The 57,671-nt window shown below is 38.7% G+C and carries 61 protein-coding genes, 1 tRNA gene and 1 pseudogene (2 of these 63 running past the window's edge); 50 read left to right on the top strand and 13 right to left on the bottom strand.

Going from position 1 to position 57,671, the window contains the following annotated elements; translation table 11 throughout:
• The 5 genes from spxA to pepF form a co-directional block, all read left to right on the top strand.
• A protein-coding gene (gene spxA, locus ACSU6B_RS01205) for a transcriptional regulator SpxA (protein WP_026566143.1) crosses the window boundary here: on the top strand, positions 1-351 show its 3' portion. Its footprint begins 45 nt before the window's first position; only the last 351 of its 396 coding nucleotides appear in the window; its start codon lies off the left edge, out of view; it ends in the stop codon at positions 349-351.
• Between the two features lie 307 nt (positions 352-658).
• Positions 659-1,330: an adaptor protein MecA gene (mecA, locus tag ACSU6B_RS01200; RefSeq protein ID WP_410882083.1), complete on the top strand. Its 672-nt coding sequence runs from the start codon at positions 659-661 to the stop codon at positions 1,328-1,330.
• 79 nt (positions 1,331-1,409) lie between these two features.
• Complete coding sequence (gene cls, locus ACSU6B_RS01195; RefSeq protein ID WP_214999991.1) at positions 1,410-2,921, top strand: cardiolipin synthase; 1,512 nt, start codon at positions 1,410-1,412, stop codon at positions 2,919-2,921.
• A gap of 105 nt (positions 2,922-3,026) precedes the next feature.
• Positions 3,027-4,223 carry a competence protein CoiA gene (locus tag ACSU6B_RS01190; RefSeq protein WP_410882081.1) on the top strand — a complete coding sequence of 399 codons (1,197 nt, stop codon included), beginning with the start codon at positions 3,027-3,029 and terminating at the stop codon, positions 4,221-4,223.
• Positions 4,224-4,368: 145 nt separating this feature from the next.
• Positions 4,369-6,192: an oligoendopeptidase F gene (gene pepF, locus ACSU6B_RS01185; RefSeq protein ID WP_410882079.1), complete on the top strand. Its 1,824-nt coding sequence runs from the start codon at positions 4,369-4,371 to the stop codon at positions 6,190-6,192.
• 601 nt (positions 6,193-6,793) lie between these two features.
• Here the strand turns inward: pepF and ACSU6B_RS01180 are convergent.
• The 3 genes from ACSU6B_RS01180 to ACSU6B_RS01170 all read right to left on the bottom strand — a co-directional run bounded on the left by ACSU6B_RS01180 (position 6,794) and on the right by ACSU6B_RS01170 (position 8,860).
• Positions 6,794-7,672, bottom strand: a complete 879-nt coding sequence (locus ACSU6B_RS01180) for a ClpXP adapter SpxH family protein (protein WP_439276188.1) — start codon at positions 7,670-7,672, stop codon at positions 6,794-6,796.
• Positions 7,656-8,063 (bottom strand): globin domain-containing protein, encoded by a 408-nt coding sequence (locus ACSU6B_RS01175; protein WP_168242505.1) that lies wholly within the window; start codon positions 8,061-8,063, stop codon positions 7,656-7,658. Before ACSU6B_RS01175 ends, ACSU6B_RS01180 begins: the two co-directional genes overlap by 17 nt.
• Before the next feature lie 206 nt (positions 8,064-8,269).
• Positions 8,270-8,860, bottom strand: coding sequence for a CYTH domain-containing protein (locus ACSU6B_RS01170; RefSeq protein WP_410882075.1), 591 nt, complete (start codon positions 8,858-8,860; stop codon positions 8,270-8,272).
• Positions 8,861-8,980: 120 nt separating this feature from the next.
• Here ACSU6B_RS01170 and ACSU6B_RS01165 point away from each other — a divergent pair, with 120 nt between their 5' ends.
• The 4 genes from ACSU6B_RS01165 to ACSU6B_RS01150 are packed head-to-tail and all read left to right on the top strand — an operon-like array spanning position 8,981 to position 11,776.
• Entirely contained in the window at positions 8,981-9,346 is a 366-nt protein-coding gene (locus tag ACSU6B_RS01165) for a hypothetical protein (protein WP_215015655.1), read from the top strand.
• Positions 9,347-9,365: 19 nt separating this feature from the next.
• Positions 9,366-10,004, top strand: coding sequence for a GTP pyrophosphokinase (locus tag ACSU6B_RS01160; RefSeq protein ID WP_214999607.1), 639 nt, complete (start codon positions 9,366-9,368; stop codon positions 10,002-10,004).
• A 53-nt stretch (positions 10,005-10,057) separates the two neighbouring features.
• A complete protein-coding gene (locus tag ACSU6B_RS01155) occupies positions 10,058-10,852 on the top strand; it encodes an NAD kinase (protein WP_168242509.1) in 795 nt (264 codons plus the stop codon).
• Between the two features lie 18 nt (positions 10,853-10,870).
• Complete coding sequence (locus ACSU6B_RS01150) at positions 10,871-11,776, top strand: RluA family pseudouridine synthase (protein ID WP_410882072.1); 906 nt, start codon at positions 10,871-10,873, stop codon at positions 11,774-11,776.
• Positions 11,777-11,825: 49 nt separating this feature from the next.
• On the opposite strand, the gene prpE is transcribed toward ACSU6B_RS01150, so the two are convergent.
• A complete protein-coding gene (prpE, locus tag ACSU6B_RS01145) occupies positions 11,826-12,566 on the bottom strand; it encodes a bis(5'-nucleosyl)-tetraphosphatase PrpE (protein ID WP_214713168.1) in 741 nt (246 codons plus the stop codon).
• A gap of 94 nt (positions 12,567-12,660) precedes the next feature.
• Here prpE and ACSU6B_RS01140 point away from each other — a divergent pair, with 94 nt between their 5' ends.
• From ACSU6B_RS01140 to ACSU6B_RS01130, 3 genes are all read left to right on the top strand, one after another.
• Entirely contained in the window at positions 12,661-14,520 is a 1,860-nt protein-coding gene (locus ACSU6B_RS01140; protein ID WP_410882070.1) for a monovalent cation:proton antiporter family protein, read from the top strand.
• Positions 14,521-14,634: 114 nt separating this feature from the next.
• Complete coding sequence (gene fabI, locus ACSU6B_RS01135; RefSeq protein WP_214999601.1) at positions 14,635-15,405, top strand: enoyl-ACP reductase FabI; 771 nt, start codon at positions 14,635-14,637, stop codon at positions 15,403-15,405.
• A gap of 130 nt (positions 15,406-15,535) precedes the next feature.
• Complete coding sequence (locus ACSU6B_RS01130) at positions 15,536-16,045, top strand: CotO family spore coat protein (RefSeq protein WP_410882068.1); 510 nt, start codon at positions 15,536-15,538, stop codon at positions 16,043-16,045.
• Between the two features lie 43 nt (positions 16,046-16,088).
• Here the strand turns inward: ACSU6B_RS01130 and ACSU6B_RS01125 are convergent, their stop codons facing one another.
• Positions 16,089-16,601: a CotY/CotZ family spore coat protein gene (locus tag ACSU6B_RS01125; protein ID WP_410882066.1), complete on the bottom strand. Its 513-nt coding sequence runs from the start codon at positions 16,599-16,601 to the stop codon at positions 16,089-16,091.
• 138 nt (positions 16,602-16,739) lie between these two features.
• Between ACSU6B_RS01125 and ACSU6B_RS01120 the strand changes: the two genes are divergently transcribed.
• The 8 genes from ACSU6B_RS01120 to ACSU6B_RS01085 all read left to right on the top strand — a co-directional run bounded on the left by ACSU6B_RS01120 (position 16,740) and on the right by ACSU6B_RS01085 (position 20,493).
• A complete protein-coding gene (locus ACSU6B_RS01120) occupies positions 16,740-17,096 on the top strand; it encodes a DUF1360 domain-containing protein (protein ID WP_410882064.1) in 357 nt (118 codons plus the stop codon).
• Positions 17,097-17,178: 82 nt separating this feature from the next.
• Positions 17,179-17,340 (top strand): hypothetical protein, encoded by a 162-nt coding sequence (locus ACSU6B_RS01115; protein WP_214999594.1) that lies wholly within the window; start codon positions 17,179-17,181, stop codon positions 17,338-17,340.
• A gap of 148 nt (positions 17,341-17,488) precedes the next feature.
• Positions 17,489-17,959 (top strand): sporulation protein, encoded by a 471-nt coding sequence (locus ACSU6B_RS01110; protein WP_214999592.1) that lies wholly within the window; start codon positions 17,489-17,491, stop codon positions 17,957-17,959.
• 16 nt (positions 17,960-17,975) lie between these two features.
• Positions 17,976-18,455: a stage V sporulation protein AC gene (spoVAC, locus tag ACSU6B_RS01105; protein ID WP_214999589.1), complete on the top strand. Its 480-nt coding sequence runs from the start codon at positions 17,976-17,978 to the stop codon at positions 18,453-18,455.
• Positions 18,456-19,481 (top strand): stage V sporulation protein AD, encoded by a 1,026-nt coding sequence (gene spoVAD, locus ACSU6B_RS01100; protein WP_214999587.1) that lies wholly within the window; start codon positions 18,456-18,458, stop codon positions 19,479-19,481. It abuts the gene before it with no gap.
• A 4-nt stretch (positions 19,482-19,485) separates the two neighbouring features.
• Complete coding sequence (gene spoVAE / locus ACSU6B_RS01095) at positions 19,486-19,842, top strand: stage V sporulation protein AE (RefSeq protein ID WP_168242521.1); 357 nt, start codon at positions 19,486-19,488, stop codon at positions 19,840-19,842.
• 108 nt (positions 19,843-19,950) lie between these two features.
• Entirely contained in the window at positions 19,951-20,067 is a 117-nt protein-coding gene (locus ACSU6B_RS01090) for a YjcZ family sporulation protein (protein ID WP_098528384.1), read from the top strand.
• A gap of 171 nt (positions 20,068-20,238) precedes the next feature.
• Positions 20,239-20,493 carry a stage VI sporulation protein F gene (locus ACSU6B_RS01085; RefSeq protein WP_214999585.1) on the top strand — a complete coding sequence of 85 codons (255 nt, stop codon included), beginning with the start codon at positions 20,239-20,241 and terminating at the stop codon, positions 20,491-20,493.
• A gap of 25 nt (positions 20,494-20,518) precedes the next feature.
• Here the strand turns inward: ACSU6B_RS01085 and ACSU6B_RS01080 are convergent, their stop codons facing one another.
• From ACSU6B_RS01080 to ACSU6B_RS01060, 5 genes are all read right to left on the bottom strand, one after another.
• Positions 20,519-22,819 (bottom strand): UvrD-helicase domain-containing protein, encoded by a 2,301-nt coding sequence (locus ACSU6B_RS01080; RefSeq protein WP_410882061.1) that lies wholly within the window; start codon positions 22,817-22,819, stop codon positions 20,519-20,521.
• A gap of 137 nt (positions 22,820-22,956) precedes the next feature.
• On the bottom strand, positions 22,957-23,379 hold the full coding sequence (locus tag ACSU6B_RS01075) for a GNAT family N-acetyltransferase (protein ID WP_410882059.1): 423 nt from the start codon (positions 23,377-23,379) through the stop codon (positions 22,957-22,959).
• 5 nt (positions 23,380-23,384) lie between these two features.
• Complete coding sequence (locus ACSU6B_RS01070; protein ID WP_410882057.1) at positions 23,385-23,897, bottom strand: YjcG family protein; 513 nt, start codon at positions 23,895-23,897, stop codon at positions 23,385-23,387.
• A gap of 123 nt (positions 23,898-24,020) precedes the next feature.
• Positions 24,021-24,743, bottom strand: a complete 723-nt coding sequence (locus ACSU6B_RS01065) for an alpha/beta hydrolase (RefSeq protein WP_410882055.1) — start codon at positions 24,741-24,743, stop codon at positions 24,021-24,023.
• Between the two features lie 114 nt (positions 24,744-24,857).
• Positions 24,858-25,082 (bottom strand): hypothetical protein, encoded by a 225-nt coding sequence (locus ACSU6B_RS01060; RefSeq protein ID WP_410882053.1) that lies wholly within the window; start codon positions 25,080-25,082, stop codon positions 24,858-24,860.
• A gap of 183 nt (positions 25,083-25,265) precedes the next feature.
• Here ACSU6B_RS01060 and ACSU6B_RS01055 point away from each other — a divergent pair.
• The 18 genes from ACSU6B_RS01055 (at position 25,266) to ACSU6B_RS00970 (ending at position 43,318) form a co-directional block, all read left to right on the top strand.
• Positions 25,266-25,337, top strand: a tRNA-Val gene (locus ACSU6B_RS01055).
• A 519-nt stretch (positions 25,338-25,856) separates the two neighbouring features.
• Complete coding sequence (locus ACSU6B_RS01050; protein WP_214999573.1) at positions 25,857-26,453, top strand: TetR/AcrR family transcriptional regulator; 597 nt, start codon at positions 25,857-25,859, stop codon at positions 26,451-26,453.
• A 213-nt stretch (positions 26,454-26,666) separates the two neighbouring features.
• Positions 26,667-26,873, top strand: a complete 207-nt coding sequence (locus ACSU6B_RS01045) for a hotdog domain-containing protein (RefSeq protein ID WP_410882051.1) — start codon at positions 26,667-26,669, stop codon at positions 26,871-26,873.
• 21 nt (positions 26,874-26,894) lie between these two features.
• Positions 26,895-28,238 (top strand): SCP2 sterol-binding domain-containing protein, encoded by a 1,344-nt coding sequence (locus ACSU6B_RS01040; protein ID WP_439276175.1) that lies wholly within the window; start codon positions 26,895-26,897, stop codon positions 28,236-28,238.
• Between the two features lie 396 nt (positions 28,239-28,634).
• On the top strand, positions 28,635-29,090 hold the full coding sequence (locus ACSU6B_RS01035; protein WP_410882047.1) for a CBO0543 family protein: 456 nt from the start codon (positions 28,635-28,637) through the stop codon (positions 29,088-29,090).
• A 550-nt stretch (positions 29,091-29,640) separates the two neighbouring features.
• Positions 29,641-30,525 (top strand): pyridoxal 5'-phosphate synthase lyase subunit PdxS, encoded by an 885-nt coding sequence (gene pdxS, locus ACSU6B_RS01030; protein ID WP_410882255.1) that lies wholly within the window; start codon positions 29,641-29,643, stop codon positions 30,523-30,525.
• A 215-nt stretch (positions 30,526-30,740) separates the two neighbouring features.
• A complete protein-coding gene (locus tag ACSU6B_RS01025; RefSeq protein ID WP_168242528.1) occupies positions 30,741-31,070 on the top strand; it encodes a DUF3870 domain-containing protein in 330 nt (109 codons plus the stop codon).
• A 190-nt stretch (positions 31,071-31,260) separates the two neighbouring features.
• The gene (locus tag ACSU6B_RS01020; protein ID WP_410882045.1) at positions 31,261-31,917 is read left to right on the top strand and encodes a CoA transferase subunit A; all 657 of its coding nucleotides are present in this window, start codon (positions 31,261-31,263) and stop codon (positions 31,915-31,917) included.
• Position 31,918: 1 nt separating this feature from the next.
• Positions 31,919-32,581, top strand: coding sequence for a 3-oxoacid CoA-transferase subunit B (locus tag ACSU6B_RS01015; protein ID WP_410882043.1), 663 nt, complete (start codon positions 31,919-31,921; stop codon positions 32,579-32,581).
• Positions 32,581-33,771, top strand: a complete 1,191-nt coding sequence (locus ACSU6B_RS01010; protein ID WP_410882041.1) for a thiolase family protein — start codon at positions 32,581-32,583, stop codon at positions 33,769-33,771. The genes ACSU6B_RS01015 and ACSU6B_RS01010 overlap by 1 nt, the downstream gene beginning before the upstream one ends.
• The gene (locus ACSU6B_RS01005) at positions 33,759-35,144 is read left to right on the top strand and encodes an aspartate aminotransferase family protein (protein WP_410882039.1); all 1,386 of its coding nucleotides are present in this window, start codon (positions 33,759-33,761) and stop codon (positions 35,142-35,144) included. The genes ACSU6B_RS01010 and ACSU6B_RS01005 overlap by 13 nt, the downstream gene beginning before the upstream one ends.
• The gene (locus tag ACSU6B_RS01000) at positions 35,128-36,423 is read left to right on the top strand and encodes an aspartate aminotransferase family protein (RefSeq protein ID WP_410882037.1); all 1,296 of its coding nucleotides are present in this window, start codon (positions 35,128-35,130) and stop codon (positions 36,421-36,423) included. Before ACSU6B_RS01005 ends, ACSU6B_RS01000 begins: the two co-directional genes overlap by 17 nt.
• A 42-nt stretch (positions 36,424-36,465) precedes the next feature.
• A complete protein-coding gene (locus tag ACSU6B_RS00995) occupies positions 36,466-37,926 on the top strand; it encodes an aldehyde dehydrogenase family protein (protein WP_410882035.1) in 1,461 nt (486 codons plus the stop codon).
• 33 nt (positions 37,927-37,959) lie between these two features.
• On the top strand, positions 37,960-39,480 hold the full coding sequence (locus ACSU6B_RS00990; protein WP_410882033.1) for a M81 family metallopeptidase: 1,521 nt from the start codon (positions 37,960-37,962) through the stop codon (positions 39,478-39,480).
• Entirely contained in the window at positions 39,468-39,947 is a 480-nt protein-coding gene (locus ACSU6B_RS00985) for a GNAT family N-acetyltransferase (protein ID WP_410882031.1), read from the top strand. Before ACSU6B_RS00990 ends, ACSU6B_RS00985 begins: the two co-directional genes overlap by 13 nt.
• A 73-nt stretch (positions 39,948-40,020) precedes the next feature.
• Positions 40,021-41,430, top strand: coding sequence for a lysine 2,3-aminomutase (ablA, locus tag ACSU6B_RS00980; protein ID WP_410882253.1), 1,410 nt, complete (start codon positions 40,021-40,023; stop codon positions 41,428-41,430).
• 2 nt (positions 41,431-41,432) lie between these two features.
• A complete protein-coding gene (locus ACSU6B_RS00975) occupies positions 41,433-41,711 on the top strand; it encodes a YokU family protein (protein WP_214732270.1) in 279 nt (92 codons plus the stop codon).
• Positions 41,712-41,815: 104 nt separating this feature from the next.
• Complete coding sequence (locus tag ACSU6B_RS00970) at positions 41,816-43,318, top strand: amino acid permease (RefSeq protein ID WP_410882029.1); 1,503 nt, start codon at positions 41,816-41,818, stop codon at positions 43,316-43,318.
• A gap of 100 nt (positions 43,319-43,418) precedes the next feature.
• Here the strand turns inward: ACSU6B_RS00970 and ACSU6B_RS00965 are convergent, their stop codons facing one another.
• Positions 43,419-44,276, bottom strand: a complete 858-nt coding sequence (locus ACSU6B_RS00965) for a DNA-3-methyladenine glycosylase family protein (protein ID WP_410882251.1) — start codon at positions 44,274-44,276, stop codon at positions 43,419-43,421.
• Between the two features lie 256 nt (positions 44,277-44,532).
• On the opposite strand from ACSU6B_RS00965, the pseudogene ACSU6B_RS00960 reads away from it, so the two are divergent.
• The 5 genes and pseudogenes from ACSU6B_RS00960 to ACSU6B_RS00940 form a co-directional block, all read left to right on the top strand.
• A pseudogene (locus tag ACSU6B_RS00960) lies at positions 44,533-45,216 on the top strand (NAD(P)-dependent oxidoreductase); the annotation flags it as partial.
• 241 nt (positions 45,217-45,457) lie between these two features.
• Positions 45,458-46,399, top strand: a complete 942-nt coding sequence (gene cyoE, locus ACSU6B_RS00955) for a heme o synthase (RefSeq protein ID WP_410882027.1) — start codon at positions 45,458-45,460, stop codon at positions 46,397-46,399.
• A gap of 63 nt (positions 46,400-46,462) precedes the next feature.
• The gene (locus tag ACSU6B_RS00950) at positions 46,463-46,813 is read left to right on the top strand and encodes a hypothetical protein (RefSeq protein WP_410882025.1); all 351 of its coding nucleotides are present in this window, start codon (positions 46,463-46,465) and stop codon (positions 46,811-46,813) included.
• A gap of 172 nt (positions 46,814-46,985) precedes the next feature.
• Entirely contained in the window at positions 46,986-47,546 is a 561-nt protein-coding gene (locus ACSU6B_RS00945) for a LemA family protein (RefSeq protein WP_373605355.1), read from the top strand.
• Entirely contained in the window at positions 47,546-48,301 is a 756-nt protein-coding gene (locus ACSU6B_RS00940) for a TPM domain-containing protein (RefSeq protein WP_410882023.1), read from the top strand. Before ACSU6B_RS00945 ends, ACSU6B_RS00940 begins: the two co-directional genes overlap by 1 nt.
• Before the next feature lie 85 nt (positions 48,302-48,386).
• Here the strand turns inward: ACSU6B_RS00940 and ACSU6B_RS00935 are convergent, their stop codons facing one another.
• Entirely contained in the window at positions 48,387-49,487 is a 1,101-nt protein-coding gene (locus ACSU6B_RS00935; RefSeq protein ID WP_410882021.1) for an AI-2E family transporter, read from the bottom strand.
• Between the two features lie 279 nt (positions 49,488-49,766).
• On the opposite strand from ACSU6B_RS00935, the gene ACSU6B_RS00930 reads away from it, so the two are divergent.
• The 5 genes from ACSU6B_RS00930 (at position 49,767) to ACSU6B_RS00910 (ending at position 55,201) form a co-directional block, all read left to right on the top strand.
• A complete protein-coding gene (locus ACSU6B_RS00930; RefSeq protein WP_410882019.1) occupies positions 49,767-50,954 on the top strand; it encodes a glycoside hydrolase family 88 protein in 1,188 nt (395 codons plus the stop codon).
• A gap of 37 nt (positions 50,955-50,991) precedes the next feature.
• A complete protein-coding gene (locus ACSU6B_RS00925; RefSeq protein WP_410882017.1) occupies positions 50,992-52,035 on the top strand; it encodes a glycoside hydrolase family protein in 1,044 nt (347 codons plus the stop codon).
• Between the two features lie 209 nt (positions 52,036-52,244).
• Positions 52,245-52,892 carry a ThuA domain-containing protein gene (locus tag ACSU6B_RS00920; protein WP_410882015.1) on the top strand — a complete coding sequence of 216 codons (648 nt, stop codon included), beginning with the start codon at positions 52,245-52,247 and terminating at the stop codon, positions 52,890-52,892.
• A 427-nt stretch (positions 52,893-53,319) separates the two neighbouring features.
• Positions 53,320-53,505, top strand: coding sequence for an aspartyl-phosphate phosphatase Spo0E family protein (locus ACSU6B_RS00915; RefSeq protein WP_410882013.1), 186 nt, complete (start codon positions 53,320-53,322; stop codon positions 53,503-53,505).
• A gap of 91 nt (positions 53,506-53,596) precedes the next feature.
• Positions 53,597-55,201 (top strand): response regulator transcription factor, encoded by a 1,605-nt coding sequence (locus tag ACSU6B_RS00910; RefSeq protein ID WP_410882011.1) that lies wholly within the window; start codon positions 53,597-53,599, stop codon positions 55,199-55,201.
• Between the two features lie 136 nt (positions 55,202-55,337).
• Here the strand turns inward: ACSU6B_RS00910 and ACSU6B_RS00905 are convergent, their stop codons facing one another.
• The gene (locus tag ACSU6B_RS00905) at positions 55,338-55,982 is read right to left on the bottom strand and encodes a YesL family protein (protein WP_410882010.1); all 645 of its coding nucleotides are present in this window, start codon (positions 55,980-55,982) and stop codon (positions 55,338-55,340) included.
• 257 nt (positions 55,983-56,239) lie between these two features.
• Here ACSU6B_RS00905 and ACSU6B_RS00900 point away from each other — a divergent pair, with 257 nt between their 5' ends.
• Together ACSU6B_RS00900 and ACSU6B_RS00895 are read left to right on the top strand one after the other, a co-directional pair.
• Positions 56,240-57,184 (top strand): carbohydrate ABC transporter permease, encoded by a 945-nt coding sequence (locus ACSU6B_RS00900; RefSeq protein WP_168242551.1) that lies wholly within the window; start codon positions 56,240-56,242, stop codon positions 57,182-57,184.
• A gap of 14 nt (positions 57,185-57,198) precedes the next feature.
• Positions 57,199-57,671, top strand: partial view of a carbohydrate ABC transporter permease gene (locus ACSU6B_RS00895; RefSeq protein ID WP_168242552.1) — the 5' portion only. It continues 358 nt past the right edge of the window; only the first 473 of its 831 coding nucleotides appear in the window; it begins with the start codon at positions 57,199-57,201; its stop codon lies beyond the right edge, outside the window.

Here is a 57,671-nt window from a genome sequence, read left to right as displayed (position 1 = left end):
GCCAAATCATGGTTAGAAGAACATGAAATACCATACACAGAGAGAAATATTTTCTCCGAACCATTAACAATGGAAGAGATAAAAGAAATACTTCGGATGACTGAAGATGGTACGGATGAAATTATTTCAACAAGATCAAAGACATTTCAAAAATTAGACGTTAACTTAGATGCAATGCCGCTTCAGGATTTATTTGGATTAATAAAAGAGAATCCTGGTCTCTTGCGCAGGCCGATTATAATCGATGAAAAACGTTTACAAGTTGGATATAATGAGGATGAAATCAGACGATTCCTCCCAAGAAGAGTCAGAACGTTTCAGTTGCGCGAAGCACAGCGTATGGTTAATTAAATAAATAGGCCTTCTTTTTGGAGGTCTTTTTTTGTATATAAAAAATAATATCGTTGTGGTTTCTATTCCACTTTGCTACAATATAATGAAAATCTTAACTAAGTTGAATAGGTATTAACACGGTTTTTTAGATTTCAGCCTTTTTTATTTCCCTTATTAGTACTTTTATCATAAAATAAAAGTACACGAGTATTTACTTTTTTACACCCTTATGAAAATTTTTTTGAAATTAAGTAAATGCTAAGGCAGTATCTGCTTGGGGGTATTTAGTCCCTTCAATCTGGAAAACGGAAGGGAGAGGTTTTTAATGGAGATTGAACGCATTAATGAAAATACAGTGAAGTTTTACATTTCATATGGTGATATAGAGGAAAGAGGCTTTGACCGTGAAGAGATTTGGTACAATCGCGAACGTAGTGAAGAACTCTTTTGGGAAATGATGGATGAAGTCCATGATGAGGAAGAATTTGTTATTGAAGGTCCTCTTTGGATTCAAGTCCAAGCACTTGATAAAGGCTTAGAGGTTCTGGTTACCAAAGCACAGTTGTCAAAAGATGGAGAAAAGTTTGAACTCCCCATTCCTAATGAAAAAATAAAAGATTTTCCTGCTGATGATAAGATTGAGGGTCTTTTGGATCATCATTTTAATCGCAATCATTCAGATGAGGAAGATATAATTCTTGAGGAAGAAACGTTAGAATTCCTCATTGGCTTTAAAGACTTTGAGGATGTTATTAGCTTATCTAATCGTTCAGGATTGGATGATTTAGTGACAATGCTGTATCATTTTGAAGGAAAATACTATTTATATATTGAATTTCCTGAAGACTTATTTGAAGAAGATGAAATTGACGATATATTAAGTATTTTGCTTGAGTACGGTTTTGAAACACAACTTACCATTCATCGTATTCAAGAATATGGTAAAGAAATAATTTCTGGAAATGTTTTTACTGAATTACGAAAACATTTTCGCTAATTAATGTACCGATTTCAATATTGAAATCGGTATTTTTAACATTAACTGTTTCCTGAAAAAACTCGGGTAGGTGAGGGCACTGAAAAACACAGTAAGGGTTATTATATTTTTGGCGGTATTATCCGTACTATTGTTTTTCTTTAAGGATCGATTAGCAAGTGGGATCTTTGGAGTCCTAAGTGTTTTGGTTACACTGTCAGTTATTTTTATTGGCTTTGTTATTTTCCTTGAGAACCGCCACCCAACTCAAACGATCACTTGGTTAGTAGTTCTAGGTAGCTTTCCTTTGGTTGGTTTTATTTTTTACCTCCTTTTTGGCCGAAATTATCGGAAAGAAAAGATGTTTAGGAAGAAGTATTTCTTAGATAAGCAAGCGTTTTTGACAGTTGAAGGTGAGGATGATCCAAGAAGTGATGAAAAGCTTAGCTTAATGGGGGAACACCAAGGTAAATTATTCAATTTGGCTCAAAAACTGGGGAATAGTCCAATTTCCTTTGATACCTCCACAAAAATCCTAACAAATGGAGAAGAAACATTTCACCATATCTTAGAACAACTAAAAAAGGCTAGGCATCATATCCATCTTGAATATTATATTGTTCGTCACGACCATATTGGTCAAGAAATTAAAAATATTCTTATTGAAAAGGCCCATCAAGGTGTAAAGATTCGTTTCTTATATGACGCAGTGGGTTCTTGGCAGTTGTCCAAGTCTTATATAAACGACCTAAGAAATGCAGGGATCGAAATGGTGATTTTCGGGCCTGTAAAACTGCCTTTTTTAAATAATAAATTTAATTTCCGTAATCATCGTAAAATGATCATAATAGATGGGACGATTGGATTTGTTGGCGGGCTCAATATTGGAGATGAATATTTAGGAAGAGATAAGAACATTGGTTTTTGGCGTGATACGCATTTAATGCTTCGTGGGGAAGCTGTTCGGACACTTCAGCTTATTTTTTTACAAGACTGGTATTACATGACTAATCACAGTTTCCTAACAGCCGAATACTTATCACCCCAAAATGATAATGAAAGTCACGGTGGTGTTCAACTCATCGCTGGAGGGCCTGATAACGAATGGAGTGTTATCAAAAATATCTTTTTCTCAATGATTGCAAGTGCGGAAAAATCAGTTTGGATTGCTTCACCGTATTTTATTCCAGATGAAGATATCTTTTCAGCAATAAAAGTTGCAGCACTAAGTGGTATAGACGTACGCCTTCTAGTACCCAATAAACCTGATAAACGGATCGTCTTTCATGCATCAAGATCTTATTTCCCAGAGCTTTTAGAAGCAGGCGTTAAGGTATATGAATACCAACGGGGCTTTATGCACAGTAAGATTGTTATCGTTGATCATGAGCTAGCCTCGATTGGAACATCCAATATGGATATGAGGAGCTTCCATTTGAATTTTGAGGTAAATGCATTCTTATTCCGTACTAAAAGTACTCAGAAGCTAGTTGATGAATATATTAATGACCTTGAATATTCTAAACAGCTGGATAAAACAATTTTTCATGAAAGACATCTGGGTTTAAGAGTACTTGAATCAACAGCTCGGTTACTATCGCCCTTACTCTAAGAAGCCATGATAAAAAACTCGTCGAATTGGCGAGTTTTTTTTGCTATTAAAAGGAATTAATGATAATTATAGCGAATTATGATAGATGAAGGAGGCGAGAAATAATTGTTAACAGCACAAACAAAAATTGGTGAAAAAATCTGTCTAGGGCTTGATTACAAAAAAGACACTCTTTTGGCCCTTCGCATCAAAGAAGAATTTTTTTGCCCTATTTGTGGGGAAAGTGTTTTGCTAAAATTAGGAGATCAGCGGATTTTTCATTTTGCCCATAAGCAGGGGGGAGCTTGCCGTGATTTTTATGAAAGCGAATCGAATTACCACATGGAGGGAAAACGTCAACTCTATCAGTGGCTGATAAGACAAAAGATTCCTTCCGATTTAGAGTACTATGATAGGGATATTCAACAGCGACCTGATATCATGTTCAATTATAATGGAAAGAAATACGCGTTAGAGTATCAATGCTCAACCATTCCAGAGAGCATTTTTATTAAGCGGACGAATTCATATCTTCAGAATGGGTACATTCCACTATGGATTCTTTCTAGCAACAAAATAATCATTAAAAAGAGGAATATCGTTGCATTGTCAAACTTTCAGTACTTATTTTTACGGACCACTACTTCTGGAAAGTTCTATATTCCATCATATTGCCCCGAAAAACAACAATTTCATTTGGTTGAATCAATCACTCCCTATTCCACAAAAAATGCCTTCGCTAATCATTCCTCTTATCCTATAAAAAAAATAGACTTAAGTGATTTATTGGAGCCCAAAATGGGCAATGAGTTTAATCTATCAAGCTGGAATAGTGAAAATGAAAAATTCAATCTAAATTGGGCTCTTCATCCAGGGAATCAGCATAAATCTTTTTTTCATGAAATATATAACAAAAACCTTAATCTTTTCTTATTACCGCCAGAAATTGGTCTTCCCGTCCATCACGCACTACTTCTCCAAACACCACCGATCATTTGGCAAACGTATTTTTTTATAGATATAATCGCCGACAAAAGCACCGATGATTTAATATCCCTATATGAAATTAAATGCCATTTAAATAAGAGAATTACGAAAAAAGAAATCATTGTAAGAAATTTATCACAGCTTGAAAAAGTGAATCCGATATTAGCCATTTTCGATTACCTTTTACTGTTAGAGCAAGTGGGTATGATATCAAGAAAAGGAGATACTAGTTACCAATTGAAACGGAAGATATCGATTCCAAAGTCCAATCGAGAAAGAGAGGAAGCGAAACTGATATTTTTTCAAAAATATCAGCGAATCCTTTTAAATAAATAAATGAAAATATGTATAAGGGTATACTATATAAAAGTGTAAATAGTTTCCTAGCTGCCAATTGTGAAAAGGAGTTTGAAAAGATAAGGAGAATATAATGTAATGATCATTTCTTTAAGTAGGGCGAATATAGAATGGAGGATGAAGGATGGCAAATGAAACTGCAGTAAAATCGCTGCCAGCACGAAGCGAAATCTCTGAACAAGATACATGGAAATTAGAAGATATTTTTTCGAGTGACCAGGAATGGGAAAAAGAGTTTCAAGAGGTAAAAGCTCAAATCCCAGGGATTAAAGAATTCGAAGGAAAATTAGGGGAAAGTGCAGAGACACTGTATCAAGCACTTCAGTTCCAAGACAAGCTGTTAGAACGAATTGGAAAGCTTTATACATATTCACATATGCGCTATGACCAAGACACGACAAACTCTTTTTACCAGGGCTTGGATGACAGAATGAAAAATCTGTATTCACAAGCAGCCAGCCAGTTGGCTTATATTGTTCCGGAAGTTCTCTCTCTAGACGAGAGCAAAGTAACTAGCTTCTTAAATGAGAAACCAGAACTAAAATTATATGAGCATGCTCTAGCTGAAATTAATTTGCAAAGACCACATGTCCTAACAGCGGAGCAGGAAGCATTGCTAGCTGAAGCGAGTGAAGTGATGGATGCTTCTAGCAATACGTTTGGAATGTTAAACAATGCGGACCTTCAATTTCCATCTATCAAGGATGAAAATGGCGAAGAAGTAGAAATTACTCATGGCCGTTATATTCGCTTTTTAGAAAGCTCAGATCCTAGAGTAAGACACGATGCGTTTAAAGCCGTTTATAAAACGTATGGTGAATTTAAGAATACATTTTCAAGTACATTAAGTGGAAATGTGAAGAAGGATAATTTTAATGCACGTGTAAGAAAATATGATTCAGCTAGACATTCAGCCCTTTCCGCTAATAATATACCTGAGAGTGTTTATGATAACCTTGTAAATACGGTTACCGATCATCTTCATTTATTACATCGCTATGTGAAGCTTCGTAAAAAAGTGCTTGGGCTTGATGAGCTTCATATGTACGATTTATTTACTCCACTTGTGAAGGATGTAAAAATGGAAATTAAATACGATGAGGCTAAGGATTTAGTCATTAAAGGGTTAGCCCCATTAGGCGAGGAATATTCGAAAATATTAACAGAGGGCTTTGAAAATCGCTGGGTTGATGTGCATGAAAATAAAGGAAAGCGGAGTGGGGCTTATTCTTCAGGAGCATACGGTACACATCCGTATATTCTGATGAACTGGCAGGATAATGTAAATAATTTATTTACACTTGCCCATGAATTTGGCCATTCTGTTCACAGTTACTATACACGGAAATCACAACCATATCCTTACGGTAACTATTCTATTTTCGTTGCTGAAGTGGCTTCAACCTGCAATGAAGCACTCCTAAATGACTACTTATTAAAAACAATTGATGATGAACAAAAACGAATATACTTACTCAATCATTATTTAGAAGGCTTTAGAGGCACCGTGTTCCGTCAAACCATGTTTGCGGAATTTGAACACATCATCCATCAAAAGGCACAAAATAACGAGGCATTAACAGCGGATGCATTAACGGAAAGCTATTACGAATTGAATAAAAAATATTTCGGTGATGAGGATATTGTGATTGATGAGGAAATCGGATTAGAATGGGCGAGAATTCCTCATTTTTATTACAATTATTATGTTTACCAGTATGCAACTGGTTTTAGTGCAGCCACTGCATTAAGCAAGCAAATTTTAGAAGAGGGCGAGCCAGCAGTCAAAAGATACGTTGACTTTCTAAGTTCGGGAAGTTCAGATTATCCAATCGAAGTGCTGAAAAAAGCTGGTGTAGATATGACAAGTGCAGAGCCAATCAAAAATGCTTGTAAGGTATTTGAAGAAAAATTGAATGAATTAGAACAATTGTTATCAAAAGCATAAATAAAGGGGATGGTGCCTATTGGCATCCATCCCTTTTAAAATCCTCTAAATCGTTTTCTGTCATTAAGGTAAAAAATGAAAATAAAAATGGATACAAACAATATTGGTGTACTAAGCAATAGAGGGAAGATCTTTAATAATGCGAGTACTTGGAGGAAAAAAGCAATCAAAATAAACAGTACCATAATAATGAAAGGGAATTTTCTCATCGAACATGGCCACCCTTTTAAAAAGTAGTTTTCATTCTTCGTACTATTATGTCTATTGTCCATTCCATGAAATTATGATATTTGACAATTATGTGAAATAAAGCACAAACTTATTGTCAGTATCTTTAACCCCATGCTATATTATATACGTGAAGTTGATCACAACAAACATATACCCCTTTGTTTGAACCGTGAAAAATTTCTCCCATCCCCTTTGTTCGTATAATAGAAAAATGCCTTGCAGTATAAAAGCTGCAAGGCATTTTCGTTTTTTTCATAGGATCTGTTAAACTAGGCTGTTGATTTCAACTCCAATCAACTAGCTATAAAACCAACAATACCCCTTTAACATAGCGTTAAAATAAAAAAATGCCGTTTGCAAACGACATTTTCTATTCTTCGATATATCTCCAAAAGGTTCCATATTTAGCGGGGATTTGTTCAACCACTTGCTTTAATAGTAGTTTCTTCATCTCCCGCTCAATTTGCGAAATAGACATATTATAAACAACGGCAATTTCCTTTGAGGCAACAAATTTAAAAAATTTCATAAATGTTTCTAACGGAGGCGGGGGAGATTGCACTGGTTTTTCAGAGAGCATTTCCTCTAAAATTTGGACATATACCTCATATGGATAAGAACCAGTTATCTTAATTCCTTCATCCTCAACATTTTCATTGAAAAATACTAACGTAGGAACTTCTTGTACATCCATTTCAGATGTGATCTTCAAATCACATTGGAAGGCTTTCGCAGCACTTTCGGAATGGATATCATACATGAATTCCTCCACATCTAAACCTAAGCTCTTAGCGCAATCCTTTAACACTTCAAGATTAGAAACATTTAGTTTCTCTAAAAACAAGCCCTCTTGTATTCTTCGCAGGAAACGAAGACCAGCACGTCTCCCTTGCAATTCAGCTGCTTTTAGAGCTATGGAAACTGTAAAAGGAGAATCGACGGGATTCTCTAACCATAGGCTTCCATCACATGACATTCCTGACCTGCTAGCAGTCTTTTCCCAAACTTGAGCGAGATTCTCAAAATTCTTTTTCTTACTCAAATTTAAATCGGCTAATCGACCACTCAAAATATGCTTAATTGAAAAATAACGGCCATATTCGATTTGAAGCTTCTTTAAAATGGGCTCTAATGCCCAACATTCCGGACATAATGGGTCAATAAACATATAAATCTCAATTGGTTTTTTCTCATTTCCGCCACATTGCTGCTTGGAGCCAGAAGATCTTGAACTATTCACGATCTTCACCTAAAACCTCGCCATCAGGCGTGTTAATCATGTGTTGAGCAGTAAGATGAAGTCTTGAATAAAATTCGTCCCTTATTGGACCATTTAAGCCAATTTTGTCCATTGCTTGAGTCATGCAAGATAACCATGCTTTCGCACGTGTTGGAGTAACTGGAAAAGGCAAATGGCGAGCACGCATCATTGGATGGCCATGTTCTTCTGTATACAATGCAGGGCCGCCTAAATATTGAGTTAAGAATTGCTTTTGTTTACGAGCAATTTCTGTAAATTGATTTGGGAATATTGGAGCAAGATCAGGATGTTGTGCAACAAGTCCATAAAAAGTGTCCACAAGATGGTGTAATGTATCTTCACCAATGGATTCAAATGGTGAAAGCTTTCTCTCAATCATGTTGACAACTCCTTTAAAGTATTATGTAGATTTATTTTAACAATGCCTATTTCATATCTCAAATTAATTGCTTTGAAAATGTGAATTTGTCACTCTGAACACATTATTAATGTGTACCAAGTGAGCAATTCTTAATAAAAGAAAGAGGCAGTAGCATGTTGGAAAAAATTCCAAATTGAAACTTCCCTTTAGCTAATTTAAAGAATTTAATCACGGTTTGTTAGTTCGTATTTTTTGCTATAGAAACGGCGGATTTTATTTTCTGTTTCTCGTGTAGGAATCTTAAATTGTTTAAGAAATTCAAGAAAAATTTTTTCTCCAACCTGATAGTTTTCAACCTCATATTCTAATTCATAATCCTCTTCACTTAGATAAATACTATGGTCCAATACCAGTAAGCCTTGTTTGTAATTGAATTCTACTCTCTCCGTAATTAATGATCCAAAATATTTAATAGTTGAAAAAGAAATTTGGTAGTCCTCGATGAGACGCTGAATGATCCCTGTTGGAAGTCTCCCATGGTGAATGGCGGTAGAGGCTTCCTCTTCCCCTATTATCTGATTCGTCTCTAGCAGCCCTACAGATGCCGGCTGTTTTAAGGTCATTTCGTAGGCCCCGCCCTTTTTACGAATTCTTAGTGCAGAGTCTTTACCTTTTAAAGCAAATTCAGGTGTATCAAAGTAGTGGTTTTCTTGTGAGAATATTTGGCTTTTGTCTATCTTGAAATACTTAAGAAGGCCTTCATATTCTAATCTTGTTAGCATATTTTTAAATTCGATTTCAATATTTTGCGTCATACCGTACTTCCTTTCAACTGAGTGTTTTCTTTATTATCTCACTTCCAACTTAAACATCAATCCTTGGGAGAAATGGATGAATTATGCTAAAATAGGTAGGTGAACAATGGAGGTATAGAGATGAAGAAAAATATTGCAATCCTAAAGGCATACATAAAAGAAGATAAACTAATGTTAGAAACAAATGAGCCAATTCTTGAATTGGTTCCAGGGGAACAGATTCTTGTAGATTCTGCCCAATACTCTTTCATTTACTTAATGGAAGATAAAAATGATTATACATATATCGTTTTACATGAACAAATCTGGCCGCTTTTAAAAAATGCACAGGAAAACAAGTTACCTGTCTGGGCTACCTTTAATGATGAGCAAAAAGAACTAATAAATTTTCATGATGAATTTGATTATCTCTTAACAAATATTAAAGGTAATAGTAATTATGGAAAAGAATTGGTTACAAAAGTAGAGGGTATTTTCTTAACTTAATTTGTTTTGAGGTGAAATCATGAAGCATTGGGACCAATTTTTAGCTCCATATAAACAGGCTGTTGCAGAATTAAAAGTAAAATTAAAGGGGATGAGAGGTCAATTTGAACTCGATGCTACTCATTCACCGATTGAATTTGTGACGGGAAGAGTCAAACCAATCGCAAGTATTCTTGACAAAGCGAATCAGAAAGGAATACCACTAGAAAGATTGGAAGAGGAAATGCAAGATATTGCAGGTATGCGTATTATGTGTCAGTTTGTCGATGACATTCATACAGTTGTCGATTTATTACGAAACCGGAATGATTTTGAAATCGTAGAGGATAGAGATTATATATCCCATAAAAAGACAAGCGGGTACCGGTCCTATCATGTTGTCATTAGCTACCCCGTTCAAACGATACATGGGGAAAAGAAAATCTTAGCGGAAATTCAAATACGAACTTTGGCAATGAATTTTTGGGCGACCATAGAACATACGCTAAGCTATAAGTATAAAGGTGTTTTTCCAAGTGATATTCAAATGCGTTTGAAAAGAGCAGCTGAAGCGGCATTTCGGTTAGATGAGGAAATGTCATTGATTCGTGGTGAAATTCAGGATGCTCAGGCCTTTTTTACAAGAAAGAAAGAATTAAAACAAGAAGAAAAGGATTAATTGTCATAACCGTCTTTTGAAAAGCCATTCAAGTCACAAGGAGCAAAAATACTATGAAATTTGCGATAACATCAAAAGGAGATCAAAAATCAAATATTTTAATGCACAAAATGAGGACCTATTTACTTGATTTTGATCTTGTGTACGATGAGGACCAACCAGATATAGTTGTTTCCATTGGTGGTGACGGGACACTCCTTTATGCCTTTCATCGCTATAGCAGCCGTTTGGATAAAACAGCCTTTGTAGGAATTCACACAGGCCATCTCGGCTTTTATGCAGATTGGATCCCAGATGAAATTGAAAAGCTAGTGATTGCGATTGCTAAAACACCCTATCAAGTCGTGGAATACCCATTGTTAGAAGTGATTATCCGTTACTCACATGCAGGGAAGGAATCAAGGTATCTTGCCTTAAATGAGTCAACTGTTAAAAGTGTCGAGGGGACACTCGTCATGGATGTGGAAATCCGCGGACAGCATTTCGAGCGGTTCCGTGGGGACGGCTTATGCGTTTCAACACCTTCGGGTAGTACCGCGTATAATAAGGCACTTGGAGGGGCGATTATCCATCCGTCGATTTCTGCACTCCAAGTGGCTGAGATGGCATCGATAAATAACAAAGTCTTTAGAACAATAGGCTCGCCGCTTATTCTCCCTGCACACCATACATGTATGCTTAAACCGGTAAATCGGTCTGATTTTCAAGTGACCATCGACCATCTGACCTTGCTTCATAAGGATGTAAAATCAATCCAATTTAGGGTGCCAGAAGAAAAAATTCGCTTTGCCCGTTTCCGGCCGTTTCCTTTTTGGAAAAGAGTTCATGATTCCTTTATTTCAGATTGACGAGAAGGGGCCATTATAATGACTTCCCCGTTTCAAATGAAGTGGAAAATTAGTGAAAGCGATAGTGGAAAACTTTTAAGAGAATTTTTAAAAAAGGAAGAGATTTCTCGAACGGCCTTAACGGATATTAAGTTCAAGGGCGGTAGTATCCAAGTAAATGGAGAAGAAGTAAATGTTCGATACAGGTTGGCATTTGGGGATGAAGTAATGGTTATTTTTCCCATGGAGAGTCCTAGCGAGGGACTAAAGGGCGAAGAAATCCCGTTAACGATTCTATATGAAGATAAGTATTTGTTGGTTGTTAATAAACCCGCAGGAATGAATACGATTCCGTCTCGAGAACACCCCGTACACAGCTTGGCAAATGCTCTTGTAGGCTATTATCAGCGCAGTGGGCTGCAAGCAACAACGCACATTGTAACTCGGCTTGACAGGGATACTTCAGGGATTGTTCTAATTGCTAAGCATCGCCATGTCCATCACTTGTTCAGTTTGATGCAACGGGGCGGGCAGGTGAAAAGGACATATGAAGCTTTTGCTGGAGGCAGGATTTCACTAGATAGTGGCACGATTACAGCGCCCATTGGCCGCAAAGACGACAGCATTATTGAGCGGGAAGTTCGTGCGGATGGTCAATATGCCAGCACTCATTATCAAGTGATCGAGAAACATATTGCATTTACCTATTTGGAGCTCACACTTGAAACCGGACGAACCCATCAAATTAGAGTTCATATGTCTTATTTAAACCATCCTTTGCTTGGTGACGATTTGTATGGGGGAGACCGATCATTAATTGCTAGGCAGGCTCTTCATTGTAAAAGAATAAAATTTATTCATCCATTTTCAGGAGAGGAAATGATTTTTACTGCACCATTACCGAGGGATATGGGTGAAATTTTAGAGGCTGACTCGCTTTTATAGGAGGCAGCCTTTATAATTTGAACGTGCGTGCGATCCCGCTTTTTCAATTTCAATCAAATTGCTTAAATTTTTCCTCTACATATGGCATAGTAGATTTAATCGAAACCAATTCCATTTCAGGATATCTTAAGGCGGTTAGGTTTCCTCCGAAGACTGCCCCAGTATCAATATTATAGGTATTATTGATGATTCTTGGCTCATTCACAGGAGTATGTCCGTAAACGATACATGCTTCACCGTGATACTCTTTTGCCCAATCTCTTCTTATCGGTGACCCGTCAGGGTGTTTTTTACCTGTTATATCGCCGTAAAGGACAAATTCTTTGACCTTAGCATGGGATTGTCCGATAAATTCCTGCTTAATCCCTGCATGGGCAATAATAAGCTTTTTGTTGTCTAATACTAAATATAATGGAGCCCTTTCATAAAGTTCGGTGAATTTTTTTCGAATGGATTGCTGCTCTTTTTTATATAATGATTCATATTCGGCAACTGTTGTTTCTAACCCGTGGGCAATCTGAACTTTGTTGCCAAGGAAGAAACGGTATAACTTATTACAATGATTCCCTGGTGTGTAATAGCCTGTTTTTTCTTTAATGACTAACTGCCATACAATTTCGATTACGTTAAGTGAAGCAGGTCCCCGATCTGTTAAATCACCGAGAAATCCCAGCACTCTATTATTGGGATGTCTTGGGATACCGTTCTCCCATTTATAACCAAGTGTAATGGTAAGTTCCTTTAATTCCGTTAAACACCCATGAATATCACCGATTATATCAATTTTCATAAATTCAACTCCCTTATATCGATATTTTTTGCCTAAGAGTTAGTTTTTATAAAAAGGATTCTAATCTAAAACTTTTTTGAGAGGAGTTACACGAATGGAGCAGCAGGTTTCAGTTATTTCTTTATTAATTGTTGTTACAATGGCATTTTTAACACCGATTCTTTTACATCGGTTTAAATTGAATTATATCCCTGTGGTCGTCGCTGAAATTATTATGGGATTGGTAATCGGTAAAAGCGGTTTTGATGTGGTTCATGAAGATATGTGGCTCTCAACCCTATCGACCTTAGGGTTTATTTTTCTCATGTTTTTAAGCGGACTTGAGATAGACTTCACGGCCTTTGCTGGGAGGAAATTGCGTAAAAAGCTTTCCAATGGAAAAAAAGAGCCCAATTCATTTGTAGTCGCGGGGCTAATCTTTGCAGGTATCTTTATTTTCTCCCTGGGTTTATCCTTTTTGTTTGTGATAGCAGGTTTTATTGAGAATGCCTTTTTAATGACGCTGATCATTTCGACCATATCATTGGGTGTTGTTGTGCCTACTTTGAAAGAGGCACATCTGATGAAAACCGTCATCGGACAAATTATCTTATTGGTTGCGGTTATAGCCGATTTAGTGACGATGATATTGCTTGCTGTCTTTGTATCGCTATATGAATCAGGGCATGGAAATACTTGGCTGTTACTTATTTTGTTTGCCGCAGGTATCGTTCTTTATTTTCTTGGCAAAAGATTTAAAAATCGAACCTTTATAGAAACACTTTCAACGGGGACCGTTCAAATAGGGACGAGGGCCGTGTTTACACTGATCATCGTATTAGTAGGTCTTTCTGAAACAGTGGGTGCAGAAAACATCTTAGGAGCGTTTCTAGCAGGTGTCCTTGTTTCGTTGTTATCACCGAACCAAGAGCTTGTACATAAGCTAGACTCATTCGGGTATGGATTTTTGATTCCCATCTTTTTTGTAATGGTGGGAGTAAATCTTGATATTTGGTCCCTTTTTAATGAAAAAAAACTCTTATTAATGATACCGCTGCTATTACTGGGGCTGCTTTTATCAAAACTTATCCCCGTGTATATTTTGAAAATTTGGTATGAGTTGAAAACAGTCATTGCAGCGGGTTTTTTACTTACTTCAACACTTTCCCTAGTCATTGCAGCGGCGACAATAGGAGAAAGGTTAGAAATCATAACCCCGCAGATGAGTGGCACATTAATATTGGTTGCTGTAATTACGTCTATTATTACACCGATTGTTTTTAAAAAGTTATTCCCTAAAGAAGTGGTCGCTAATAAAAGGGTAAGCGTGGCATTCTTAGGTGCCAATCAGACCACATTGCCCGTCTCACGAGAATTAAAGTCAGGCTTGTATGATCCAATCTTGTATCATACTCAAATGGAGAAATCAGAAAAGCAAATTGCTAATTCTCTTTTTGACATAGTTGAAATTCCTGATTATTCCCTTGATACGTTGGAGAATACAAACGTCTTTCAATCAGAAGTTGTAGTGATTTCAACAGGTGATGAAAGAGTAAATGCAACACTTTCTGTAGCTTCGAAAGAAAAAGGAGTTTCTAGGGTCATTGCCCGAATAGAAAGTCCTGATTTAGAGGAAAGTTTACGGGAGCATAATATAGAAGTGTTTTCTGCATTTATGTCAACCAAAGTATTGCTCCGGGCATTAATTGAATCACCAACCTTGTTAAATATATTAACAAATCAGGAGACAGGACTTTATGAAATTGTTATGCTGAATAGGCAATTTGATGGGATGTCTTTACGGAGATTTCCTTTTACAGGAGATATCATATTTGTCCGAATTTTCCGTGGCAAGGATTCCATCGTCCCACATGGAGATACAGAGCTGCAAACGAATGACCGCTTGATTGTTACTGGATCGAAGGAATATGTGGATGAACTGAAAAGAGAGTTAGAATTCTGCGAAACCTGTTAATGTATTTTTGAAAAAATGTTGTTTGATGTGTTGAACTTTTCATTTGTCGTAAATTAGTGTAAAATTAGTACCAAGTACTAATAACTCATGTAATAGTAGGAGGACTTTTTCAATATGAATCTTTCTTTATCTGGAAAAACTTATGTAGTAATGGGTGTTGCCAATAAACGCAGTATTGCATGGGGAATTGCCCGCTCATTGCACAATGCAGGAGCAAGATTAATTTTTACCTATGCAGGTGAAAGATTAGAAAGCAGTGTTCGTGAACTTGCTAATTCGTTAGAGGCTGAAGGGACACTTGTTTTACCGTGTGATGTTACACGCGATGAAGACGTTGCGAAGTGCTTTGCTGAAATCAAAGATTCAGTTGGGGCAATTCATGGGGTAGCACACTGCATCGCATTTGCTAATAAAGAAGAACTAAGTGGTGAGTATATGAACACAACTAGAGAGGGCTTCATGCTCGCTCATAATATCAGCTCATATTCCTTAACAGCCGTAGCGAAAGAAGCACGAGGATTGATGGTTGAAGGTGGAAGCATTGTCACGTTGACGTACTTAGGTGGAGAACGTGCAATCCAGAACTATAATGTTATGGGTGTAGCCAAAGCTTCTCTAGATGCTAGTGTTCGTTACTTATCCGCAGACCTTGGAAAAGATAACATACGTGTAAACTCGATTTCTGCAGGTCCAATTCGAACATTATCCGCAAAAGGAATAAGTGATTTTAATTCAATTTTAAAAGAAATTGAAGAAAGAGCTCCATTACGTAGAGCTACCACTCCAGAAGAAGTTGGAGACACTGCTTTGTTCCTTTTCAGTGATCTTTCACGAGGAATTACCGGCGAAAACATTCATGTTGATTCCGGATATCATATTCTATAAGGATGATGATGAAGGCCCGCATTTGATGCGGGCCTTTTTGCTTGCAGTAAATTTCTTATTTTCCTATGAACGCGTATGGGCCTCTAGCATAAATATAATGTGTAGGATTACGTAAATGGAGGTACAGAGCATGTCGGAAAAGAAAAGTAAAGGACCATTACTCTATATACACCAGCCGTTTGCAAGGACTCCTGCAACTAACATGCAGGACATTTATACGAGCAGACTGGAAGAAGAAGAACTGGTTGAGAAAGAAATGCTGTTAGAGGCTGAAAGCAAAAAGAAAATCTCTCTTTTAAATAAGGAAATAGTTCAAGAGCCAATAGGGACGGAAGGATCTAGATCAGATAATCCAGCAACAAAATCACCAACATCGATTCAGGAAAGACAGCGTTCTCCCTTTAACAGGGTGAAACCCTTTAAAGAAATGGATATTAAAGAACGATTGAATTATTTAATCAACTATCCAAAAGTCCTTCCGCCTCCACCATGCGTTTTTATTACCGAAGAAAAAAATTATCAGGGATACTTAACTCTGTACGATGGTGACGAAGTAACGATTCGATTTCATGATCAATCAACAAATACAGTGCCAGTCCATGCACTTAAAGGGGTTATCTTGATTGGAATCAAAAAATAGAGACAACAAAAAAGCCAGCCGATTATACCGACTGGCAATATTTTTAAATGCAAATTCCTAAGTTAACATCCGCAATACATTGAACAGCGCAGAAGCATCTTAAGTCAACTGTTATGCAATCGTTACTTGCGCGGAAACGTTCAACTTGACAAACCTTATCGAGGTCAATACAACACTTATCTCCACCTGAAACTAAGTTTACTGGGGTGAAAGTTCCACCTTCACGGCGACCAGGTACTAATACACGAAGTGTAGCACAGCAGTTATCAAATACATCTTCGACACGGAAGTAGATGGATACACATGCATTGTTTTCGGTACTAAAGAAAGCGTGGAATGGTGAACCATCCGCAGTACTTAAAACAAATACACGAGTATCAACTGGATCTCGCCTTGCTGGTGAAACCAATGTACCAAGTGGCTCATTGAAACAACTGGAACATTCAGGACATTCATCTTCTTCTACAGCATTATCTTGGATATCCTTAATTGCACGGACGACTTCGCAAACACAATTACCTTTATGAAAATCATGATCATTATTTCCACAACCCATTTATTTTTCCTCCTTAATCCGATATACATCTTACATTATTAACATATTTCACAGAGCACTTTTGGGTAACGGACAATAGCCTTGTTTGAGTAAATTAGGCGACAAAAATGTCTATGAAAGGAAGAATGGATACACAACATGAAAATAACTTTATTAAACCTGATTATTCTATCACTTGCGTCTTTTAGACTAACAAGATTATTTGTTTTTGATAAAATAACAGAATTTATTAGGGAGCCTTTTTTCAATGAAATCAAAGAAGTAGATGAGTATGGTGAAATCGAGGTTTATTATTTACCAAAGGAAAAAGGGGTCAAAAAGTTCTTCGGTGAACTTCTTAGCTGTTATTGGTGTTCAGGGATATGGACTTCTGTAGGAGTTGTCGGTATATCACTTCTATATCCAATCGTTTCCTACCCTATTATATTAATTTTAGCGGTTGCTGGCATTGCATCAATCTTGGAGTTAATTGTACAGTATTTTATCGATAAATAAGGTGTTTGCTGAGACAAGACCTACATCTTAGTCATATTCTAATACAAGTAGGAATGAATTGATAGCAAGGGAGAGAGAATTAATGAGTCAGAAAAAAAGGAGAAACCAATATACAACCACAACACAAGGTACAGAAACAACACAAGATATAGAAACAACACAATCAACTCACACGTATCAACCGTCAAAATCCATAAAGCAAAAAGGTTCAGGTTGTGGCTGCGGAAAAAAAACTTCTAAATAGGCTTAAGGGGACTGCCAGATTGACTGGCGGTTTTTTTGTTTTACGAAGGAATAAAGATAAATTACTCGTAACTAGTCATAATTTTAGACAATATCGAAAAAACTACCTATAGTGATGGTAAAAAAACGGAATAAGGGATGGGAATCAAATGAAAGCTATTCATCATTGGGTATTATTCGCTTGTTTATTATTACTCTCCTCCTGTAGTCAAAATCCACAGGTTAAGGATAGTCAAATAGCCCTTATGAAAACAACGAATCCTAATCCGATCGTAACCGGGAAAAACATAAGTAAAAATCATGTGAAAGAAATTGAGCATGATGTAAGCGCGTTTCCAGAATTATATGATGTGGCCGTTATAAAAGGGAAAAAAGATACACTAGTGGTATATAAGGTTAAGCATATGCATCGTTTTAGAATGAAAAAAATTGAAAAAAACATCAACAAAATGCTTAAAGAAAAATATCCCAATGATAACTTTACCATTTCAAGTGACTACAAAATTTTCCTCGAAGCAGTGAGACTTGATGAGAGAATGAAAACCTCCTCTAAATTTTCTCATCAAAGGGCTGAAAAACGCTTTAACGACATCGTTAAAATGACGAAAGAAATGAAGTAAGAAAGGAAGAATGTAGATGCCAACGGAAAAGCAGAAAAACATGACGCCTCAGCAGCGCAATTACCAACAGCTTCAGCAGAAACATGAAATTAAAAGGCCTGTTTTGAAGAATTGTATTAAGGCATTTTTTGTTGGTGGACTTATTTGTGTTATCGGCCAAGCCATCAGTTACTTTTATATTTACTTTTTCGATTTTACCGAACAGAGTGTAGGAAATCCGACCGTGGCAACAATGGTCTTTTTATCAATGTTACTCACTGGCTTCGGAATTTACGATCGTCTAGGACAATTTGCTGGTGCAGGAAGTGCTGTGCCCGTTACCGGCTTTGGTAATGCCGTAATCTCGGCATGTATTGAACATCGAACGGAAGGCTTTGTTTTAGGTGTAGGTGGAAATATGTTCAAGCTAGCAGGATCGGTAGTGCTCTTCGGTGTTTTCTCAGCTTTTGTTGTTGCGCTTGTTAAAACGCTGCTAGTGATTTGGGGGGTTTTGTAATTGCTAAAAGGGCACCAATCTTGGATATTTACAAATCGTCCAATGATCACAGCTACCGGGGTTACTGGTGGTCCATTTGAAGCCAATGGAAATTTAGCCAATGATTTCGATTTATTATATGAAGACTTATGGATGGGAAAGGAGTCTTATGAAAAAGCCCACCGTTTACTATTAGAAGAAGCAATTAAAACAGCTTTACAAAAAGGGAATGTTGAGAAAGAGCAGATTCAATTTTTATTTGCTGGAGACTTAATTAATCAAATTACGCCAACCAGTTTTGCGGCTAGGACAATGCAAATTCCATACTTTGGTCTGTTTGGGGCTTGCTCAACGTCCATGGAAGGGCTGGCCTTAGCCTCTTTTGTGGTAAATTACCAGGGGGCAAAATACGTACTTACGGGTGCTTCAAGCCATAATGCAGCAGTCGAAAAACAGTTTCGATACCCAACAGAGTATGGAGGTCAAAAGCCTCCGACTGCACAATGGACGGTAACAGGTGCAGGGGTAGCACTTGTGCAACCAAATGAATCTGGAAAGATGCACCCAGTAACAACTTCAGCAACGATTGGAAAAGTCATCGATATGGGATTAACCGATCCGTTTAATATGGGCGGCGCGATGGCACCAGCAGCAGCTGATACAATTATGGCCCATTTCCGCGATCTTCAATTAGAACCCTCATATTATGACTTGATTGTCACTGGGGACCTTGGCCGAGTTGGTCATGATACAGCTTTCGAGTTAATCAATAAGAGTGGACTTCAATTAGAACGAAAACAATTTCAGGATTGTGGTTTATTAATGTATAAGGATGATCAACCTGTACAATCGGGGGGAAGCGGTGCGGGTTGCTCAGCCACAGCCTTGTATGGGCATTTCCTGAACCAAATGAAAAAAGGTACATATAAACGAATCTTAGTAGTTGCGACGGGGGCTCTGCTATCCCCGCTCAGCTTTCAGCAAAACGAATCGATACCATGTATTGCACATGCTGTTGCCATTGAAATGAATGGAGATAAGGGGTGATCCTATGCTAGCGATGTTTTTCTGGGCATTTGTTATTGGTGGGCTAATCTGTGTTCTAGGGCAGCTTTTATTTGATGTTGCCAAGCTTACACCTGGTCATACACTAAGTTTGCTCGTTGTCATTGGAGCTATATTAGATGGTTTTGGACTGTATGAGCCACTAGTTGACTTTGCAGGGGCAGGTGCTACCATTCCAATTACCAGTTTTGGAAATTCATTAGTCCATGGGGCACTTCAGGATGCAGAGAAACATGGGCTAATAGGAGTACTGACCGGGATGTTCCAAGTGACAAGTTCCGGTATCTCTGCAGCGATTATTTTCGGTTTTATTGGTGCACTCATTTTTAAACCTAAAGGGTAAATGAATCATTTTTAAAACTCAAATTACTGAAATAGATGTCGCGCCTACACACAGTATAAAGTAATTTCATATGTTATTAATGAGATTACAGAAGTGAGGTGACATTCTATGTGCTTTGGATATGGCGGCTACGGCTACGGTGGTGGATACGGGTACGGTTCAACTTTTGTGTTAATCGTCGTATTATTCATCCTTTTAATCATTGTTGGTGCAAGCTTCTATTAATAAACAGTAAGCTTGTATTAATAGAAAGGGTTGGCCAAAAAAAGTGGCCAGCCCTTTCTTTACTTGTTTAGCGTATGTGCTTAAGGGCGCGTACGCTTTTCCTATTTAATTCACCATTTTCCCTTTCCTTCATACAATAAAGTAGTTTATGAAGGAGCGTGATCTTTTACCATGGATAATGGATTTTTTAAAAACATTGAAAAGAAAACGGGCGTTAATATGAAAGATATCTTAGATTTAGCCAATTCATTACAAAATGCGAATTTTAAAGATGAAAAAACAGTCCGTAATGTAATTCGTCGGGTTTCTCAAATTGCCAATAAACCGGTAAATAAAGAAATGGAAGATCAAATTGTAAAATCAATCATTAACGATGGAAAGCAGCTTGACCTTAATACAATTTCGAATATGATCAATAAAAAGTAAAAGAAGAAGACCATTTTCCTAAGTTTTAGGAATCGGTCTTCTTCTTTTTTGTAAGAGAAACTAGGAACCTTGAGCGATTTGCTTTTTTCCCTCGTCTATTTTGAGGAATAGAAATAAACAGCTGCTCCTTTGCACGAGTCATCGCCACGTAAAATAGTCTTCTTTCTTCTTCGAGTGCAGTAAAGTCTCCATTTCGATAGGCTTCCAGGGCAAAATCATGCGGAAGGCTGCCATCGACTGAGCCGATCATATATACGGTTTTGTATTCAAGGCCTTTTGAGCGGTGGATTGTACTTAGGCTGATTGCTTCATGAAAATGTTTACTTAAATTTTTGATTTCTTTGTTCATCGCCGACATATGCTCGGAATGAGCTAGAAACGCTTGAATTTTGTCGAAACTTTTTGCAGCCACCTTTAAATCCTTAAGATCGTCCGATCCTTTTTCAAGTTTATTCGATTCATTTCCGCGTTTTTTCAGAAAATCAAGAAAGCCGATATCTTTCTCAACCCTTTCAATCGCAGTGTGAGGTGAAGAATGCTTTAACCCTCGAATAATCGTGACAGCTTTTTTTAATTTCTTTTCCTGAAATGCATGGGCTGTCGTTAAGTGTGCGAGTGCCTCAAGAAGACTGCAGTCTTTTAGGATACTTTGTGCTTTTAATTCTTTTAGGACTGCCTGCTTTAAAAATAATAATGGTAAAATGTCTGACATTGCTTGCGTGTCATCTTCATTTAAACTCACCTTTAGAAATGCAAGGGCGCTTCTCACAATATAGCGCTCGTAAAAAGCCTCTGCATCCAAATCGATTTTAAAAGGAAGGTTGGAGCCAGCCAGTCTTTCAAACACCGCGCGAGAACCTGCATTGGTCCGATAAAGAATGGCAAAGTCTGAAGGATTTGCACCAAGTGAAATCCTCTCCTGTATATCGGTAATAATCATTGTTGCTTCTTCCTCTTCATCATAGGGGAAAAATAACTGTGGGAGTTTTTCTGATGAAAACTGTGCTTTCATTTTCTTTATTCTTCTCATTTTATTAGCTGCAATCATTTGATTAGCAGCCGAGACAATTTCATGAGACGATCGATAATTTTGATCAAGTGTGACCATTTTGGCATAGGGAAAATCTTTTTCAAATTCTAGCAAATAGCTGGGGTCACTACCCCGAAACGAATAGATCGCTTGATCATCGTCGCCAACGGCACAAACATTTTTATGTTTTCTGGATAAAAGTTTGATCAGCTCATACTGGACCTTATTAATATCCTGAAACTCGTCAATTAAAAAATAATGAAACCGATTTTGATATTGTTCAAGCAGGGAAGGGGTGGTGGCAAACAGTTGATAGCAGCCAATTAGCATATCGTCAAAATCAAACAGACCTTCTTTTCTCTTATAGTCTTCATATCCTTTATATAAAAAGACTGCTTTTTCTTCCCATTCGGTGGTGGGCTTTACTTCATCTGGCATCAGCAGAGAGTTTTTCCATAATCCGATTTGCTGAAGAGCTAAATCATAGGCAAATTCTTTTTCGGACAAGTCGAGTTCTTTGCCAGCTTCCTTCAGGATTTTGTCTCGCTGCCATTCTTTTTTTAGCAGCTTATTTGAAGACCAATTAATTGAATCATGGAACATTAGTATGCGATAAAAAATACTGTGAAAGGTTCCGGTAACAAGCTGATTGATTTTATCTCGTTTCATTTGCGGATAGGAAAGCAGACGGTTCTTCATTTCAGCAGCAGCTTTTGACGTGAATGTAACGAGCATGATTGTCCTTGGGTCGATGTGTTTGTCATCTAGCATAAACGCTGTTCGTGCTGTTAACACTCGAGTTTTGCCACTCCCTGCACCAGCAAGGACTAATAAGGAGCCTTCTGTCTCCATAACAGCAGCAGCCTGACTTCCATCAAGAACAACTCCACTGTCTGCAAGTTGCTGTAAATACGGTGAGCGCTCCTCATGCTTGTCACTAATTGTTTGTTTAAACGCAACCGTATATTCAATATTTATAGACTTTTTGAAAAGATCCACGCTTTGCGGGATCTGTGTAATGGTTCTACCCTTTGGGATGTTAAATCCGTTCACTTCGGAAGATTGTTGTGAATCTACTTTTTCCATTATTACAGTGGGTTCTGGGCAATGTATTTCAGGTGAATGTGTATGGAAAAAATGGGGGTTCTTCTGAATTCCTAAAAACAATCGAACGTTCCCTTTGCATACAGGGCAGCTCAGTTGACCATTTTTTCCGGCGAGAAATATTTTTTGATATTGATCCCTGCTTAATTGTTCAAGGACAATATTCTGATTTTGATAAATTGCTGTTTTCATAATTTTTACCCTCTATATCCAAAAATCAAGACATGTTCTATCATATCAAAACCTGAGGGTAACTAAAAGGGTTTCACCGACATTGCTGGAATTACCAAAAAGCACTTGCCGCATAAAGCGCCAAGTGCTTCCTTAATTTATATTTCTTTTACCATCGTTTTATGAGGAATTCCAGCATCCATAAATTCCTCTGAGACAATCTCATAACCAAGTCCTGCATAAAAGGGAATGGCATGTGTTTGAGCATTTAGCTTTAATTTATGAATATCTTTTTGAAGCGCATAGTTCTCGATTGCATTCATAATCGTTTTTCCTGCACCAGTTTTCCTTGCCTTGTTCAATACACAAATTCGTTCAACTTTTCCATAGCCATCAACGAAACGAAATCGACCGGCTCCTATTGGAGATCCTTCATCGTACATGACAAAGTGCTTTGCCTCGTCCTCGAAGGCGTCAATTTCCTCTTCGAGAGGGACATTTTGTTCCTCAACGAAAACGATTTTCCTAACTGAATAGGCATCTTCAAGTTCTTTTTGATTTTCTACAATCTTGACTTTCACTTAAACTATTCCTTTCCAAGACGAAATGTTTCATAAACGGTCCAGGAACCATTTTCTAATTGATAAAGTAGATGGAAACGGTCAACCGTTTCTTCATGATTAATCTTAGTCATACGCAGTGATCCAAAAACATCAGAATGCTCATCATTAGATAGCTCTTGACCAATCGTGATATGCGGAACAAATGCATATTCTAAGTTTTGCTCCGTAAACTCTTGATTGACTTCATTATGCAAGGCGGAAAGTTCATCTGTCTTGTCTACTTTGAAATAAATAACATTATTTACAGGCTGAAAAGAGCTGATTTTTGAAGTCTTTAATGTGAATGCCTTATGGCTAGCAGCTACTCTCCGTAACTTTTCAGCGTATTCCTTTGCTTCTTCTTCAGACGCTTCAAATCCAGTTTTCAATGTTAGGTGAGGTGTAATTAAAGCATAATGCGGGTCATAACGTTTTCGATAGGAATTAGCTAAGTCCTGTAGTTTTTTTGATGGAAAAATAACAACTCCAAATTTCATACGTATACCTCCGTTTTGATGAACTGACCTTTTTTAACAAAAACAAAAAATTAACCTTCCTGATATTATAGCAAATTTTCTAAAAATATTAAACGACTTATCTTGAGGTATATTCTAATAAGATTAAAATAGCATTTTAAGAGCCCGTCTTAAATCAGGCTGCCAGTAGGTCCAAGTATGATTCCCGTTAAATTCTTCATAAAAATATGTAATGGGTTTTTCTGAAATTATTTTTGAAAGCTTCCGGTTAGGGGTCAGGAAATCTTCAATTTTGCCATTTGTAGTCTGAACTTCAGTTTCTTGATTACCTATTACGTGATAGAGTTGTAAAAGCTGTCCATCCGAGAAGTTCTGGACCGAATTCAATACATTTTCATCCACATATGGAGATTGTAGAAGGACTTTTCCAAATGTATGAGGATATTGAAGGGCAGCCATTAACGAAACAGTTGCGCCCAGAGAATCTCCTATAAGCGCTCTGGTCAAGCCCATTTGATAAGTTGGAAGCTCTTGATCTAAATACGGAACTAATTCATGGGCAAGAAAGCGAATGTATTGCTGATTCTGTTCGCCTTCAGGATGGTATTTCCTGCGGCGGTCCTCTACATTCCTATAGGGTACCCCAACAATAATTAAATTTTCAATTTCCTTTTCAAAAAGATACTCGTCTGTTAATCGGCGAATTCTGCCAAGTTGAAAATAATCCCTGCCATCCTGGGCAATCAGCAACGAATACTTATATAACGGTGAGAAATTTGCAGGGAGATAAACGAGAAGCTGTAAATCTTCTCCAAGCTCCCTGCTGTGAAAGGTAAGTTCCTTCATTGTGCCTTTTGGAAATTCCATGCAATGATTCCCCCAATAATTCGATCTTTACCACTGCATTATAACAAAACTAAAGTGGAAATGCTTTTAAAGATAGTTGGGAAGAATGATATGTGAATGTAGGTAAGAGAAGGATTAGTGAAGGTAGCGTTGTTTGGTGCGAGAATCAGGCATAATCGATAATATATTTTCCCGTTTAAAGGTGCGCATTTGTTTGCGCAGCAAACAATACGCACGAATGTATTCGTCGTGAACTTCCTTCACAATCAACTTCCGTTGTGAAAGTTCTTGGTTTTCGGCTAAATAAATCATTTCTAATGGAATTTTTTCCTCGATTGAACGGATGAAAAGCCCATCCATGTGAATCGCCCCTTTCTTTAACATATGTTATTATTATACCCAAACATTTGTTCTTTATTCAAAGTAAATAGAACTAATGTTCTTTTTTAGGGTTATAAGAGAAATGTAATTCATTGAATTTAATTAAACTATTGACATTACCGAAAAAATTTATATAATTAGAAATGTAGTTTAATTAAATATGACTTGTTAGCTCAGTGGGAGAGCACTTCCTTGACAGGGAAGGGGTCGTGGGTTCGAATCCCTCACAGGTCATCAAAAAATCCTAACATCTATATGGTGTTAGGATTTTTTTCATTTTCTGTAGTTTCTAATTTATATTTCATTTACCTTTTAAAAAAATGTTCCTCAAGAGTAAATTATTCTCCTTATAAAAGATTTAAACCGTCCAAAAAATGAACACCTGTTAACCTTTACAGATGTTCATTTTTTTATATAAATTAATTTGATTATTAAAAATCTTATATTTCGCATTAAATAACCAACCGCCATTTCATCTAAACTCCATTCAATGGGCTCCCACTACAAAGAGTTCTAAGACTGTTAACTTTAATAGTGTTGCGAAAGAAGCTGGTGTAGCTAAAGCTACTTGCATCTTTAAAATGAGTCTTTCTAAAACAATCAGTTTTGTTGTAGCAATAAAAGAACTTACTGCCTTTTTATATGCCTATTATTTTTTGCACTTTACAAAGATACTACCTAATCGTACAATAAAAAAGACCGAATGGTCTTACAAATTTCGTAAACCTTTTTCAAACGGAGGCAAATAGATTCATGGTTAATCGCAAGGGAGAACAGACTAAAGCCCTGATCTTAGAAAAAGCATCGAAACTTTTTAATAGCCAAGGATATAGGGCATCTTCTATTTCCGACATCATGCACGAGACAGGTCTTCGAAAAGGAGGGATTTATAACCATTTCGAAAATAAAGAGGAAATAATGTTGAGCGCTTTTTCCTTTTCCATTGACACGATGAGTCATTTTTTCTCTGAAGCAATGGCAGGCAAACAAGGATGCATGGAACGTCTTCTTTCCATTGTTTCCGTATTCGAGGGGATTGCTGAAAGAGAATTGTTCCCGGGAGGTTGCCCGATTATGAATGCTGCCATTGAGGCAGATGACGCAGACCCATTGCTTAAAGATAAAGTCCGTGAAGCAATGGATGGCTTGCTCGGAATGGTTCGTAATCTTGTTCAGGAAGGCATAAAGAAGGGTGAGGTTAAACCAGGAGTGGATCCCGAGTTTGTGGCGACCGTGTTTATCTCCACGCTGGAGGGGGCGCTAGCACTTAGCAAACTTTACAAGAACCAAGAGTACATGAAAAGAGCTGTGCATCATCTTAGATCGTTTCTTGCTCAGAACTGTGCCTAGCAGTCCTAAAAAAGAAGCCGGTGATGGCTTTTTTTTTCACTCTAAAAGAGACCGATCGGTCTCTGTAACTATCTATAATACTTAGAAGGCGATGCTACGAAATCTGACAAGGATGCTGTCATAGTGGATGTCGTCTGATCATCGATGAGCAAGAAGAAAGAAACTTTAAGTCTTGACCGTGCCGATAAGCTTTCCTTACAAGTTCTGTGAGCCTTGGTAAGAAAGCTTCACGCCGGCGTACTTTGCGATGCTACTGATACAGCGATGAGAACAGCCTACGCATCTACCCTCAGCGAAGGGGAGACATTCACAACGCTAGAACTAAAAATCAATTTTACGAAGTCTGTATGGAATGCACGACTTCGAATGATTGGGCAGGCCATCAAACAGGGTAGTACTAACGGATGGGCCTTAAATTGAACGACTAAGGAGTTGAGTGCCATGAAAAAGGTGACAATAAATGATCATCCTACCGTAAAACAATATTACAAGAAAAAGGAAATTAAGCAGGGAACCGAAGGCAGGCGCATAGATACACAATGGTTGCGGAATTTATGTCTACATGCAGGAGCCGACGATGTTGGATTCGTCTCTATTGACCGAAACGAACTTGAGGACCAACGAAAAGAAATTTTGAATCTGTTTCCTGAAGCTAGGACGCTTATTAGTTTCGTCTGTAAAATGAACCGCGAGCCCTTGCGTTCGACAGCTCGATCCATTGCAAATACGGAATTTCATCATGTTGTCGATAACGTAACGCTTATCGGACATGAAATCGTGAAAGAGCTTGAAGAGCAAGGCATCAAAGCATTGAATCCGCCAGCAGGATTCCCGATGGAGCAGGAAAGTACCGGAAAAGCATGGGTCATCTCGCATAAACCAATTGCGGTTGCGGCTGGACTTGGGCAAATCGGCATCCATAGAAATGTCATTCATCCCAAGTTCGGCAACTTTATTTTGTTAGGTACGATCCTTACAAATGCAGATATGACTTCGGAAAGTCAGCCCATTGTTTATAATCCGTGTTTGGAGTGCAAATTGTGCGTAGCTGCCTGCCCGGTAGGAGCCATTGGCGCTGATGGTCATTTTAATTTCTCCGCCTGTTATACGCACAACTATAGAGAATTTTCCGGCGGCTTCACCGATTGGGTGGAGAAGATTACCGACAGCAAAAATTCTAAAGTATACAGGGACAAAGTAAATGATGGAGAAACAGCATCTATGTGGCAGAGCCTTTCTTTTGGGGCTAGCTATAAAGCGGCCTACTGTTTGTCCGTTTGTCCTGCTGGAGAAGATGTAATTGGTGAGTTTCTTGACGATCGTAAGAAATTTTTGAAGGACGTTGTCAAACCACTACAGGATAAAAGCGAAATGGTGTATGTTGTGCCGAATTCCGACGCTGAGGATCATGTCAAAAAGCGTTTTCCCCATAAACAAGTTCGGCCGGTGAGCAACGGCTTACGATCGAAATCAATCCGGGCGTTTTTGCAAGTGCTTCCTCATATGTTTCAAAGAAATCAAGCAAAAGATTTAGCTGCTACCTATCATTTTACATTTACTGGAGAAGAAAATGCTCAAGCAACGGTTATCATTAAGAACAAGACCCTTACTGTGGAAAAGGGACATATCGGGGATGCAGATTTCCAACTTATTGCAGACAGTCAAACATGGATTCGGCTGTTGGCCAAAGAAACAGGGATATTATCAGCCATCATGTCTGGTAAAATTCGCACAAAAGGCCAGTTAAAGCTGTTCAAGGCTTTCAGCAAGTGCTTTCCGTCATAAAAGATGAGAAGATTGTAATAAAAAGTGGGAAATAACATAATCATTTTGTTAGGTTCGATACATTATTTCTTTACCGATACAGTTCATAGAAAAATCTATTAAAAAGATGCCTCCTAATTTACTTTGTTTCTTAGCTGCCTACGACAGTTGTGTCTTTGAAATAAAGTCAAGATGTTTATAAAAAAGTCACACTGTTTAGGAATAAAGTTTGATAATTTACAAAGGTTTGATCAAAAATCCTGTATTGATATGCAGGATTTTTTTGTTCTGCAATCGGGCCAGATTCTTGAAGATTAAATTTAAAAATGAGAAATTTCTAAATGATAAAGATTTAATTTTTATTTTGGTTATAATGACTGATGAGAAAGTTATCGATTTTTGAAGGACTGATTATCCATGGAAAGAATCATTTTATGGTCACTACTTATAATAGGAATCGCCTTATTCTTTTATAGTTTAAGAAAACCACCAATTAAAGATTTGATTTTAATTTTCTTATTGACCTCTTTTTTCTCCACATTTCTTGGTGTTCTTGTTGTAGAAAGAAAAATGATTGAATATCCAATAAGCTTTTTAAGTAACTATTTCAGTTCTAGCATTCTTTATGAAAATCTTTTATTTCCAGTTGTCTGTATTTACTTTTATCAAGCAACTTATTATTCAAGATATCCTAGCATTATTCTGAAATGTGCATTGTATACCTCTGTTTTAACGATCATTGAGGTTCTTTTGGAAAGATATACTGATTTAATTGAATATCATACTTGGACTTGGAGACACACGTTTATCAGTACCTTTTTTCTAATGATGTTTATCCGTATCCTTATAAAATTAATTAACAGACATGAATGATAAAGTTACTAAAGCCTAATCACTTCGTAATGCAAGCGGGAAATTAGGCTTTATCATTACTCTTTAATAACATCTTCATCAGTCATGGAGTGCCTTCATTTTATTTCTACAGTGTATTACCAGAACCTGGAACTCCGTTAGAAACATTTTTTAACTGGGGAACAAATTATCATGTTTTAGGGGTAACCATTAACCCAATCTATAATCTCCTGATTCTTTCGATTGCAACAGCCACTATGCTTTCAATCTATACAATTTACAACATTTTTCAAAAAAATAAAGGAACCAATCACCGAAACAAGCGTTTAAATATATATCTTGAATATAAGGCCGTTTCCCTTAGAGAAACCTCTAAAATTCAACAAAATTTTTGCGGTTTACGTGCAAAAAAAACAAGGATAGTGCCAATAAATTTTGCATGTTGTTTCCACAAATAGTGAACAAATAGGTGTTTTTAATATTGGCACGGTAATTGCAAGTTTATAAGTGAAAATTAGAGATTTTCCTGTTAAAAGAAGTAGATACGTTTAAAATCATCTAAGGGGGCTTAATAATGAAAACAGGTACGGATCGTGTAAAAAGAGGTATGGCTGAAATGCAAAAGGGCGGCGTCATTATGGACGTTGTGAATGCTGAGCAAGCAAAAATAGCAGAGGAAGCTGGAGCGGTAGCTGTAATGGCATTGGAGCGCGTTCCTTCTGATATCCGTGCAAGTGGCGGAGTAGCAAGAATGGCAGATCCACGAATTACTGAAGAAGTTATGAATGCGGTTTCTATTCCAGTTATGGCAAAAGCACGTATCGGACACATCGTAGAAGCCCGAGTACTTGAAGCAATGGGTGTTGATTATATTGATGAGAGTGAAGTTTTAACACCAGCAGATGAAGAGTACCATCTAAATAAAAATGATTACACTGTTCCATTTGTTTGTGGTTGCCGAGATCTTGGCGAAGCAGCACGCCGTATAGGTGAAGGTGCATCCATGCTTCGTACAAAAGGAGAGCCGGGAACTGGTAATATCGTAGAAGCTGTTCGCCATATCCGTAAGGTAAATGCACAAGTACGTAAAGTCGCTACAATGAGTGAAGATGAATTGATGACAGAGGCTAAGCTACTTGGAGCACCATATGAACTTCTTCTAGAGATTAAGCGTCACGGACGTCTACCTGTAGTAAACTTTGCAGCTGGTGGAGTAGCAACGCCTGCTGATGCTGCACTTATGATGCAATTAGGTGCTGATGGAGTATTTGTTGGTTCTGGAATCTTCAAATCTGATAACCCCGCAAAATTCGCTAGAGCTATCGTGGAAGCAACAACCCACTATAAGGACTATAAACTAATTGCAGAGATTTCAAAAAATCTTGGAATTGCAATGAAAGGTATTGAGATTTCAACTCTGTCTCCTGAAGCGCGAATGCAGGAACGTGGTTGGTAAAAATTTAAAATTTTTCTAGAAGGATTTTAACATACAGGGGAGAATAATCTATTTATTGTGTATAGGTCTAAAAAATAGTCGTAAGCTCTTTCTTGTTAGTGAAAGCGCTTTAACATTTTTGAAAATTTAAAATATTCACATTGACATTGTTTATTCTGACCCGTATACTCGTGTTAGAAACATGTTCAGTGGATTTTTGAAAGGTGGATTATAGCATGCAAACACTGGAAACAGTGATTGTTACAGGATATGCAAAAGCTCCACAGGGAACTTCCATGTATGAAATGTATAAGCATGCGGGAATTGTTCTCGAAGTGAATCTGAAAGATCATAAGATTATCGGAGCTGAATTCACATTCGTAACTGAACTAACTAAAAATTATTTTCAAAAACTGCTGATAGGCTACTGTCTTGAAGACGGTGTCGAGCAGTTGATTAAACGAATTCAAAGTTTTTATTTTGCTCCATCCCAGCAAGCGATCATTGTTGCTCTACAAGCTGCAGTTCAACGTTACTGGGATAATGTGAAGCAAATGAATACATAACGTTTGGTTATAATAAAGTGGGAAGATGACCTCTTCCCATGGTCTTATTAAAACCGGGCAAACATGAACTCTTTGTAAGGAATGTTCGTTGGAACGACATTCTTTATAGAGATTTATGTTTTGCTCGGTTTTTTATTTTACCGAACTGTTACACCCACAAAAGTCGATGGAGAGGCAGGGATAAAAAAACATGAGCAAGCTGATTACATGCGAAGAAGCTGTAAAAAAGGTTAAAAGCGGCTCTCGAATTATGGTAGGTGGATTTGGACTTGTAGGAAGTCCGCTTAGTTTAATAGCCGCTTTGGCGCAAACGAAAGTGAAAGACTTAGAGATTATTAGTAATAACCTTGGTGAACCAGGCAGAGGTCTTGGAGTTTTAGTACGGCAAAAGCAAGTGAAAAAAGCGATAGGTTCGTATTTTACAAGCAACCCGGAGGTGGTTAAGGCTTATCAGGATAAGGAAATGGAAGTGGAGCTTCTCCCTCAAGGAACGATGTCTGAAGCCATTCGAGCGGGTGGTGGGGGACTAGGAGGGTTTTATACACCGGTCAGCGTAGGAACAAAAATCGCCGAAAACAAAGAAGAGCGTACCCTTAACGGTAAAAAATATGTGTTCCAAGAGCCGCTTAAAGCCAATTTTTCTTTAATTAAAGCGAAAAAAGCGGATCAATTAGGAAATCTCATCTACAACAAATCGGCAAGAAACTTCAATCCGATGATGGCAACAGCTGCGGATGTGGTTATTGCCGAGGTGGACGAGATTGTGGAGGTAGGCCAAATTTCTCCTGAAGAAATTGTGACTCCTCATTTATACGTTGATTTTATCGTTGTGAAGGGCGGGAACTAGCTTGAACGTGAAACAATACATTGCTGCAAGAGCGGCGAAGGAATTGAAGGATGGGGATATCGTCAATTTGGGGATAGGGATTCCAACGCTGGTGGCTGATTACATTCCATCAGATGTTAAAGTTTTTTTACACTCTGAAAACGGCATTCTTGGAGTAGGTCCTACGCCTGATCCAGAGGATATTGACCAAAATCTTGTCAATGCAGGAAAACTTCCTGTCACAGTATTGGAAGGGTCATCCTATTTTGATAGCGCTTCCTCTTTTGCAATGATTCGCGGCGGACATGTAAGCGTTTCGATTCTTGGTGTGCTGCAAATCGATGCAATTGGCCGGATCGCCAACTGGGCCGTCCCAGGAAAAAGTGTTCTTGGTGTAGGCGGGGCGATGGATTTATTGGAAGGCTCCAAAAAGGTAATCGTAACAACAATGCATACTTCTAACCAGGGAGAGTCAAAAATTGTCAAGGAATTAACCTATCCGATCACATCGGAACGAATAGTGGATTTAATTATTACCGATTTGGCGGTGTTCGCTGTAAAGGAAGATGGACTTCATCTTATTGAGCTGTCCCCTGGAATATCCCTTGAGGAAGTTCAACAGAAAACGGACGCACCCTTTCAAATTGCTGAATCTTTCAATAGAGGCAATGAGGTGACTGCATAGTGGTTGTAATCGTAAATGCGTTTCGGACTGCTATCGGAAGCTTCGGCGGATCACTGGCAGATACGCCTCCAGAAGAGCTCGTATCTCTCATCATGAAAAATAATCTTTCTGCTTCCGGATACGGTGCCAATATTGTCGATGAAGTCATCGTCGGCCAAACAAAGCAGAGTGCGCATGCTCCGAATATTGCAAGAGTCGCGGCATTACAGTCCCATTTTCCAGAATCGATTCCTGCTTATACTGTTCATCGTCAGTGTGGTTCGGGCATGCAGGCTGTCATTAACGGGGCGATGTCCATTTTGACTGGTCAGGCGGAAGTCGTTTTAGCAGGAGGCGTCGAAAACATGTCGCAAGCGCCTCATTATATGGTTGGCACTCGTTTCGGCCACAAGATGGGAGATATGACGCTGTATGATTCAAATACGGAAAGTCAGCCAAAATCGCAGCCGGAGGAGATATACGGCCGTTTCACGATGGGGCAAACAGCTGAGTGGCTGGCTGAAAAATATAACATTAGCCGCCGTGAACAAGATGAATTTGCCTTCACGAGTCAGCAAAAATCGAAACGTGCAATTGAAATGGGCCATTTTGAAGAAGAAATCATTCCTGTTCCGGTAAAGGAAGGAAAAAAGGGGATTAGACACTTTGCGATAGATGAGTACCCAAGATTGACGGACATTGAAAAGTTAGGAACATTAAGTTCTGTGTTTCAAAAGGATGGTACGGTAACTGCCGGAAACTCATCCGGAAGAAATGATGGCGCCTCGATGCTGCTGTTGATGTCGGAAGAAAAAGCGAAACAACTTGGAGTGGTCCCGATGGCAAGGATTCGTTCCTTTGCTGCAGCGGGTGTATCACCAAAAGAAATGGGAATTGGTCCGGTTCCTGCATCCCAAATTGCTTTGAAAAAAGCGGGTCTTCTTTTGGAGGATATCGATTTGATTGAATTAAATGAAGCATTTGCCGCTCAAAGTCTTGCTTGTTTAAAAGAATGGGACATAAAAGGAGATAACGTGAATGTAAACGGAGGAGCGATTGCCTTAGGGCATCCACTTGGGTGCTCCGGTGCAAGAATCGTCACTACATTATGTCATGAGCTTGAAAAACAAAAGCGGCAATATGGACTTGCAACGATTTGTGTGGCAGGAGGATTAGGAATGGCAATGGTGGTGGAAAGATGGATGGAATAAAAAAAGACTACGTGTTTCATCGTGATTTAAAAAAGGAGTACCCGATTATTACCCACGGTGAAGGGGTCTATCTCATAGATGAGAACGGGAAAAAATATTTGGATGCTTGCTCGGGGGCGGTTGCAGCCAACTTGGGCCATGGGATTAGTTCAATAGGAGAGGCCATGGCAGAACAAGCAAAAAAAGCAGCTTTCGTCCATACAATGCGCTTCGAGACGAAAGCGTTGCATGAACTGGCTGAAACAATCGGAAAAATGGCCCCCGACCATTTAAATAAAGTGTATTTTACAACCGGAGGCTCCGAAGCAAATGAAAGTGCCTTGAAGCTGGCGAGGCAATATCATAGGGACGCCGGGAGACCCCAAAAACACATGGTGATCGGGCGATGGCAATCGTATCACGGAAACACCATCGGCTCTTTATCAGCAGGAGGAGACGTTAAAAGAAGGCATGCATACACTCCTAATCTTTTAAACTATGCCCATGTCTATTCTCCTTACTGCCACCGATGTCCATACGATCGTCAAAAAGATGATTGTCTCTCCAAACAAAACTGGACGTGTGTAACGGATATTGAAAGAACCATTTTAGAAATTGGTCCTGAGAACGTGTCGGCATTTATCGCCGAACCGATTGTCGGAAGCCAGCAAGGTGCTGTTCCACCGCCGCTGGGGTATTTTGAGAAAGTTCGAGAGCTGTGTGATCGTTACGAAATCGTCTTAATTATCGATGAAGTGATGACTGGATTTGGTCGTACTGGTACCAACTTTGCGACAGAACAGATTGGAATCGAACCTGATATCATCACGTTTGGAAAAGGGGTTTCGGCAGGATATGCTCCGCTGGCCGGAATGATTGTTCATGAACGGTTAATCGATGGACTCATTCAAAACAGTGACGGGAAATTTATTCACGGCTATACCTATAGCGGGCATCCTGTGGCAGTGGCAGCGGGCCTTGCTGCAATAGACGTATATGAGCGAGATATGGTGCTGGAAAACGTCAAAAAACAAGGGACCTACCTTTTCAACCGTCTTATGGAACTGAAGCAAAAACATTCTTATATATCTGATGTTCGGGGCAGAGGGCTTTTAATCGGTATGGAGCTTGTGAAGGATCGTGAGCAGGATCTATTGTTCAAACCAACTGAAAAAGCTGCTGAAAGATTGAATGGAATTGCGATGGAACTCGGTGCGGTTTTTTATCCCGGTTCCGGTTCAATTGACGGCACCATGGGGGAGCACTTTATCATCAGTCCTCCTTTAAATGTCACGAAAATAGAAATTGATGAAATTGTGAGAATACTAGATGAATCATTATCGATATTCCAGGGCCAATTTAGAAAGGATGAGGCATATGAAATTACAAAGTAAAACAAACGAAATTCAAGAAAAAGCACGAAAGCATTTATCACCGGTCATGACAAGGGTAACGGAGCTTGTCATTGAAAAAGCGCATGGCGCCAAATTTTGGACGACAGACGGAAAGGAATATATCGATTTTGTTTCAGGAGTGGCCGTCAATGCAGTCGGGCATACGAACGAAAAAATGGTGGAAGCCATTAAAAAGCAGGCTGAAAATTTGATTCATCTTGGATTGAACTATGGTTATTATGAAACGGCAGCGAATTTGGCAGAAAAGCTTGCTCAAATCACACCAGGAAATCTAGACACTGTCTTTTTCTCCAATTCGGGAGCTGAAGCTATCGACGGTGCACTTAAACTAGCAAAGGCGGCCACAGGGAGACCCGCCATCATTGCTTTTGAAGGATCGTTTCATGGCCGTACATTAGGAGCAACAGCCATTACGGCATCAAGCTCTAAATACCGCCGTTTTTATGAACCGATTTTAGGTGAGGTGTATCACGTTCCATATCCGTATCCCAGCCAGCTGAAAAACATTAGAGAAGAAGAAGCTGAAGAGTATTGTTTGAATCAGCTTCAAAAATTGTTCGATCTACGCGTGGATCCTTCACGTGTGGCGGCTATCATCATTGAACCGGTAATGGGTGAAGGCGGCTATTATCCGGCACCGCCAAGCTTTTTGCAGGAGTTAAGAAAGATTACAGAGGAACACGGCATTTTGCTTATCTTTGACGAAGTACAAACAGGATTTGGCCGTACAGGCAAGATGTTCGCGGCAGAGCATGCGAATGTGACTCCTGATATTTTAGTACTGGCAAAAGCCCTTTCCGGCGGAATGCCTCTTGGTGCCATTGTAGCAAGTCGTGAGCTTCATGAAAAATGGCCGACGGCCGGTCATGGTTCGACATTTGGAGGAAATCCAGTTTCTTGTGCTGCGGCATTGGCAAACATTGAGGTCATTGAGGAAGAGAAGCTAGTAGAACGGAGTGCTAAACTCGGTGCCGAGATTGTCAGTCGACTTCATAATTCGGTAGGACATTTACCGGGCATTGTTGAAGTTCGAGGAGTCGGTATGATGATTGGTATTGAATTTGATTCTCAATCTGCTGCTTTCTTTGTACCGAAAATTAAATCGAAAGCACTGGAAAATGGATTGCTCATTATGAACTGCGGTGTAAGCGGGCAAACGATCCGATTAATGCTGCCTCTTAATATTCAAGAAGATGTACTAGATATAGGATTAACGATTTTAGAAGATGTGATAACAGAAACTATTTCCGGAAACTAATTTCCGATTCCTCGGAATACCACGAAAAAGGAGGTCAAGTTTATGTCAAGTCAAATCAAAACAGATATTCTTCAGGGAGATCTTTATATAAATGGAAAATGGGTAAGTGCCCCCGATCAGTCCTACTTTGAAAGCTTAAATCCGGCAACGGGGGAACTTGTCGGCGTATGTGCTTCCGCCACAACAGAGCAAGTGGATGAGGCTGTCACAAAAGCGAATGAAGCGTATTCACAATGGAAGAACACTCCCATTCCAGAACGAGCGGCTTATTTAACGAAAGCAGCCCAATTGTTTGAAATACGAAAAGAGGAACTTGCTAGAGTTATGACAATGGAGATGGGCAAAGTGCTGCCAGAGTCTATAGGCGAAGTCGGAGTGGTCATCGCGACTGCTAAATATATGGCAGGCGAGGGACGACGTCTCTTTGGAGAAACTGTCCCTGCCGGCTTCCCAGACCGGAACGTACGAATGGTTCGTGAACCTCTTGGAGTTGCGGCGTGCATTACCCCTTGGAACTTTCCGGTTGCGCTCGCTTCCTACAAAATCTTTTCAGCTCTGATTGCTGGTAATACTGTCGTATGGAAGCCTGCTTCAGAGGTTGCGTTATCGGCAAAGATTTTTGTGGAAGTGTTAGATGAAGCTGGATTGCCAGCAGGGGTTGTGAACTTAATTACCGGTTCAGGTAGAACAGTTGGACAAACCCTCGCAGAGCATCCAGATGTAAAAGTCATTTCGTTTACTGGCTCAACTGAAGTCGGACAAAAGCTGGCTGAAATGAGCAGTAAAACGTTAAAACGTATTTCATTGGAATTGGGTGGGAAAAATGCAGTGATCGTCTTGAAGGATGCGGACTTGGACAAGGCGGCAGACGGAATCGTAAAATCAGCGTTTACGACAACTGGTCAGCGCTGTACAGCGGCAAGCCGAGTAATCGTCGAGCATCCGGTAAAGGAACTGCTCATACAAAAAGTAGTCGAAATAACAAAATCTATGAAAATAGGAAATGGACTTGAAGAAGGGAAACAAGTGGGACCTCTTGTAAATGAAGACCAGCTTCATATAGTCGAAAAATATGTAAAAACAGCGATTGAAGAAGGTGGGAAAATTGTATCAGGCGGTCAGCGAGTTAAAGAATTAGGCGGCTATTATTATGAACCGACAATCATTGAGAATGTGAGACTAAATGATACCATTGCCCAGGAAGAAATATTTGGTCCTGTTCTTGCCATCATTGAAGTAGATTCATATGAGGAAGCCATGGAGGTAAATAACGGGACAATTTATGGGCTATCAACTTCTATTTATACAGAGAGCCTTCATTATGCGAACCGTGCTGCGAAGGAAGCAGTAAGCGGACTTGTCTATATTAATAACGGAACATCCAATGCCGAAATGGGAGTTGCATTTGGAGGCATGAAAATGTCCGGAAACGGTCACCGTGAAGTTTCCCATCATGCATTCGATGTCATGACAGAGTGGAAGTCCATCTATACAAACTATTGATAAGCTAATGTCTAATACGAAGGGAGGGAGAACATGCGAAATTATCGCATCGGTATTGCATTCTTTTACCATGAATCCCACAGTTTTAGCCCGATGAAAACAGAAATCGAACAGTTTCGAAACGAAGGCTACTTTATCGGCGATGAAATTTATGATGCCTATATTGGTACGAAAACGGAAGTGGGCGGGTTTTTGGATGTATTGAAACAGGAAGAGGATGTAGAAATCGTGCCGCTGCTTTGTGCGGCAGCGGTCCCATCGGGCGTAGTATCAACAGAAGCGTATTCCATCATCGAAGAGCAAATGCTCCAGTCAATCCGGGAGGCTGGAAGGCTGGACGGATTATTGCTTGCACTGCATGGAGCGATGGTAGTGGAGGACCTCTTTGATCCAGAAGAGCATTTACTAGGAAAAATTCGTGAGCATATCGGACAGAATGTCCCGATTGCGACGACCCTGGATATGCACGCCAATTTAAGCAGAAAAATGATTGATTACACACCGCTTCATTTTGGATTTAAAACATATCCGCATATTGATATGTACGAACAAGGCATTCATGCGGCAATCGCTTTGTTAAAACAATTAAAGGAAGGTGTGACTTACTACGCTTCTTTTGAAAAATTGCCGATGATGCCTCCCTCTATCAATATGAGAACTGCAGAAGGGCCGATGCACCAAATGATCGAGTGGGCGAAACAAGCCGAAGAGGAAGAAGGAATTCATCATGTGTCCGTATTTGGTGGCTTTCCTTACTCGGATATTCCCATGGTCGGTGCAAGTGTACTTGTTGTTTCGCTCGATCCGCAAAAAGGAAAAGAGACTGCCCAAAAGATGGCTTCCTTGTTCTGGAGTGTAAGAGAAGAATTTATCATGGATTTGCCCGGTGTAACAGAAGGGCTAGATTTGGCGATGTCGATTGATGATGACAAACCGGTAGTGCTGGTGGACATCTCGGATAATCCTTTAAGCTGCGGGAGCGGGGATACAACAGAGCTTCTTCGAAAAATGGTAGACATGAATATTCCTGACACACTGTTTGGAGGACTCTACGATCCCGAATCTATTGAGGCATGCCTTAATGCAGGAGTCGGACACAAGGTATCGTTATTCCTTGGTGGGAAAGTATCTCCAGAATTTGGGGAACCCGTTCAGGTCGAAGCAACGGTCGTGGCTCTATCAGACGGTATATTTCACAATTCTGGGCCCTTTAATCAGCATTTAAAAGTGGATTTAAAGGGAACGGCACACATTCGCGTTGGCGAGATGGATGTCCTACTTATTGGAAGGCCGATGTCAGCGAATGATCCGGAAATGTTTCGTCATATTGGCCTTGAGCCGCAGGCAAAGAGAATTCTTGGGTTAAAGGCTAAAAATCATTTTCGGGCAGCGTTTGAGCCGATTGTTGGCCGTATCATTTATGTGGATGCACCTGGTGTTGCATCCACTCGGTTAACAACTTTTACGTATCGTTACATTCCTAAGCCAATTTGGCCGCTGGATGATATTCAATATGAAGTAGAACGGAGGGGGACAGAAAAATGGAAACATTGAACAAAACCTATTATGTCGAAGTACCAGCTTCATTGAATCCAGAACAGCTAAAAATGATGATGGAGCTTGAGCAAGATGCGTTTCCGGGATTAGGAGCAGTAGATGAACAAGCCCTTGTCCCGCTTACACGCTACGGGAAACTCATTCAATATCGGCAGCAAAATGATCCAAAGCCGATTGCGATTTGCGAAGTGATGAGAGCTTACAATGATATTCATAAAGCCTACATTTTTGGGTTTTATGTCCGCTCCGACCAGCAAGGGAAAGGAATCGGGAAATTATTTTTAAAGGAAATTTATCCGCTTCTAAAGCAAGATGGTTTTCGTAAGGTTTGCTTAACGGTCAGTACTAAAAACAAGGCAGCCGTCAAGTTATATGAAAAATTAGGGTTTGTCATAAAAGAAACGAGATTCGATGAATTTGGTGAAGGGGAAAATCGCTATTATATGGAATACCTCATTTCTTAATATAGTAATGATCAGAGGAAAATTCATCAAAAATGGTCAATAGAAAATAGGCTAATTTTAGGAGGAGTTTATGATGAGAAACAATTTATTCAAACCAAAAAGACATTGGAAAGAAATCGAGCTTTGGAAGGATGTAACGGATGAGCAATGGAATGATTGGGTTTGGCAATTGACGAATACTATCAAAAATTTAGAAGACTTAAAGAAAGTAGTTAACTTAACACCAGAGGAAGAAGATGGGGTTTTAATCTCAACAAAAACAATCCCATTAAACATCACGCCATATTATGCATGGCTTATGGATCCTGATGATTCAAGATGTCCGGTTCGAATGCAGTCTGTTCCGATTTCTGCGGAATTGCATAAAACAAGATATGATTTAGAAGATCCCCTTCACGAAGATGAAGATTCACCAGTACCTGGGTTAACACATCGTTATCCGGATCGCGTGTTGTTCCTAGTCACAAACCAATGCTCCATGTACTGCCGTTACTGCACAAGAAGACGCTTCTCCGGACAAATCGGAATGGGCGTACCAAAGAAACAGTTAGACACAGCGATTAATTATATCGCATCTAACCCACAAATTCGAGATGTGTTAATTTCCGGAGGAGACGGGCTCCTTATTAATGACAATATTTTAGAATATATTTTAAAGAATTTACGTGAGATTCCGCATGTAGAAATTATTCGTATCGGTACAAGAGCACCTGTCGTATTCCCACAGCGTATTACCGAAAATCTTTGCAATATCTTGAAAAAGTATCATCCAGTTTGGTTGAATACACATTTCAATACATCTATTGAAATTACGGAAGAATCGAAGCGTGCATGTGAAATGCTTGCAAATGTTGGTGTACCTGTTGGTAACCAAGCGGTTATTTTAGCAGGCATTAACGACAGTGTGCCGATCATGAAACAGCTTATGCATGACCTTGTTAAAATTCGCGTTCGTCCATATTATATTTACCAATGTGATTTATCAGAAGGGATTGGCCATTTCCGTGCACCAATCAGCAAAGGATTGGAAATTATGGAAGGACTTCGCGGCCATACATCGGGTTATGCCGTTCCAACATTTATTGTCGATGCCCCGGGTGGAGGCGGTAAAATTCCATTGCAGCCGAACTATATCATTTCTCAAAGTTCTAATAAAGTCGTATTACGTAACTTTGAAGGTGTCATTACATCCTATCCAGAACCAACAAATTATCAGTCAGGCAGTGCAGAGGATTACTACAAAAAGGTTTATCCTGAAGTGTTTGAAAAGTTTGAAAGTAATGGTGTTCTATCCATTATTGATGATACGAAATTTAACCTTACACCTGAAGGATTAAAACGGTTAGATCGCCGCAAAACGTATAAGGAAAATATTGAGCATAGTTCATTAAAAGATAAACGTGACAAACGTGACGAGTTAAAAGAGAAAAAATTCCAATCACAAATGAAGAAATATGAAACAGTGGGAGCAAAGGAGGAATAATTTTGATTTGTCAATGGTGCGAATCTGACACAGCACGTGAAACGAGCAACAAAGTGTATTGGGAACTTCCAGATGGAACAAATGCGATCGAAATTAAGGACACTCCATCCATTCATTGCTTGGAATGCGGTATGACCTATCAAACAGATCATACGGTGAAAGAAATTGAGGATCATCTATTTTTAATTGATTGCTCAAAGCTCGAAAAAAGTATGACGTATGAAACACTTATGGCCGCTCCACGCTTATTGAAGCGAAACTACTTTGATTTTTCGAAATAATTAGCCTAGCCATCTCTCATTTTTCAATAGTAAGTGGGAGATGGCATATATTTTTCTAAAAAGTTAGATAGATGCTAATAGATGAAGAATTAAGGAGGACAAGAATGGAAGCAATCAACATCTATAATAATGACCAAAATAATCAGAAACATCAGAATAATAAGGAAAGTAAAGAGCATATTAAACGCAATCTAAAGGCACGTCACATGACAATGATTGCTATTGGAGGGTCAATCGGGACAGGGTTATTTTTAGCGACAGGGGCGTCCATTCAAACAGCTGGACCTGGTGGAGCGTTAATAGCTTATGGAGCTATCGGCATCATGGTCTACTTTCTAATGACAAGTCTCGGAGAAATGGCTACTTTAATGCCGGTTTCGGGATCATTTTCAACATATGGGAGTCGTTTTGTCGATCCGGCATTTGGATTTGCGCTTGGTTGGAATTATTGGTTCAACTGGGCTATTACACTGGCGGTTGAAATAGCTGCATCAGCAATTATTATGAAGTTCTGGTTTCCGGATGTACCAAGTATCATTTGGAGTGCACTGTTTTTAGGCTTAATCTTTTTATTGAATGCATTGTCGGTTAAAAGTTACGGAGAATCCGAGTATTGGTTCTCCTTAATAAAAGTAGTGACAATCATCGTTTTCATTGGAGTCGGTTTGCTTACCATTTTCGGTATTCTTGGCGGACAGTTTATCGGGTTTAAAAACTTTACTATAGGAGATGCTCCGGTTCATGGCGGCCTTTTGTCCATTTTAAGTATTTTTTTCATTGCAGGTTTTTCCTTTCAAGGAACGGAACTCGTGGGGATTGCTGCAGGAGAAAGTGAAGAGCCGGAGAAAAACGTACCAAAGGCGATTCGACAAGTATTTTGGCGAATTCTTCTATTCTATGTCGTTGCCATTGCTGTCATTGGCCTTATTATTCCTTATACAAGTCCAAACCTTTTAGGCAGGGATGTCGACAGCATCGCTGTCAGCCCTTTTACCCTTGTATTTGAGAAAGTGGGCATTGCATTTGCGGCATCTGTGATGAATGCGGTCATTTTGACATCGGTCTTATCGGCAGGGAGTTCCGGTTTATATGCGTCGACACGCATGCTTTGGTCCATGGCAAAGGACGGTCAGGCACCTAAATTTTTACAAAAAGTAAATAATCGCGGGATTCCGATGAATGCCCTTGTTATCACGACGATTATCGGAGGCTTTGCCTTTTTAACGTCCATTTTTGGAGATCAAGTGTATACATGGTTATTAAATGCGTCAGGCTTAACTGGATTTATTGCATGGCTAGGAATTGCAGTCAGCCATTATCGTTTTAGAAAAGCATATATGGCCCAGGGCAGGGACATGAATGATTTGAAATTTAAAGCGAAATGGTTTCCGCTTGGTCCGATTCTTGCTTTTGCGATGTGTGTCTTTGTTATTTTCGGACAAAATTATCAAGCTTTTCTAGCAAGTGAGATTGATTGGTATGGAATAGCCGTGTCGTATATTGGTTTACCGATCTTTTTGGCATTATGGCTCGGGTATAAATTTGTTCATAAATCAAAGGTCGTTCCACTAAAGGAATGTTCTTTTGATGAGATATCATCAAAATAGAAGGTATAGAGGATGGGTATAAATTCTATAAGGTGAATTAAAATGGAATAGCTATGGACCTGCCAAAAAGCACAAGCTAAACCTAGCTAGTGCTTTTTGACTAGTAGAGAACTCGCCATAAATAGAAGGTTGCATAGGATTCCCAATTTGCCCACGGGATTGATAATGCAAGGATTTCTTCTTTGGTCGGCTTTCTATCCATATTTAGCAGCGTTTTTATCGCATTAATTAGACCGACATCATCGATCGGGAAGGCAGTCGGAAAACGAAGGCAGCGCATCAGCACATAATTGGCTGTCCATGGGCCAATCCCGCGTATTTTAATTAAGCTTTTTTCGACCTCTTTAAAATGACCGGATTCCATTAATTTTTCCTTGGATAATTCGCCGCTCGCCATTAATTTGGCAATTCCAATAATATATTCACTCTTTTTGACGGTCATTTTAATATCTGCGAGATCCTTTGGTGTGAGCTGTGCAATTCGTTCATAGGAAGGGAATATCCAATAATTTTTGCCATCCCATTCGATGGACTCACCAAATTTTTCAACGAATTGTCTCTTTAATGTGTAAGCGAATCCTAAGTTAATTTGCTGGCCTAAGACCCCCCAGCAAAGAGCTTCAAACAAATCGGGAATGCCGATAAGGCGTAATCCATAAAAGTCTTTTACGGGCATTTTAAGTAAGGGATCAGCTTTGGCAATTTCATAAAAGGGAGTTAAATCGTTATCGAGGTCAAACCATTCAGCAATATAACGCACCACTTCAGCAATCTGCCAAGGTGTACTAGGTTGTGTACCTCCTAAAAAATGAACATGCAACTGCATATTAACGATGGCTTCTATCTGAACTAGGACTCGAGTCTCACCAATTGCTATCACTCTTCTAATGGTTTCATTTTCGACTTCATACATACATTCCTTATTATTACGTTTTAGGTAGCCAAGGTTTGCTTTCATATCAAACGCTTCAGGCAATGGAATGACAATATCTTCATTAAATTCGTTAATTTCTTCCCCCAGTGTGTTGGACAATCTATCCTCCCCCTCCTTTTTCTATATTCTATTATTATCACAAAAGTATAAAAAATAATTTTTTTATTTTGCTTTTACATTCAAAAGTTTTTAATGATTCATGCAATTAAGTGTATATTGATTATGTAGTAATGTTAATCGCTGACTGAAAGAGATCTAATTCTGAATGTGAGGAATCTATGATAGTGTAGCCGATACCATTTTTGGTTTATTACTAGCAACCGCTAGAAGAATGCCGGAATTAAATCAGATGGTAAAGTCAGGGAAGTGGACATCGCAAGTGGGTGAGAATCTTTATGGAGTGGATGTGCATCATAAGACATTGGGAATTATCGGAATGGGAGGGATTGGCTCAGCCATTGCCAAACGTGCGCATTTAGGCTTTGATATGCCCATTTTGTATCACAATCGCTCACGAAATTTAGAAGCCGAACAAACTTATCAAGCAACCTACTGTTCCCTTGAAGAAATTTGTCAGCACGCAGACTTCATTTGTTTAATGACACCACTAACACCAAAGACAGTTAAGCTAATTGGAGAAAAGGAATTTAAACTAATGAAGAAATCCGCCATTTTTGTTAATGGTTCGCGTGGAGCAGCTGTGGATGAAGATGCCTTGGTTCAGGCCCTTCAAAATGGGGATATCTTAGCTGCAGGGTTAGACGTCTTCGCACAGGAACCAGTAAGTCCAGATCACCCACTTTTATCAATGGATAATGTAGTCACCCTGCCGCATATTGGGTCAGCTACCCACGAAACTCGTTTGAAAATGGCCAAACTTGCAGCGGAAAATCTAGTCCTTGGATTGCAGGGTAAACAGCCGCTTTCGTTAATTAATCAAGATGTTTTAACTGAGGTTCGCTAAATGAACAGGCGTGAAGAATCTTCTTAAACAAAGGATTACGCCTGTTTTATTAATGCATGATTAAAACATAGAGTATGGAGCTTTTGTAGAAAGGACAAGAGAATAATACTAGAAGTTCCAAATGGAAATATCCAACAGCCATTTCCAGGTGCCTGACACCGGATTTTGTGAGATAATCGAAATGTAGTATGATAGAATTATCTTTGGTTTGTTTGGAAGACTTCTTAGGAGAGGATATTAGATGACCAATAATGAGATACCTTCTCTACAGAAGGATGGAAAAGTTACGATATTGAATCAACGAAATACATCTAACATAATGACTGATCTAAAGTTACTTTTTAAAGCAAATGTATTAATCGCAAATGTTTTGCCTGTCTTTGCAGGATTCTGGTTAGCCTTACATTTTACCAATACTTCTTTTACAGCACACCTGGATCTATTTTTCTTAACAATTTTCGGAAGTACAATGGTAATGGCCGGGGCCCTCGTGCTCAATAATTGGTACGATGTTGATATTGACACTGTAATGGATCGAACAAAGGGTCGTCCAACAGTAACGGGGAATATTTCTTTGAACGCAGTTTTAACAATAGGTATTGCTCTAAGTGTATTAGGTCAAATCCTTTTACTCTTTACGACCGTTGAAGCGGCGATATACTCCTTTGTCGGATGGTTTACTTATGTCTTTTTATATACCATGTGGTCAAAACGGCGGTATACAATTAATACAGTAATTGGAAGTATTTCCGGTGCCGTTACACCTTTAATAGGATGGACAGCCATCGCACCTGGTTTTCAAAGAGTCCCAATGATCTTGTTTCTTATCTTGTTTATTTTTCAAATGCCGCATACCTTTGCGATTGCCGTAAAGAAATATAAAGAATATAAAGCAGCTGGAGTAGCCATGCTTCCCGTTGTTCGCGGATTGGCTGTGACTAAGCGGCAAATGGTGATCTATATTACTTGCTTATTTCCATTACCATTTTTATTAACGATGCTTGGAACTACATTTATGGTGATTGCTACATTGCTTAACGTTGGATGGTTGGTTGTGAGTATCAGCGGATTTTTTACTAAAGATGATTTAAAATGGGCACATGTGAATTTTCTATATTCCGTTAATTATATAACTATATTGTTTCTCTTGATGGTAATTGTTACATTGCCGGTGTTTAGTTAGTCGAGATCAAATGAAACTCAAACTATAGATAAGTGAAGGCTGTTCCGAAGGTATGCAAGTTATTTGCAAACTAATGGAGCAGCTTTTTGGACGCTGCCTCGTTCAATGGATGAAGCATTGAATGAACAAAGCATGGAACTATTTAAATTTGTCAGTTTACCATTATTAGCTGGTATACCACTAAGGGATAGCTGGAAAAAACTTCGCCCAATTGGGAAGGACATTACTTTTTACTTTTTTGCAATCTTGTTTTTTGGAATGGGCTGGTTGTACATTGACTCGCCTGTGCAATTATGTAATAACTACCTTGTAACCGAGCAAATCATGCTTGGCTGGGGATTCTTGACGACGGCAATCTGCATGGTGATATATAAGGTTTATATCGCTTTTGTTGATCCATCGAAATATGAATAATTAAATACAGATGAGCCTAATCCTTTATGGATTAGGCTCTATTTTGTGAAAAGGCTAAAATACGAGTGTAATTTGGTACTTTTTACAAATGATAACTGTTGGAAAAGGAAAATTTTTTGAAATTGAAATATACTATAAGGGAAGGGACGTGATGATTTTGAAAAAAGGTTATATGGTGATTGGAATAATTGTAGCAGTGATTGTTATTTTTGGTGCAATGTTAATTTCCAGCTATAACTCTTTTGTCAATTTAGAGGAAAATGTGGACCAGTCCTATTCTCAAATTGAAAACCAACTGCAAAGAAGGCTGGATTTAATTCCGAACTTAGTAAATACAGTGAAGGGTTTTGCTTCGCATGAAAAAGAAGTAATTGCATCAATCTCAGATGCACGTGCAAGACTAGCGGGTGCGAATACGCCGCAGGCACAAGCCACAGCAAACGCAGAACTTTCAGGTGCGTTAAGCCGTCTACTTGTAGTCGTAGAAAATTATCCCGATCTTAAAGCAAATCAGCAGTTTACCCAATTAATGGATGAACTTGCAGGAACAGAAAACAGAATAGCTGTCGCACGTAAAGATTATAATGATCAAGTGGCGGTGTACAATAAAAAAGTAAAAAGATTCCCTGGGGCAATTATTGCAGGCATAACTGGGTTTGATGAAAAAGAATATTTTAAAGCAGACCCTAGTGCCAAAGAGGCTCCAAAAGTTGACTTTGGGGACGATCAATAATGAAAACAAAACGGATCTTCAGCCTTTTGTTGGTGTTTATCACTTTTTTTCTCTGTGCTATGAATGCACAAGCTGAGGATGTCCAAATTCCGGCACCTGTTGGAGACATTTACGTACAGGATTTTGCCAATGTATTAAACGAAACAGAAAGAGCAGAATTAATCAATTTAGGCAGGAACATTGAAGACCAAACAACAGCACAAATTGCTGTTCTAACTGTGGGTACTATCGGGGATCGACCGATAGAAGAGTTTGCAAATGAAGCTTTTCGGCAATATGGAATCGGAAATAAACAGGAAAACAACGGTGTATTGCTCGTCTTATCCATGCAAGAACGCAAAGTAAGGATTGAAGTAGGCTATGGATTGGAAGGCAGAATTCCGGATGGAAAAGCAGGTCGAATTCTTGATGAATATGCCATTCCATTTTTAAAAAATCAACAGCCAAATCGAGCAATTGTTGAAACCTATAAAGCTTTAGCAAACGAAGTCCTCGCCGAGTATGGCAAAGAAGGAGACGTTAGTAAGCAGACACAGGCAACCGGTGAAAAAGGATTGGGTATTCCCGGTTGGTTAATGGTCATTGTTATTATAGGCGTTGTGTTTTTAGATTTTAAGTTTTTTGGAGGAACGCTCACCTACCTTCTCTTATCTATCATCTCCAGAGGTGGAGGCAGAGGAGGCGGTGGTAGTGGTAGTTCTAGAGGGGGCGGAGGAGGTTCATCCGGTGGTGGTGGTGCAGGCCGAGGATGGTGATACCCTTGCCAGAAAATCGAAAAACTGTTAGGAGACTTTTCTCCTAACAGTTTTTTATATTCTATTAATTTTTATTAATAAATTCTTATGGTTCGTCAGTTATCGTTGCCAATTTTCGAGCCCTTAGAAACTTTATTACATTTAAAACAATCGTTTTTACTACGGCATAGAATGGTACTGCCAACACCATCCCTAAGATACCAGCTAGATTTCCTGCAGCGAGTAAAACAATAATAATTGTCGCTGGATGGGTATCTAATGATTTTCCAAGGATGAGCGGAGATAAGACATTGCCTTCAACCTGCTGAGCAATAACGATAATCACGATAACCAATAAGGCTTTGGTAGGTGAATCAAAAAGAGCAACAATCACAGCAGGGGCACCGCCGAGAATTGGCCCGACATAAGGAATTATGTTGGTAAACGCTACAATTAAGGCCATAACTAGCGCAAAAGGCAAATCAATAATTAAGTAACCAACAAAAGCAAGAGTTCCTACTGACAGGGCTACAATAACTTGTCCCTGAATATAGGAGGAAAGTGTTTCACCAGTCTCTTTCAACATAATTAACCCGGCATCTCTATATGTAGCAGGAAGGAATTTAGTGAGGGCTTTAGGGAACTTATGTCCATCCTTAAACATGTAGAATAATAAAAAAGGAACGGTGGCTAAAATGACCGCAATATTAGCAAACACACCGAGTATATTTGTAATGCCACCAGTAACCCTATCCGGTAAGGTGTTTGCGTAGGCAATCAGTTTTTGTTTACCTGTTTCCAAAAGGTCATTTTGCTCTTTCATGATCCATTTGAATTCAGAACTGCGTGATAGCTTATCAAAATACTGCAAGGTCTTGTTAGCATAATCAGGAAGTGCATTTGCAAGGGCGGTGAATTGCTCTGTGATGGCAGGGACCAAGCTGCCAATCGCTAATACAAGAATGCCAATAAACACGACATAAATGATGAGGATGGCAAGAATTCTCGGCACTTTTTGACGCTGAAGAAAATTAACGATTGGATTTAGTAAGAAAAATAGAAATCCGGTAATAAGAATTGGGAAAAAAAGAGTAGAGAAAAAGATCCCAATCGGCATGAATAAAAATGAAATCTTTGTTGAGACAAAGATGATGGTTAAAATTAATAGGATCTGGATTAACCCGTATTGGAATTTTCTTTTTGACATTATGTTCCCCTTTTTCTTTTATTATAGCTAAAATTATATCAAAAACATGGAACAGAAGACAAATTCTAGAATTTTTAATGGTGTCAGGCACCGCTCAAAAAAATGAAACTTTCGCCTCATTTTAGATGAAGGGAATACTTCCTTTTAGCTAAGTATTTTTTGAAAAAGTAAAAAACGCTCACATATGGGAAAAAATTTTACACAGCTTGTTGGTATGGTTGAAGCTATAATGACAGTATATTTTTTTGAGATCGAGTCTATTAAAAGGAGATACCTGCCATGTCAACTGTTATTGAAGAAGGGATTAAACAGCCTGAGAAGTTTACTTATAACCATGGTTTAACAAAAGAACAGGTTGAAAGAGCCTTAAACCAAGCCATACAAAAAGTGGAAGAAAATCTTGAGCATTTCAAGGATACGTTCCCAGATGCTGCTAGTGTCAATAATGTATATAAACCGGTCAAAAATGATCATGAATGGACACAAGGCTTTTGGACAGGAATGATTTGGCTTGCCTACGAAACGACAGGGGATGAAAAGTTCCGTGAGGTTGCCGAGATCCAAGTGGAAACCTTTAAAAAAAGAATCGATGAAAGATTAGGGCTAGACCATCATGATTTGGGGTTTCTTTATACCCTTTCCTGTGTAGCCGCATACAAGCTGACAGGAAATAAAGAGGCAAAAGACATAGCCATAAAGGCTGCAGATGCATTAATGGAGCGCTTTAGTGAAAAGGGTGAATTTATCCAAGCTTGGGGAGATTTGAGTGACCCTGCTAACTATCGTTTGATTATTGATTGCTACTTAAATTTACCGCTGCTTTTTTGGGCGAGTGAAGTAACGGGCGACGGGCGATACTATGATGCCGCTTATAAGCACGCCAAAACCGCTATGCATGTCGTGGTCAGAGACGATGCGTCGACGTTCCATACGCATTATTTTGACCGGGAAACAGGAGAACCAACAAAAGGAGTAACGGCTCAAGGGTATTCAGACGATTCTTGTTGGTCGCGCGGTCAAGCATGGGGCGTATACGGATTCCCGTTAAGTTACCTGTATACAAAAGATGAGCGCTTCATGGAAATGTATCATAAAGTGACCCAATATTTTCTCAATCGACTGCCGGAGGATTACATTCCTTACTGGGATCTTATTTTTACAGAAGGTGATCAATATCGTGATTCATCGGCGGCTAGTATTGCCATATGCGGACTAATGGAAGCGGAAAAATGGCTTCCGGCAGATCATCCACTGAAAAAAATCTATCGGAATGCCGCTCTGCATATGTTGAAATCATTAATTGAAAACTATACGACCATCAATTATTCCGAATCAAATGGCTTGCTTTTACACGCTGTGTACAGTATCCCGCATAATGGCGGCGTCGATGAATGTAACATTTGGGGCGATTACTACTATATGGAAGCGTTAGTAAGGGTGCTTAAAGACTGGGAGCTGTATTGGTAGATTAGAGAACGATTAGGTATACGAGGGGGAAAATGGTATGTGTCAAACTAATCCGAAACCATTGATGGATAAAATGCTCCCTGCGCCCATCAATGGCGGATTTCGAATGGAAGGATACTGGGTATGGTGCGGTTCTGTCGTGAAGGGGGAAGATGGACGCTTCCACATGTTTGCATCACGTTGGCCGAAGCATTTGCCGATGCATCCAGGCTGGCTTGTCGGATCGGAAATCGTTCGGGCGGTTGCCGATACTCCTGAAGGACCATATGCGTTTCAGGAAGTCGTGTTTCCTGCCAGAGGAGCGGAGTACTGGGACGGGAGAAGCACACACAATCCAGTTATAGTAAAGCATGACGACACCTATATCCTTTACTATATTGGAACTACTCATCCTTTCGCGGATATCGGACCTGGTCAAACACTTGAATTAGAGGATCCTAGAACAATCGTCGGAAGGTCCAATAAAAGAATCGGAATTACAACATCGAAGAGTGTGTTTGGACCTTGGGAACGAAGAGACGAGCCTATTCTACGTCCTCGACCGGGCAAATTTGATAGCTTTCTGATTTCTAATCCTGCTCCGTATGTTCATGAAGACGGATCCGTCCTTCTTATTTATAAAACACGCTGCTATGAAGGCCATGTTCATAGCAGAAAAATGATGTTCGGTGTCGCAAAAGCAGATCACTATAATGGACCATATACCGCTGTTAGTGACGAGCCTATCTTTCCGCCGGACCGGGTTCACCTAGAAGATCCGTTTATTTGGAAAACGGAAAATGGATATGAATTAATCGCGAAAGATATGGAAGGCGGCATATCTGGGGAATTACACGGTGGAATCAAGGCTTTCTCAAAGGACGGAATCAAGTGGGAGCTAAATGACAATCCGAAGGCCTATTCATGCAGCGTATTATGGGATGATGGAGAGGTTAGGACAATGGCAAATCTGGAGCGTCCGTTCTTGCTTTTCCAAGATGGAAAGCCAACCCATTTATTTGCAGCTACAGCGGACGGTCCTGGTCATTTCAAAGGAATGACAGAAACGTGGAATATGGTTATTCCCTTGAAAGCGGACTAACGGTTGGAAAAAGAAACGCATTTAGAAAAGTTTTACAAAGAATAATCTTACTTGTCAAAAAAATATTTGACTGTGAACTGGACTGTTAGATGAATAATCTAGCAGTTTTTTATTAGAGTTTAGTTTCGTTCTTTATCTGTATGACTATAAAGGAATGTGTGTTAATTTGTTATCAAGGTAAAAAATCAGCTGGTAAGGAGAAAAGCAGGATGGTAAAAATAGCAGCATTATTAGGAGATTACTGGCATGATAGAGACGATGCAAAAGCTGGATTAGAAGCGGCCTTTTCAAGATTACCATACAAAGAAGAAGTTGACCTTCAATATATTACATATGAAGAAGTTTCACAAGTGCTTGATGATAAACCAGACTTATTTATCAATGCAAAAATGGCCCAGTTAAATCCAATGGATGAACAGGTGACCACTTGGTTAATAGAAGATTTGGATAAAAAGTTAGTAAATTACATCAAAGAGGGGGGAAGTGTCCTAGCTTGGCATGCCGGTATGGCTGGATATTCAAGTGAATCCAACTACATTGAAATGTTAAGGGGATATTTTGTCCATCATCCACCAGGACTGCAAAATGTTACATACACCGTGAAGGAAAATGAAAAAAGCGGAGAGAATACATTTTCCCTTTCCGATGAGCAATATTTTGTTCATTGTGATGCAGCAAATACAGAGGTGGACCTTTGGAGTACAGGTGTCGATGGAGATTCTATCGCTGGATGGAAGCATTCCTATGGAAAAGGGAAGATATGCTGCTTTACCCCGGCTCACACGAAAGAAGGAATGCTAAATAAAAACATCTTCAGCTTATTAGCAGAAAAAATAAATTGGATGTTATCTAAATAAATAAGGTAGAGATGGTTGCATCAGAATTGAGAAAAGAGATATCAAAATAATGCACAACCTCCTCAAAATAATGCACAGAATAAACGAAATAGACGGAATATAATTTAAATTAAATGTATTTCACGATTAAGGAGGTACGTATGAAAAATCATTGCGCTGTTTCTAGTCGTTTTAATCGCTTGTGGAACATTATTGCAAACTGCAAATGCTACCGTAAATGATTTTGAAGGGTCTAAAAATCTTGCCTTAAACAAACCATGAGACGTTTGTTGATGTTTGAAATTAATAGAATGCTTATCCTTAAGTTTTACTTCATAAAAGCCTCCAAAATTCTAAAGGTATTTAATGTTTAAAAGAATGTATAATTGTAGTTGCACTCTTGGATAAATGAGAGTTATTAAAAATTAATCATTTTCAGGTGATAATCATGTCAATTGAGGTGCCATTCTACACTAGACAGCTGACAGGAATGCTAGAAATAATAATCGAAAAGAAAAGAAAAAAGATGATAGCTCTTGCCAATAAATACGGACTCTCGGCACTGGAGACAGTTCAAGTTAGTAAAGAACTTGACCAATTAATTATTATCTATCAAAAAAATCTTATAAGTTAGAAAAACAAATAATCGAAAGTTTCCCTAGGATTAGCAAGTTGCTTCTGGTCAAGAATTAAAAATATGATATCTAGAAGTGGGAGGCTTTGTTATGTATAAAATTATGCTAATAGATGATGATGTCCCAATGTTAAAATATTTAGAAAGGTTAGTACAGTGGAACAGTCTGGAGCTGACTATTTGTGCTTCAACGTACTCTTCTTTGAAAGCGCTTCAGCTATTTAGTTTCACACTCCCAGACATCGTCATTTCAGATATTGGACTGCCTCAAATGAATGGACTTGAATTAGCAGAGAAATTTAGAAAAATCAAACCGGATGTCCGGATGATTTTCCTTACCTGTCATGAGGATTTTCATTACGCTAAACGTGCTGTTCAATTGGGTGCTGACGAATATCTGATTAAAGATGAACTCACTTCTGAACAATTAGAAAAAAGTCTTAGAAAATCTCTCCAACATATAAAAAATTCACGAGATAATCATGAACTCTATTCATTCCGTGAAACGATACAAATAAATAAAGATGTCTTAAAGCAAAACTTTTTAGATCAGATTCTTTCTGGAAAGAATATTGAAAATGTAATTGGTTACGGCAAAAGGTTAGGTATTCATTGGGATTTTCCTGACTTTATTGCGGGGATCTCTTTTATTGATTTTTCCAGTTTACCAGAAAAATATAGCCTTCGAGATCTTCCTTTTATAAAATATGGGATTTTGAACTTTGCCGAGGAGTTAGCCCAAAATGTGGAAGGAATGACTCCCATACTGGATAAAGAAAAAAATCTATATATCATTATGAACTTTAAATATACGATTTCCCGAAACAGTTTTGAAGAATATTATCGTTATCTAGATGAATTGCAACAGAGAGTTAAAGAATACTTGAAAATAAATCTCTCTTTTTTATACAGTGGGCAAATAGTCAGGAGACCAGATCTTGGGGATGAAATTTTCAACTTGAGTGAATCCCGTTATCAGGCCTTTTACAATAGTTCGACTATCAACCAATTGCGACCTAACCTTCGAAACGAATGGAATATTAATTCAAATGAATTGTTGAATCCGTTAGGGAGAACTTTGATGAAGGCATATGATAACAACGATTTACCAACCATTAGTAGAACAATCGAAGAGCTGGATGCTCTCTCTAATGAAAAATGTATTAATCCTATACAACTTAAAGAACATGGGGAACGCTGGATTAACTACATGGAAGTAAAAAGCGGCAGCTCTATAAAAAATGATGACTTCTCCTACTTCTTCAAGAATTCTGTTAAATTGAATGAAGTCATTTTACTGCTAAAAAATAGAACGGTACAATTAAAAGGCTGCTTAGAGGATAAAACAAACGATTCGAGGAAAAAACCAAAGTTACAAGAAATTGATCAGTATATCATGGCGCATTTGTCTGATAATATCAGCTCAGCGGATATGGCTAATTTCCTTTTCTTAAACTCAAGTTACTTCTCCCGTTATTTTAAAAAATTAGCAGGTGAAAACTTCACGGATTATATCCATCGCTTTAAAATGAAAACAGCCGAGAAAATGCTGCAGGAAAAAGAAGATAGCATTGAAAATATTGCTAGTCAGTTAGGCTATTCGGACAGAACATACTTCTCCAAAATATTTAAGAAACATACAGGATATAGCCCTGGAGAATATAAATCCAGGCAAACAGATTCCGTCCATTCGTGAAGACAAGAAGGTTTATTTTGTAATTTATGAAATTCATATGAAAAACCCCATTTTCACTACTTGGACCAAGATTGATCTCTATCATCCAAGTTGAAAATGGGGTTTGTCTTATGGTCTGAATGTTTCATTTCAATTGTTAACCATTATTACTAGCAGCAAGGTTATTTTTTGTCCGTTCAATTTTATTAATAGACTGATAAGCAAAAGTCATCAACAATATACTTAGGAGACTTCCTGAAAAAAAAGGAAGCAAACCAGGAACCATTCTAAGCATAAAGTATGCGGTTATAAGACACAAGACCATCAACGCTGTCCGGATAGGATTAGCGACACCTATTAGAAAAGCATGTTTGACATACTGGAGAAGTTTCAAATCATAATGGACGAAAACTGGGAAAATATAAATCAAAATAACTGTGTAAATACTAGTAAAAAGGAACGTAACAATCATGAATATCCTATTGATTAATTCATTTTGGAAATCAATGATTTTAAAATCAAGATATAGGATGAGACCTGTAATGAAAAACATCAGCCCCAATAGGTTCGTTTTAAAAAATTCAGCCCGGTAATAATTCCAAAATGTCTTGAACACGGGAATATCATTTTTACCTATTAACCATTTTCGCATTACAGCAAACATCGCAGCCGTAGCTGGGAAGATCCCAAACGCAACGGCGCCCAATACAGTGAATAGAATCCAAAGAATATTAAGGTAAGCCAAAAGCATAATCCACTCGCATGTTCGGAAGATTAAGCCCAAAATTCCTTTCCACTCCATCCTTACTCCTCCTTTATTTGAACGGAAAATCATCCTTAATAATTTTTTAATTATAAAGGAAATTGGAATAATCGGTCATGGAGAATTTTGACCCCCATGTGCAATATTTTGACCCTTTGTAATACTCCGAAAATACGTTGGAGCAGGCTTTTTGGAAAGGTAAAAATATTACACGCAGAGGTACAAATCGTCAATGGGAACTCCTTATTGATTCGATTAAATTAAGAGTATAAACAAAAAGGATGAGGTGAGGATCTATGGAAACAAACATTCAAAAAACGATTCGCAAGTCTATTGGCAAGTCTATTAATAAAAAGAGTTTTTGGACCAACTCCCGCAGAGAATCGTTAAGCGGCGTGCTTTTCATTGCTCCCGAATTTATTGGGATTATTGGGTTAGGTGTTTTTCCACTGCTTTTTTCATTATACTTAAGTTTTACGGAATGGAATTTGGTAGGCGGGCTCAAAGCCATCCACTTTATCGGATTGGACAATTTTATCAATGTGTTCCAAGATAAGGTTTTCTATCAAGCATTGAAAAACAACTTTATTTTCTCATTGGTTTATGTTCCAGTCAGTATTGGGTTATCACTGATTATCGCTGTTTTAATATCATCAGCCGTTTATTTTAAAGGATTTTTTAAGGTGGCGTTCTTTGTTCCTTATATTTCAACGATGGTTGCTGTAGCAACAGTGTTTTCTGTATTGTTCCATCCATCTTTAGGTGTAATTAATAAAGTCTTGCATTCCATTGGAATTTCAAACCCGCCTGATTGGTTCGGAAGTACTGATTCTGCTCTTTGGGCGATCATTATTATCGCCGTTTGGAATGTCGTTGGTTATAATGTCGTCATTTATATCGCAGGATTGACAGGTGTGTCAGCCGAATTGTATGAGTCGGCCCAAATAGATGGTGCAAACAAGATTCAGCAATTTTTTCATATCACCGTTCCGATGCTCGGTCCTACAACTCTATTTCTACTCATTACATCCATTGTAAACTCGTTTAAAGTCTTTGATTTGATCGCCTTTTTAACCGAAGGTGGGCCAAATAATTCAACAAATGTACTTGTTTACTATATTTACCAAGAAGGATTCCAAAATTTTAGAATGGGTTATGCAAGTGCGTTATCTTGGGTATTGTTTGTAATTGTTGCAGTCATCACTCTTGTTACCGCCAGAGCGCAAAAGGAACAATTTTAAGGAGGTATGATCATATGGCGAACTTGAAAGTATCAAAAGTTATTGGAACGATTTTAGTTGGGATGTTGTCGTTACTGTTCTTATCGCCTTTACTATGGATGCTCTCTTCTGCAGCCAAGGTAGAAAAGGATGTAATGACATACCCAATAGACTGGATTCCGAATAAGTGGAATTTAATTGAAAACATTAAAACAGTGTGGCTTGGAAAAGTCCCTTTTGAATTGTTTTATCTCAATTCATTAAAACTTGCAATTATCTCTACTGTCATTACACTTATCATTTCTTCGATGGCGGGATATTCCTTTGCAAAATTAAATTTTCCGTTTAAAAATACATTGTTTTTTTTACTAATGGCGTTTTTCTTGGTTCCGTCAGAATCGACGCTTGTCCCTAGATTTATCCTGATTAATTGGCTGGGCCTGTACGATTCTCATGAAGGACTCATTCTCATGGCTGCATTCTCCATCCCGCTTACATTTCTGATGCG

Source organism: Neobacillus sp. C211, assembly GCF_051842875.1.
Lineage (GTDB): Bacteria > Bacillota > Bacilli > Bacillales > Cytobacillaceae > Neobacillus.
The sequence above is the reverse complement of the archived record's forward strand: the minus strand, read 5'-3'. Positions and strand labels throughout refer to the sequence as shown.

Bases quoted from the DNA above. Each gene is read 5' to 3' on its own strand.
- ACSU6B_RS01060 (WP_410882053.1), bottom strand. From the start codon at position 25,082: ATGGATGGGCTTTTCATCCGTTCAATCGAGGAAAAAATTCCATTAGAA.
- ACSU6B_RS01065 (WP_410882055.1), bottom strand. From the start codon at position 24,743: ATGGAATTTCCAAAAGGCACAATGAAGGAACTTACCTTTCACAGCAGG.
- spoVAC (WP_214999589.1), top strand. From the start codon at position 17,976: ATGCCAACGGAAAAGCAGAAAAACATGACGCCTCAGCAGCGCAATTAC.
- ACSU6B_RS01050 (WP_214999573.1), top strand. From the start codon at position 25,857: ATGGTTAATCGCAAGGGAGAACAGACTAAAGCCCTGATCTTAGAAAAA.
- ACSU6B_RS01005 (WP_410882039.1), top strand. From the start codon at position 33,759: ATGGATGGAATAAAAAAAGACTACGTGTTTCATCGTGATTTAAAAAAG.
- ACSU6B_RS00925 (WP_410882017.1), top strand. From the start codon at position 50,992: ATGTGTCAAACTAATCCGAAACCATTGATGGATAAAATGCTCCCTGCG.
- ACSU6B_RS01020 (WP_410882045.1), top strand. From the start codon at position 31,261: ATGAGCAAGCTGATTACATGCGAAGAAGCTGTAAAAAAGGTTAAAAGC.
- ACSU6B_RS01160 (WP_214999607.1), top strand. From the start codon at position 9,366: ATGAAGCATTGGGACCAATTTTTAGCTCCATATAAACAGGCTGTTGCA.
- ACSU6B_RS01070 (WP_410882057.1), bottom strand. From the start codon at position 23,897: ATGAAATTTGGAGTTGTTATTTTTCCATCAAAAAAACTACAGGACTTA.
- ACSU6B_RS01150 (WP_410882072.1), top strand. From the start codon at position 10,871: ATGACTTCCCCGTTTCAAATGAAGTGGAAAATTAGTGAAAGCGATAGT.
- prpE (WP_214713168.1), bottom strand. From the start codon at position 12,566: ATGAAAATTGATATAATCGGTGATATTCATGGGTGTTTAACGGAATTA.
- ACSU6B_RS01175 (WP_168242505.1), bottom strand. From the start codon at position 8,063: ATGATTGAGAGAAAGCTTTCACCATTTGAATCCATTGGTGAAGATACA.
- cyoE (WP_410882027.1), top strand. From the start codon at position 45,458: ATGACCAATAATGAGATACCTTCTCTACAGAAGGATGGAAAAGTTACG.
- ACSU6B_RS01110 (WP_214999592.1), top strand. From the start codon at position 17,489: ATGAAAGCTATTCATCATTGGGTATTATTCGCTTGTTTATTATTACTC.
- mecA (WP_410882083.1), top strand. From the start codon at position 659: ATGGAGATTGAACGCATTAATGAAAATACAGTGAAGTTTTACATTTCA.
- ACSU6B_RS00910 (WP_410882011.1), top strand. From the start codon at position 53,597: ATGTATAAAATTATGCTAATAGATGATGATGTCCCAATGTTAAAATAT.
- ACSU6B_RS01035 (WP_410882047.1), top strand. From the start codon at position 28,635: ATGGAAAGAATCATTTTATGGTCACTACTTATAATAGGAATCGCCTTA.
- ACSU6B_RS00965 (WP_410882251.1), bottom strand. From the start codon at position 44,276: ATGAAAGCAAACCTTGGCTACCTAAAACGTAATAATAAGGAATGTATG.
- ablA (WP_410882253.1), top strand. From the start codon at position 40,021: ATGAGAAACAATTTATTCAAACCAAAAAGACATTGGAAAGAAATCGAG.
- ACSU6B_RS01165 (WP_215015655.1), top strand. From the start codon at position 8,981: ATGAAGAAAAATATTGCAATCCTAAAGGCATACATAAAAGAAGATAAA.
- ACSU6B_RS01155 (WP_168242509.1), top strand. From the start codon at position 10,058: ATGAAATTTGCGATAACATCAAAAGGAGATCAAAAATCAAATATTTTA.
- ACSU6B_RS01025 (WP_168242528.1), top strand. From the start codon at position 30,741: ATGCAAACACTGGAAACAGTGATTGTTACAGGATATGCAAAAGCTCCA.
- pepF (WP_410882079.1), top strand. From the start codon at position 4,369: ATGGCAAATGAAACTGCAGTAAAATCGCTGCCAGCACGAAGCGAAATC.
- ACSU6B_RS01000 (WP_410882037.1), top strand. From the start codon at position 35,128: ATGAAATTACAAAGTAAAACAAACGAAATTCAAGAAAAAGCACGAAAG.
- ACSU6B_RS01040 (WP_439276175.1), top strand. From the start codon at position 26,895: ATGAAAAAGGTGACAATAAATGATCATCCTACCGTAAAACAATATTAC.
- ACSU6B_RS00900 (WP_168242551.1), top strand. From the start codon at position 56,240: ATGGAAACAAACATTCAAAAAACGATTCGCAAGTCTATTGGCAAGTCT.
- fabI (WP_214999601.1), top strand. From the start codon at position 14,635: ATGAATCTTTCTTTATCTGGAAAAACTTATGTAGTAATGGGTGTTGCC.
- ACSU6B_RS00945 (WP_373605355.1), top strand. From the start codon at position 46,986: ATGGTGATTGGAATAATTGTAGCAGTGATTGTTATTTTTGGTGCAATG.
- ACSU6B_RS01120 (WP_410882064.1), top strand. From the start codon at position 16,740: ATGAAAATAACTTTATTAAACCTGATTATTCTATCACTTGCGTCTTTT.
- ACSU6B_RS00935 (WP_410882021.1), bottom strand. From the start codon at position 49,487: ATGTCAAAAAGAAAATTCCAATACGGGTTAATCCAGATCCTATTAATT.
- ACSU6B_RS00930 (WP_410882019.1), top strand. From the start codon at position 49,767: ATGTCAACTGTTATTGAAGAAGGGATTAAACAGCCTGAGAAGTTTACT.
- ACSU6B_RS00995 (WP_410882035.1), top strand. From the start codon at position 36,466: ATGTCAAGTCAAATCAAAACAGATATTCTTCAGGGAGATCTTTATATA.
- ACSU6B_RS01170 (WP_410882075.1), bottom strand. From the start codon at position 8,860: ATGACGCAAAATATTGAAATCGAATTTAAAAATATGCTAACAAGATTA.
- ACSU6B_RS01090 (WP_098528384.1), top strand. From the start codon at position 19,951: ATGTGCTTTGGATATGGCGGCTACGGCTACGGTGGTGGATACGGGTAC.
- ACSU6B_RS00970 (WP_410882029.1), top strand. From the start codon at position 41,816: ATGGAAGCAATCAACATCTATAATAATGACCAAAATAATCAGAAACAT.
- ACSU6B_RS00920 (WP_410882015.1), top strand. From the start codon at position 52,245: ATGGTAAAAATAGCAGCATTATTAGGAGATTACTGGCATGATAGAGAC.
- ACSU6B_RS01115 (WP_214999594.1), top strand. From the start codon at position 17,179: ATGAGTCAGAAAAAAAGGAGAAACCAATATACAACCACAACACAAGGT.
- ACSU6B_RS00915 (WP_410882013.1), top strand. From the start codon at position 53,320: ATGTCAATTGAGGTGCCATTCTACACTAGACAGCTGACAGGAATGCTA.
- ACSU6B_RS01125 (WP_410882066.1), bottom strand. From the start codon at position 16,601: ATGGGTTGTGGAAATAATGATCATGATTTTCATAAAGGTAATTGTGTT.
- ACSU6B_RS00940 (WP_410882023.1), top strand. From the start codon at position 47,546: ATGAAAACAAAACGGATCTTCAGCCTTTTGTTGGTGTTTATCACTTTT.
- ACSU6B_RS01140 (WP_410882070.1), top strand. From the start codon at position 12,661: ATGGAGCAGCAGGTTTCAGTTATTTCTTTATTAATTGTTGTTACAATG.
- ACSU6B_RS01085 (WP_214999585.1), top strand. From the start codon at position 20,239: ATGGATAATGGATTTTTTAAAAACATTGAAAAGAAAACGGGCGTTAAT.
- ACSU6B_RS00990 (WP_410882033.1), top strand. From the start codon at position 37,960: ATGCGAAATTATCGCATCGGTATTGCATTCTTTTACCATGAATCCCAC.
- ACSU6B_RS01130 (WP_410882068.1), top strand. From the start codon at position 15,536: ATGTCGGAAAAGAAAAGTAAAGGACCATTACTCTATATACACCAGCCG.
- spoVAE (WP_168242521.1), top strand. From the start codon at position 19,486: ATGCTAGCGATGTTTTTCTGGGCATTTGTTATTGGTGGGCTAATCTGT.
- ACSU6B_RS00905 (WP_410882010.1), bottom strand. From the start codon at position 55,982: ATGGAGTGGAAAGGAATTTTGGGCTTAATCTTCCGAACATGCGAGTGG.
- ACSU6B_RS01080 (WP_410882061.1), bottom strand. From the start codon at position 22,819: ATGAAAACAGCAATTTATCAAAATCAGAATATTGTCCTTGAACAATTA.
- ACSU6B_RS00985 (WP_410882031.1), top strand. From the start codon at position 39,468: ATGGAAACATTGAACAAAACCTATTATGTCGAAGTACCAGCTTCATTG.